The organism is Streptomyces sp. SP18BB07, assembly GCF_036322545.1.
GTDB classification, from domain to species: Bacteria; Actinomycetota; Actinomycetes; order Streptomycetales; family Streptomycetaceae; genus Streptomyces; species Streptomyces deccanensis.
On the sequence record NZ_JAQYWT010000212.1, the window covers coordinates 1 to 57671 of the forward strand.

45 protein-coding genes and 1 pseudogene (1 of these 46 running past the window's edge) are annotated in these 57671 nt (G+C 71.8%); 20 read left to right on the top strand and 26 right to left on the bottom strand.

The window, feature by feature from the left end; translation table 11 throughout:
• Window positions 1-180: 180 nt before the first annotated feature.
• The 9 genes and pseudogenes from PUR53_RS02955 to PUR53_RS02995 form a co-directional block, all read right to left on the bottom strand.
• A pseudogene (locus PUR53_RS02955) lies at window positions 181-723 on the bottom strand (AAA family ATPase); the annotation flags it as partial.
• Between the two features lie 150 nt (window positions 724-873).
• Window positions 874-2184, bottom strand: a complete 1311-nt coding sequence (locus PUR53_RS02960; RefSeq protein ID WP_329907264.1) for a glycosyltransferase — start codon at window positions 2182-2184, stop codon at window positions 874-876.
• 224 nt (window positions 2185-2408) lie between these two features.
• Window positions 2409-3704, bottom strand: coding sequence for a helix-turn-helix domain-containing protein (locus PUR53_RS02965; RefSeq protein WP_329897091.1), 1296 nt, complete (start codon window positions 3702-3704; stop codon window positions 2409-2411).
• Window positions 3705-3850: 146 nt separating this feature from the next.
• Complete coding sequence (locus PUR53_RS02970) at window positions 3851-4417, bottom strand: hypothetical protein (protein ID WP_329897092.1); 567 nt, start codon at window positions 4415-4417, stop codon at window positions 3851-3853.
• A gap of 269 nt (window positions 4418-4686) precedes the next feature.
• Entirely contained in the window at window positions 4687-5427 is a 741-nt protein-coding gene (locus PUR53_RS02975; RefSeq protein ID WP_329897093.1) for a class I SAM-dependent methyltransferase, read from the bottom strand.
• A gap of 134 nt (window positions 5428-5561) precedes the next feature.
• On the bottom strand, window positions 5562-6464 hold the full coding sequence (locus PUR53_RS02980; RefSeq protein ID WP_329907265.1) for a GNAT family N-acetyltransferase: 903 nt from the start codon (window positions 6462-6464) through the stop codon (window positions 5562-5564).
• Window positions 6465-6766: 302 nt separating this feature from the next.
• Window positions 6767-7645 carry a bile acid:sodium symporter family protein gene (locus tag PUR53_RS02985; protein WP_329897099.1) on the bottom strand — a complete coding sequence of 293 codons (879 nt, stop codon included), beginning with the start codon at window positions 7643-7645 and terminating at the stop codon, window positions 6767-6769.
• A 118-nt stretch (window positions 7646-7763) separates the two neighbouring features.
• Complete coding sequence (locus PUR53_RS02990) at window positions 7764-8306, bottom strand: GNAT family N-acetyltransferase (RefSeq protein ID WP_329907266.1); 543 nt, start codon at window positions 8304-8306, stop codon at window positions 7764-7766.
• Window positions 8307-8318: 12 nt separating this feature from the next.
• Window positions 8319-9092 (bottom strand): GntR family transcriptional regulator, encoded by a 774-nt coding sequence (locus tag PUR53_RS02995; RefSeq protein ID WP_329897101.1) that lies wholly within the window; start codon window positions 9090-9092, stop codon window positions 8319-8321.
• A gap of 10 nt (window positions 9093-9102) precedes the next feature.
• Between PUR53_RS02995 and PUR53_RS03000 the strand changes: the two genes are divergently transcribed.
• The 3 genes from PUR53_RS03000 to PUR53_RS03010 all read left to right on the top strand — a co-directional run bounded on the left by PUR53_RS03000 (window position 9103) and on the right by PUR53_RS03010 (window position 10301).
• Window positions 9103-9477: a hypothetical protein gene (locus tag PUR53_RS03000; protein ID WP_329907267.1), complete on the top strand. Its 375-nt coding sequence runs from the start codon at window positions 9103-9105 to the stop codon at window positions 9475-9477.
• 366 nt (window positions 9478-9843) lie between these two features.
• Window positions 9844-10044: a hypothetical protein gene (locus tag PUR53_RS03005; RefSeq protein ID WP_329907269.1), complete on the top strand. Its 201-nt coding sequence runs from the start codon at window positions 9844-9846 to the stop codon at window positions 10042-10044.
• A complete protein-coding gene (locus tag PUR53_RS03010; protein ID WP_329907271.1) occupies window positions 10041-10301 on the top strand; it encodes a hypothetical protein in 261 nt (86 codons plus the stop codon). The genes PUR53_RS03005 and PUR53_RS03010 overlap by 4 nt, the downstream gene beginning before the upstream one ends.
• A 93-nt stretch (window positions 10302-10394) precedes the next feature.
• On the opposite strand, the gene PUR53_RS03015 is transcribed toward PUR53_RS03010, so the two are convergent.
• Together PUR53_RS03015 and PUR53_RS03020 are read right to left on the bottom strand one after the other, a co-directional pair.
• The gene (locus PUR53_RS03015; protein ID WP_329897108.1) at window positions 10395-10616 is read right to left on the bottom strand and encodes a helix-turn-helix domain-containing protein; all 222 of its coding nucleotides are present in this window, start codon (window positions 10614-10616) and stop codon (window positions 10395-10397) included.
• Window positions 10616-11107: a DUF2975 domain-containing protein gene (locus PUR53_RS03020; protein WP_329907273.1), complete on the bottom strand. Its 492-nt coding sequence runs from the start codon at window positions 11105-11107 to the stop codon at window positions 10616-10618. The genes PUR53_RS03015 and PUR53_RS03020 overlap by 1 nt, the downstream gene beginning before the upstream one ends.
• 24 nt (window positions 11108-11131) lie before the next feature.
• On the opposite strand from PUR53_RS03020, the gene PUR53_RS03025 reads away from it, so the two are divergent.
• On the top strand, window positions 11132-11770 hold the full coding sequence (locus PUR53_RS03025) for a hypothetical protein (protein ID WP_329897110.1): 639 nt from the start codon (window positions 11132-11134) through the stop codon (window positions 11768-11770).
• Between the two features lie 69 nt (window positions 11771-11839).
• On the opposite strand, the gene PUR53_RS03030 is transcribed toward PUR53_RS03025, so the two are convergent.
• Complete coding sequence (locus PUR53_RS03030) at window positions 11840-12742, bottom strand: SDR family oxidoreductase (RefSeq protein ID WP_329907275.1); 903 nt, start codon at window positions 12740-12742, stop codon at window positions 11840-11842.
• Window positions 12743-12771: 29 nt separating this feature from the next.
• Entirely contained in the window at window positions 12772-13176 is a 405-nt protein-coding gene (locus PUR53_RS03035; RefSeq protein WP_109001494.1) for a Dabb family protein, read from the bottom strand.
• Window positions 13177-13298: 122 nt separating this feature from the next.
• Between PUR53_RS03035 and PUR53_RS03040 the strand changes: the two genes are divergently transcribed.
• A complete protein-coding gene (locus tag PUR53_RS03040) occupies window positions 13299-13925 on the top strand; it encodes a TetR/AcrR family transcriptional regulator (RefSeq protein ID WP_329907276.1) in 627 nt (208 codons plus the stop codon).
• A 182-nt stretch (window positions 13926-14107) separates the two neighbouring features.
• The gene (locus PUR53_RS03045) at window positions 14108-14431 is read left to right on the top strand and encodes a DUF6221 family protein (RefSeq protein WP_329897114.1); all 324 of its coding nucleotides are present in this window, start codon (window positions 14108-14110) and stop codon (window positions 14429-14431) included.
• A gap of 47 nt (window positions 14432-14478) precedes the next feature.
• Here the strand turns inward: PUR53_RS03045 and PUR53_RS03050 are convergent, their stop codons facing one another.
• The 3 genes from PUR53_RS03050 to PUR53_RS03060 form a co-directional block, all read right to left on the bottom strand.
• Window positions 14479-14817: an inner-membrane translocator gene (locus PUR53_RS03050; protein WP_329907277.1), complete on the bottom strand. Its 339-nt coding sequence runs from the start codon at window positions 14815-14817 to the stop codon at window positions 14479-14481.
• A 252-nt stretch (window positions 14818-15069) separates the two neighbouring features.
• Window positions 15070-15522 (bottom strand): hypothetical protein, encoded by a 453-nt coding sequence (locus PUR53_RS03055; protein ID WP_329907278.1) that lies wholly within the window; start codon window positions 15520-15522, stop codon window positions 15070-15072.
• Window positions 15523-15651: 129 nt separating this feature from the next.
• Window positions 15652-17736 carry an RICIN domain-containing protein gene (locus PUR53_RS03060; protein ID WP_329907279.1) on the bottom strand — a complete coding sequence of 695 codons (2085 nt, stop codon included), beginning with the start codon at window positions 17734-17736 and terminating at the stop codon, window positions 15652-15654.
• 348 nt (window positions 17737-18084) lie between these two features.
• On the opposite strand from PUR53_RS03060, the gene PUR53_RS03065 reads away from it, so the two are divergent.
• Entirely contained in the window at window positions 18085-19101 is a 1017-nt protein-coding gene (locus PUR53_RS03065; RefSeq protein ID WP_329907338.1) for a LacI family DNA-binding transcriptional regulator, read from the top strand.
• Window positions 19102-19145: 44 nt separating this feature from the next.
• Here the strand turns inward: PUR53_RS03065 and PUR53_RS03070 are convergent, their stop codons facing one another.
• From PUR53_RS03070 to PUR53_RS03080, 3 genes are all read right to left on the bottom strand, one after another.
• The gene (locus PUR53_RS03070; RefSeq protein WP_329907280.1) at window positions 19146-19385 is read right to left on the bottom strand and encodes a hypothetical protein; all 240 of its coding nucleotides are present in this window, start codon (window positions 19383-19385) and stop codon (window positions 19146-19148) included.
• Window positions 19386-19525: 140 nt separating this feature from the next.
• Window positions 19526-21979 carry a caspase, EACC1-associated type gene (locus tag PUR53_RS03075; protein ID WP_329907281.1) on the bottom strand — a complete coding sequence of 818 codons (2454 nt, stop codon included), beginning with the start codon at window positions 21977-21979 and terminating at the stop codon, window positions 19526-19528.
• A complete protein-coding gene (locus tag PUR53_RS03080) occupies window positions 21976-22344 on the bottom strand; it encodes an effector-associated constant component EACC1 (protein ID WP_329907282.1) in 369 nt (122 codons plus the stop codon). Before PUR53_RS03080 ends, PUR53_RS03075 begins: the two co-directional genes overlap by 4 nt.
• A gap of 154 nt (window positions 22345-22498) precedes the next feature.
• On the opposite strand from PUR53_RS03080, the gene PUR53_RS03085 reads away from it, so the two are divergent.
• The 5 genes from PUR53_RS03085 to PUR53_RS03105 all read left to right on the top strand — a co-directional run bounded on the left by PUR53_RS03085 (window position 22499) and on the right by PUR53_RS03105 (window position 29150).
• Window positions 22499-23725 (top strand): sensor histidine kinase, encoded by a 1227-nt coding sequence (locus PUR53_RS03085; protein ID WP_329897121.1) that lies wholly within the window; start codon window positions 22499-22501, stop codon window positions 23723-23725.
• Window positions 23722-24525 carry a response regulator transcription factor gene (locus PUR53_RS03090; RefSeq protein WP_329897122.1) on the top strand — a complete coding sequence of 268 codons (804 nt, stop codon included), beginning with the start codon at window positions 23722-23724 and terminating at the stop codon, window positions 24523-24525. The genes PUR53_RS03085 and PUR53_RS03090 overlap by 4 nt, the downstream gene beginning before the upstream one ends.
• Window positions 24526-24618: 93 nt before the next feature.
• Window positions 24619-25884: a serine hydrolase domain-containing protein gene (locus PUR53_RS03095; protein WP_329907283.1), complete on the top strand. Its 1266-nt coding sequence runs from the start codon at window positions 24619-24621 to the stop codon at window positions 25882-25884.
• A 269-nt stretch (window positions 25885-26153) separates the two neighbouring features.
• Window positions 26154-26504 carry a hypothetical protein gene (locus tag PUR53_RS03100; RefSeq protein ID WP_329897124.1) on the top strand — a complete coding sequence of 117 codons (351 nt, stop codon included), beginning with the start codon at window positions 26154-26156 and terminating at the stop codon, window positions 26502-26504.
• A 183-nt stretch (window positions 26505-26687) separates the two neighbouring features.
• On the top strand, window positions 26688-29150 hold the full coding sequence (locus PUR53_RS03105) for an endonuclease/exonuclease/phosphatase family protein (protein WP_329907339.1): 2463 nt from the start codon (window positions 26688-26690) through the stop codon (window positions 29148-29150).
• A 71-nt stretch (window positions 29151-29221) separates the two neighbouring features.
• Here the strand turns inward: PUR53_RS03105 and PUR53_RS03110 are convergent, their stop codons facing one another.
• The 4 genes from PUR53_RS03110 to PUR53_RS03125 form a co-directional block, all read right to left on the bottom strand.
• Window positions 29222-29695 (bottom strand): carboxymuconolactone decarboxylase family protein, encoded by a 474-nt coding sequence (locus PUR53_RS03110; protein WP_329897126.1) that lies wholly within the window; start codon window positions 29693-29695, stop codon window positions 29222-29224.
• A gap of 113 nt (window positions 29696-29808) precedes the next feature.
• Window positions 29809-30630 (bottom strand): hypothetical protein, encoded by an 822-nt coding sequence (locus tag PUR53_RS03115; RefSeq protein WP_329897127.1) that lies wholly within the window; start codon window positions 30628-30630, stop codon window positions 29809-29811.
• A 24-nt stretch (window positions 30631-30654) separates the two neighbouring features.
• Window positions 30655-31188, bottom strand: coding sequence for an RNA polymerase sigma factor (locus PUR53_RS03120; protein ID WP_329897128.1), 534 nt, complete (start codon window positions 31186-31188; stop codon window positions 30655-30657).
• A 167-nt stretch (window positions 31189-31355) separates the two neighbouring features.
• The gene (locus PUR53_RS03125) at window positions 31356-31874 is read right to left on the bottom strand and encodes a signal peptide protein (RefSeq protein ID WP_329907284.1); all 519 of its coding nucleotides are present in this window, start codon (window positions 31872-31874) and stop codon (window positions 31356-31358) included.
• A gap of 250 nt (window positions 31875-32124) precedes the next feature.
• On the opposite strand from PUR53_RS03125, the gene PUR53_RS03130 reads away from it, so the two are divergent.
• Both PUR53_RS03130 and PUR53_RS03135 read left to right on the top strand, forming a co-directional pair.
• The gene (locus tag PUR53_RS03130; protein ID WP_329907286.1) at window positions 32125-33783 is read left to right on the top strand and encodes an alpha/beta hydrolase; all 1659 of its coding nucleotides are present in this window, start codon (window positions 32125-32127) and stop codon (window positions 33781-33783) included.
• 206 nt (window positions 33784-33989) lie between these two features.
• Complete coding sequence (locus PUR53_RS03135) at window positions 33990-35018, top strand: ArsR/SmtB family transcription factor (protein ID WP_329907287.1); 1029 nt, start codon at window positions 33990-33992, stop codon at window positions 35016-35018.
• A 19-nt stretch (window positions 35019-35037) separates the two neighbouring features.
• Here the strand turns inward: PUR53_RS03135 and PUR53_RS03140 are convergent, their stop codons facing one another.
• Window positions 35038-37986, bottom strand: a complete 2949-nt coding sequence (locus tag PUR53_RS03140) for a SpoIIE family protein phosphatase (RefSeq protein WP_329907289.1) — start codon at window positions 37984-37986, stop codon at window positions 35038-35040.
• Window positions 37987-38290: 304 nt separating this feature from the next.
• On the opposite strand from PUR53_RS03140, the gene PUR53_RS03145 reads away from it, so the two are divergent.
• Together PUR53_RS03145 and PUR53_RS03150 are read left to right on the top strand one after the other, a co-directional pair.
• Window positions 38291-39025, top strand: a complete 735-nt coding sequence (locus PUR53_RS03145) for a hypothetical protein (protein WP_329907290.1) — start codon at window positions 38291-38293, stop codon at window positions 39023-39025.
• Between the two features lie 183 nt (window positions 39026-39208).
• On the top strand, window positions 39209-39781 hold the full coding sequence (locus PUR53_RS03150) for an AMIN-like domain-containing (lipo)protein (RefSeq protein ID WP_329907291.1): 573 nt from the start codon (window positions 39209-39211) through the stop codon (window positions 39779-39781).
• A 27-nt stretch (window positions 39782-39808) separates the two neighbouring features.
• Here the strand turns inward: PUR53_RS03150 and PUR53_RS03155 are convergent, their stop codons facing one another.
• The gene (locus PUR53_RS03155) at window positions 39809-40609 is read right to left on the bottom strand and encodes a HEAT repeat domain-containing protein (RefSeq protein WP_329897135.1); all 801 of its coding nucleotides are present in this window, start codon (window positions 40607-40609) and stop codon (window positions 39809-39811) included.
• Window positions 40610-40663: 54 nt separating this feature from the next.
• Here PUR53_RS03155 and PUR53_RS03160 point away from each other — a divergent pair, with 54 nt between their 5' ends.
• Complete coding sequence (locus tag PUR53_RS03160; RefSeq protein ID WP_329907293.1) at window positions 40664-53419, top strand: non-ribosomal peptide synthetase/type I polyketide synthase; 12756 nt, start codon at window positions 40664-40666, stop codon at window positions 53417-53419.
• On the opposite strand, the gene PUR53_RS03165 is transcribed toward PUR53_RS03160, so the two are convergent.
• Window positions 53357-54112, bottom strand: coding sequence for a YqjF family protein (locus PUR53_RS03165; RefSeq protein ID WP_329907294.1), 756 nt, complete (start codon window positions 54110-54112; stop codon window positions 53357-53359). The genes PUR53_RS03160 and PUR53_RS03165 overlap by 63 nt on opposite strands.
• Window positions 54113-54307: 195 nt before the next feature.
• Here PUR53_RS03165 and PUR53_RS03170 point away from each other — a divergent pair, with 195 nt between their 5' ends.
• The 3 genes from PUR53_RS03170 to PUR53_RS03180 form a co-directional block, all read left to right on the top strand.
• Window positions 54308-54799: a GtrA family protein gene (locus tag PUR53_RS03170; RefSeq protein ID WP_329907295.1), complete on the top strand. Its 492-nt coding sequence runs from the start codon at window positions 54308-54310 to the stop codon at window positions 54797-54799.
• A gap of 207 nt (window positions 54800-55006) precedes the next feature.
• Window positions 55007-56266, top strand: coding sequence for a sensor histidine kinase (locus PUR53_RS03175; protein ID WP_329907296.1), 1260 nt, complete (start codon window positions 55007-55009; stop codon window positions 56264-56266).
• A gap of 65 nt (window positions 56267-56331) precedes the next feature.
• Window positions 56332-57671 carry the 5' portion of an MFS transporter gene (locus PUR53_RS03180; RefSeq protein ID WP_329897140.1) on the top strand. The gene runs 154 nt beyond the window's last position, so only the first 1340 of its 1494 coding nucleotides appear in the window; it begins with the start codon at window positions 56332-56334; the stop codon falls past the right edge of the window.

Sequence of the window (57671 nt, forward strand, 5' to 3'; positions counted from 1 at the left end):
AGGCTCTGGAAGCTGACATCCGGACCTGGGTCAAGCACTGGAACGAAGACCCCAAGCCGTTCATCTGGACCAAGACCGCCGAAGAAATCCTCGACTCCCTCGCCCGCCTCTGCCGACGGATCTCCGGCGCAGGACACTAGTGCTGCTGTGGTTGTCAGTGAGGCTGTCGAGTTCGGACCAGGAGAAGATCTCGTCCCAGTAGTCGGTGATACGGCCGTCGGTCCAGCGGTAGCGGCGGCGGCTGGTGAGGCCCATCGGGTTGGCGTGGGTCGCGCCGAAGAAGGGTTCGGCGGCGGGGGAACGCCAGTCGACCAGCAGCCGACGGCCCGTGGTGCTGTCGGTGAGCCCCAGGCGGCCGATGTAGACGGGGGTCTCCGGGTCGTCCTCCGTCACCATGCGGCCGAGGCACAGGTCCAGACCGAAGCGGCGCAGGGTGCGCAGACGGGCTGTCAGGCGGTGGATCTCCGTGTCACGGTCCATGGCGTGCCGGCCGAGGCCGCCGGGGGCCCGCCGCTCGGCGTCGAGCTGGGCGGAGACCTCGGCGATCGACTGGGCGAGGCAGGTGGAGAGGGCGGCGAAGTGCCGCTCGTCGGTGGAGAGGAGGGCGGGGTCGGCTTTCGCGGCGAGTCGCTCGGGGAGGCGGAATGCACTGGGGTGAGGGTTGGGGTGCGGGTGGGGGTTGGGGTGCGGGTGGGGGCGACCGTGGGTGGTCGGGGGGTTCATCTGATGGGCTCCGAACGTCATGTGTCCGCGTGCTCCAAGTGTGGGGGCATCGCTTCGGGGGTGCGTCGTGGTCTGAGGGCCGTACGGGTTCTGGTCGGCGTGCGCTGAGCTGGGCCCGGGCTCGGTGCAGGCCCGGGCTCGCGAGCCGGCTCAGGCCCGCACCGGGGGCCGCTCCCCGCCGTACGTGTCGAGCAGCAGCCTCGCCGCCCGCGTCGCCCCGTCCGGCTGGACCATCCCGGCCACCTCGGCCGCCCGCGCCGCCGTCTCCGGCGCCAGGGCCACCTTCAGCGCCGCGGACAGGGACTCGTACGTCGGGGTCGGGCCGTCGTGGGCCACACCGATGCCCAGGTCGGCCACCCGGCCCGCGAAGTACGGCTGGTCCGCGCCCTGGGGCACCACCACCTGGGGCGCGCCCGCCCAGGTCGCCGTCGTCGTCGTACCCGCGCCGCCGTGGTGGACGACGGCGGCGACACGGCGGAACAGCGGGTGATGGTTGGCCTCGCCGACGACGAAGCAGTCGTCCCGGTCGTCTGGGTCTCCCTGGTCGTCCCGGTCGTCCAGGACGGCCAGTTCGGCCCAGCCACGGGAGAGGATCACGCGACGGCCGTGGGCGCGGATCGCCTCGACGCAGGCTCGGGCGACGTCTTCGGAGCCGCCGATGGCGATGCTGCCGAAGCCGACGTAGACCGGCGGCGCGCCCGCGTCCAGGAAGGCCGTCAGCTCGGCCGCGAGCGGTCGCTCGTCCGGCACGATCCAGGTACCGGTCTGCACGACGCCGGGGCCGGGGGGTGAGGGTTCCTGCCAGGTGCCCTGCGCAGTGGTCTCCGGCTGCGAGGACCTCCACGGATCCAGCACCGGATCCGTCGCCAGCCATGGCCGGTCGGTGAAGACGTGGTCGCGGACGCGGGCCACCGGTGGCAGGCCGACCGACGCCCGGTGGGTGTTGATCACCTCGCCGAACAGGTCGTCCGCGCTCCGGGCGTCGAACTCCCACAGGGCGCGGTTGTCGGTCGTGTCCGTCGGCAGCGGCCGCCCCGGCCGAGCCATCGGCGGATGGTGGGGCGACGGCAGGGAGACGGACTGGAAGCTCGCGTACACATACGGGATGCCCAGCTTGTCGGCCACCGACCGCACACAGGCCGCGGCGGGGAGCAGCCCGGTCGCCACCAGTACGTCGCAGCCCTCGGCCGCCTCGGCGACCGTGTCGAACTCCGCGAGCAACTCGGCCGCACGCCGGGGCACGCCGCCCGCCGTCGGCGGCGCGGGCGCGGTCATCAGCGCGCGTACGGGGCGGCCGAACGGCACCAGCGGTACGCCGACCCCGGCCAGCCGCCGCGCGAACTCCTCGTCCGGCGGCGCGCACACCCGCACCTCCGCGCCGAGCTCGCGCAGCCGGACCGCGAGTCCCACCAGCGGCTCGACGCCCCCGCGCGAGTCGTAGTTCGCCAACAGCACACGCATCGAAGCGCCCCCGGTTTTCGTCGATTCAGGCTCAGGCCGGAGATTCTGCGGCACCACGGGGGCCTTGCCGCAAGCCCCCCGGTGCGCTATACGTTGAGAGTGGCAAGGAGAGCGTGACCTCCTTGCCTTTGTCGTGTCCAGCCTCTCCTGCGCGGTTCCGCCCTCTCCTGCGGGGTCGGGGGCCCGGTCGCCGGTCGCCGCGGTGGCCGTCTGTTGACGTCTCCCTAGTAGCTGTCGAGGGGGACCCAGGCCCGCCTTCCCGCGTCGTCCGTGCCGTACCAGTAGTGCGGCATTCCCTTGATGCCGGTGGTGCGGAACGGGCTGCCGTGGTCGTCGACGCGGATCGTGCCGGTGCGGCCCTGGGACGACCAGTCGAGTTCGAGGTACCAGCGGGCGTCGTGGATCTGTGTCGTCGCGTCGACCTCCAGCACCTCGGGGTCCTCGGCGGAGACACGGTACGGGAAGCGCACGGCCGGGATGACGCGACCGCCGTCGGCAGCGTCCTCGCCGTCCTGTGGCCGGGCGACGGGGCGGTCCGCATCGAGGTTCACGGCGAAGCGGCGGGGCGTGAGCTCGCTGCCGCAGCCCTGGCCCATGGCGTACGCGGTCCCGCCGCCGCCCGGGGTGCCTCGGCTGACGACACGGACGTGGAGCGCGTCCAGGACCACCGCCGTGGACGACCGCCCCTGCACCGAGATCCGCACCTTCGTGTGCCGCCCGTGCACCGCGCTCTGCGCCGCCACCCACACCTCGGCGTCCTGTTCGAACGGCGGCGGGGGTACTTCGGCGGGCGGCTTGTCGATGACGTAGTCGTGATCGCAGCCCTTGTCCCAGGCCAGGGAGTCGACGGTCCAGGTGAGGGGGCTGTCGGCGGGCGTTGTCTCCGACGGCTGGGTGGCCGACGGTGCCACTGAGCCGCCAGGTGCGCCGGCGGCGGTCGTACGGGGGCTCGCGGAGCGGGATGGATCCGCCTCGGCGGACCGGTCGTCCGAGAGGGCGGACAGACTCGCGACGGTGATGACGAGCAGGGCGCAGACGCAGGCGGCGACGGTGGACGCCGGTGTCCGTCGACGGCGTTTCGCGGGCCCTGTCCCGTCAACGTCGCCATCGCCATCGCCATCGCGGTCGCCATCGCGGTCGCTGTTGCCGCCGACATCGCCGACGCCTTCTCGGTGGCTGCCCCCGCCCGCGCCCGCACCCGCGCCCGCGTCCATGTGGGGTGCGGGTGCCGGAATCGCGGCCTCCGGGGAGTCGGCCGTACGCACCCGCTGGCGGGCCGCGACCGCCGACAGCCACAGCCGGTGCAGTTCGAGCCGCTCCTGCGGTGTCGCCCCGCAGAAGGTCGCGAGCCGCTCGACGGGCGAGAAGTCCTGCGGCACGCCCTCGCCCGCGCAGTACCGGTGCAGCGTGGAGACGTTCATGTCGAGCTCGCGGGCGAGGGCGCCGTAACTCAGGTCGGTGCTGTCCTTGAGCTGACGCAGCTTCGCCGCGAACTCCCCCGCGTCGTCCCGAACCGGCATCGCTCTCCTGTCGTCCGCCCGCGATTCCCCATCCCAGGCCCCTGCTGACACTGCACTGCACGTCAGGTGAGCGGGGTTGGTTCCGCCATGGCCGGAAGGACGGCAGGGGAACGGGCGGGCGAGGCGGCTCCGACGTCAGTGGGCGCTCAATGCGCGCTCCTGGTCGCGATGTCGGCGATGCGGTTGTACCGCTCCACCAGGACGAAGAGCTTGATCTTCTGCGTCGTCTTCCCACTGCCGTAGGTCAGGGTGACCGCGATCTCGTGGCTGTGCCCCATGCTGCCGTTATCGGTCACCGTCCACCGCGCCGGGACGTTCTGGGCGCGCAGGACGCCGTCCACCCCGTTCTTCTTCTCCCAGGTCGCCAGTCGCTTGGCGAAGTCGGGCGTCAGGTAGTGCTTGCGGAGCGCCTTGGCCAGTGCGGCGTCCGGGTCGGCGTAGTCGCCCTTCGCGTCGATGTACGCGCCGTAGAAGTCGGCGACGCGGGTCACCACGTTGCCGGGCGTTCCGGTGACCGACTTCGGCGCGGCGGCAGTCGGCTTCGACGCGGCGGCGGTGATCGGCTTCGACGCGGTGGTGGGCGCCTTCGCCGAGGTGTGGGCGGACGCCTGCGCCGGCAGCTGTGCCGACGCGCCGAGTGCGACAGCCAGGACGAGGCCGGTGGCGGCCGCGCGGAGTCCCGAACCACGGCGTGCGGAGAACTTCCTGTTCATGTGGGTGTCTTCCTTCTCTGGTCGGTAAGAGGTCGCTCGCGCTGCCGGGGCCGTCATCGCGTCCCGGCCGGGGCGGCACCCAGAGCTTGGACGACGCCGGGAACCGCCACAACAGCCGCCGCCCCATCCCCGGCGCCAGAACGGTCCCACCCCTGCTGACCTGCGGAAAACGGGGCCCTGGGAATGCCCTGGGATGCCCATGGGACCCCTTGGGACCTTGGAACCCCTTGGAAGCCCTTGGATGCCCTCACGTTTCGGCGCGGCGGAACCTACGGTTTGTGGGTCACCCAGAGCAGTTCCGCCGGCCAGCGGTGTGCCCAGTCGGGTGGGTCGGTTTCGTTGTAGCCGTTGGGTGTTCCGCGTTCGGGCCGCGGCTCGATGAGGTCGTCGATGACGAGGCCCGCGCCGCGCAAAACCTTGACCCAGTCGCCGTAGGTGAGTTGATAGCTGGTCGCGCCGTCGGTTTCGGCGATGGTGTTCAGTCCGAAGTAGTCCTGCTGCAGTGTCGTGGTCACGCGGCCGGCGGCCTCGTCGTAGCAGGCTTCGAACCATGGGCTGGCGACGTTGAACACCAGGCGCCCACCTCGGCGCAGGACGCGTGCGGCCTGCGGGACGGCCAGGTGCGGGGGCGCCCAGCTGAGCCCACCGAAGTCGCAGAACACGAGGTCGAAGCTGTCGTCGGCGAAGGGGAGTTGTTCGGCGGCGCCTTGCACCAGCGGGTAGCGGGCCGCTCCCATCGCACGTGCTGCTGCGGCGAGTTGGGCTTCGGACAGGTCGAGCCCGACCACGGTGGCGCCCTCGGCGGCGAGCGCCCTCGACCACTGGCCGGCGCCGCAGCCGAGTTCGAGGACCCGCTTGTCGGTGACGTCGCCCAGGGCGTTCAGGTGCGCGTCGGGGATGGAGTACATGCCCCACAGCCGGGGTGCGGAGCCGATCTGCGGGTCGTGCTCGTGCTGGTAGGCGCTGCTGATCCGGTTCCAGAGCCGCCGGTTGGCGGGGATGCTGTCCACGTGCCGACTCCAGCACTGCCTGTCGGGGCGGTCAACACGATTAGTCAGTACTCCAGTGCGGTGCACGCCGTCGGGCACTGACGAGCGGTCCGGACCTGTCCTTGGCCGGACCGCTCACCGCGTGCTACTTCTCGCTAGGCCGTTCGGCCGCCCGCCGGGTGGAAGTTGATGCGTTCACTGACGACGGGGAAGCCGGCCTTGGCGAAGTTCGCGGCCATGGGGAAGTTGCCCCGGTCCGTCGCTCCGCTGACGAACTCCGCGCCCTGTTCGACAAGGAAGTGGGTGCATTCCGCGAGGAGGTCGTAGGCGTAGCCGTGACCGCGCTGTTCCGGGACGACTCCGATGAAGCCGATGGTCGGTCCGGAGGGGTTGTGAGCCGGGATGTGGATGCCGGCCAGGTCGCCCTCCGGCGTGTGCGCGATCTGCCACCACTCCCGTGGGGAGGGGCACCAGTGGAAGAAGTCGAGTTCCTCCTGGGCGGCCTGATCGAGGCCGCCCTCCTCGATGGCCTTGAGCGCGTGGGCGTCCAGGGTGACGGAGTGGATGCGACGCAACGCGTCGAAGAACACGGTGTCGTCGGGTTCGGCCCTGAAGCGCAGGCGTCCGGGCCGCTCGGGCAGACCTCGCTCCGGGGTCCAGCGGTACAGGAAGCGTTCCACCAGGGGTTCGTACCCGGCGGCTCGTGCGGCGGCGAAGCGGGCCTCGGCGGCGGGGCGCAGGTCGGGCTCGTCCCGCCAGCCGCCAGGCAGGTTGATCTCGAGTTCGACCTGCCAGGGAGCGGAGCGCAGGAGTTCGGCCCCCGCCTCCTCCTCGCCCTCGGCCACGTCGAACCAGTTGATGTTGACGGGCTCCGGGTCGTCGGGGCCGCCCCACCACGCGCCGCGTGCGACGACCTCGCCGTCGCGCAGGGCGACGCGCTTCCAGTCGGGGCGGAACCGGGTACGGCGATGGCCCTCACGGGCGCCCAGTGGGTCGGGAAGAGCGTCGAAGAGATGGGCGTCGCTCGCGGAGAGCGCGTGGATGACCGGATCGGTCATGGATTCCTCCGGGATACAGGCTGCTTGGAGCGCTCCCGGTCAGGACTCTCGAGCCACGCCGGGACAGCGGAAAAGGGAGCGCTGGAAAGGTGTGAACCGCACGGCACTCGCCTCCTTCCGTCCATCTCAGGGCGTGAAGCCACACGGTACGTGAACTTCCGCTGGTCCGCCCACGGTTTCGCGATCGACCAGCGGGTTCGTCGTCGGTAATGGCTGCGTCGGGCCGTTGTCTGGTGACGCCCGTGATCCGCTGCACCGAACGAGCCCTGGCGGCGCGTGGCCTTCCCCGACGCCCCGTCAGCTCAACCCACCGTCGAGGGCTTTCCTGCACGCCGCCCCCGGGTGATGGCGTAGCCGAAAGCCGTGGCCAGGATGTACATGAGCACCGAGTAGACGGCGCTGGGGATCGCCACCTCGGTGCTGTCGAGGATGCTCAAGGCGATGGTGAGGGCCACCGTGGTGTTGTGGATCCCCACCTCCATGGCGCTGGCGACGGCCTGCGGCTCGTTGAGGCGAAGCGCTCTGGCACCGCCGTAGCCGATGCAGAGGCTCGCGAGACAGAAGATGCCGGTGACCAGGCCGACCTGGCGAAGGTAGTCCGCGAGGTTCTCCCGCTCGCCCAACAGCGCCGCCAGGGACACCGCGACCAGGACGGCGATGGAGAACACACGGACCGGACGGTCCGCGCGGACGGCGAACTCCAGGGAGCGCTTCCTGATGAGCATGCCGAGCCCGACCGGGATGAGCACGATGGCGATGACCTGCAGCACTTTCCCGAACTGCAGTCCCAGATCGCCCTCGGCATCGAAGTGACTGATGGCCAGGTTGGTGATGAGCGGGATGGTGACGGCCGCCAGCACGGAATTGATGGCGGTGAGGGTGATGTTGAACGCCACGTCCCCACGGAACAGGTGACTGAAGAGATTGGCGGTCGTACCGCCCGGGGACGCGGCCAGCAGCATCACGCCCACGGCGAGCAGCGGGTCCACGTCGAAGATCTCCACCAGCCCGAAGGCGAGCAGCGGCAGCACCACGATCTGCACGGTCAGCGCGAAGACGACCGCCTTCGGGGAACGGGCCACACGCCTGAAGTCATCCGTGGTGAGCGAGAGCCCGAGACCGAACATGATGATGGCGAGCGCGACGGGCAAGCCGGCCGTGATCAGCGCTGAATCCTTCATGCCTCACGCTTCCTGGATGACGGCATGACGGCAGCGGAGACTCCGAGACCTGCCGCACGGCCCGTAGGTCGCCACAGTGAAGCAGTACGGAGCCGCTGTTACAAGGTGTTTGAGCTGGTCAGCGTGATCGCAGGGCGAGGACCATGACGTCGTACAACGGGGCGTCGGGGAACGGCTGTTGCTCGCCCATCTGCTCGTACCCCCAGGTCTCGTACATGGCCCGCAGCCTCGGCCGCTCCCGCCGCACCAGCAGCTCGGCACGCACCTCCCGCCGCTGCCCGATCAACTCGTCGTGCATGACCCGCGAAATCCCCCGCTTACGCCACTTCTCGCGAAGCATGTTCTCGCACAACTTGAACGTCGCGGCGTCGCCCCGTGCCGTGAACCCGTAGGTGAACCCGACGACTTCACCACCGCCACCACCACTCACCTCGCCACCGGCTTCACCGCCCACTTCACCACCGACTTCAGCGACGACACACCCCCACCCACCGGCCCCGACATGAGCCTCCAACCGCTCCTCGAACCGCTCCATGGAGAAGAAGGGATTCGTGGCGATGTCCTCCGCGTACACGTCGGCGTACACGTCCAACAGGGTCCCGCGAATCTCTGCCAACCGTTCGCCGGTGCAGTAGCTGGTTGTCACCGGATACACGGTCATGTGACCCCACCCTCACTCAACTTCATCGCGCGGCTGCTCGACCGAAATCTCGTAGGCGATCTCCCACCGCACGTCCGGCACGGTGATGTCCGCCGTCTCGACGGGCCGTCCGTCACGGTCGTAGTAGGTGCGCTCGATACGGGTCAACAGCTCACCGACACTGACACCGAGCAGATTGGCCTCTTCCTGAGTGGCCCGACCGGGACGCGGAACCTCGACCGCGGTCTCGATGACGACCCCGATGGAACGCATCCGCTCGACGACACCCATGCCGGCGAGCGGCCCCATCTCGGGGAGGACGACCGGTGTGCCGTCGGTGATCGCCATCGGCTCCCACGACTCCGACAACTGAACCGACTGTCCGTCAGCGAGGAACTCGTACCGGGTGACGACGCAGGGGTCACCCGGATCGACGGCCAGCCGCTCGGCGATGTGCTCCGGCGCGGGAACGCGCGCCTGACTGTGCGACTCCCAAGTCCCGCGCCGCCCTTGCTCCTTCATGTCGGCGCGGAACGGCGAGCCGCCCCGATGCTCACGATGCCGGGACCGGATCATCCGCAACCGCTCACGCGGTGCGCGGACATACGTTCCTGAACCGGCCCGCCCCTCCAACACACCCTCGATGATCAGGCGCTCCATCGCACGTTGCGTGACATTGCGCCCCACCCCGTACTCCTCGGCGAGCTGCGCTCGCGACGGCAGACGCTCACCGACGGCCCACTCACCCGCCCTCACCCGGCGGCGCAGGTCGTCCGCGACATCGAGATACGGGGCCTCTCGCGGCATACGGCTCTCCGTGCTGCCCCGAACGCGCAGGGCTGGTGGTGCGGTTGACGACGACATTGACAAGCTACTGCATCAGGTGGAAGCTACTGAAGTAGAAGCACGCTACGTGATCGAACGCTTACCGGGGAGACCTGTGCGCCCGAAGGCCGAAAGCATTGCCGCACGACTGGCCGTGGCCACGGGGGCCGAGGTGCGCCGCAAGGAGACTGCCGTCGATGTCCGACTGGAAGTAGACCTGCCGCGCGAGCTGAGTGACGTCGCACGCAGAGCTGTCTTGGCTGCCATCGCAGACGCCGACGCGTATGGGCATCGACGCACTGGTGAAAGTGACTACCTCTGGGCGCTCGTCATCCACAGGGCCGAACAAAGCCTCGGCGACCGCTGACACGGCCCCGGGGCATGGCCGATCCAACCAGGAGATCGACAATGAACCTTGCATCACGGGCATTTACCTGGATCAGAGCAGTACTCATCGGGCCGCCAGAACGGGAAGACCCTCTGCTACCCCCGCGCTCATGCTCGGACTCGCATCCCGATCGGAGCCTGTCGCCGCACTGCCCCCTTCGCCAGAGATGTGGGCCAACTTCCTCGCAAGCGCCACTCCACACAGAAGCTCGCATCCACGACCTCACGCAGAACTGCCACCCATCACCGCAGACGACATCAACAGCTCTCTCGTCGGTGCCTACCTCCTGACCCCGGAGGTACGCCAGTACAGGCGCAATGCGTACCAGCTGACGGGGGCGCGCTGATGCCCAGCCGACAGAACACAGCCGCCACACCCCGCCCCGAACTCCCCATGCTCCGCGCCTACCGTCTCTGGTTCGAGCACACGCGCATGTGCGCCGCCGGCTGCAAGGGCACCCCCAAGGCCCAGGACGGCTGCGAGGACGGACGGCAACTGTGGGGCGTGTACCGCCTCACGCGTATCGGAAAGGCGACGACGTCATGAGCTGGACCATCGAACGCCCGCCCGGCCGCCCCGTGCGCCGCACCGACGACAACCGCCTGGCCGTACCCCTCCGTCTCTCCGTGGCCGACGGACACGCCACCGACACCGAACTGACCCTCACCCTCGCCGAGGCCGAACACCTGCACGCCGCACTGTGCCGCGCCCTCGACGGCGAACCGGCACCGCCGACGGCCCCAGAGTGCCGCCAGCCGGTGCAGGCCTCGCCCGGGGTGGCGCAGATCATCGGGCGGGCGTAGGCAGCATCTGCTCGGCGAGGCGAAAGGCGCCGAGGCCGAGGTGGCGCCAAGTCGCCGTGATGAGGGCCCGGGGGGCGGCGTGCGGAGGGCGCGTCATTCGTCTGTGGTGTCCTCGGACTCCCAGCGCAGCAGGTCGCCCGGCTGGCACTGGAGCACCTCGCAGAGCGCGGCGAGTGTCGCGAAGCGCACCGCCTTGGCGCGTCCGTTCTTGAGTACCGCGAGGTTGGCGGGGGTGATGCCGACGCGGTCCGCGAGTTCACCCACGGACATCTTCCGCCTGGCCAGCATCACGTCGATGTCGACGGTGATCGGCATCAGATCACCTCGTTCAACTCAGCCTGCATCCGCGACGCCTCGACGTCGCGCGCGACGGCCTGGGCGAGCAGCATCCGCAGCACGAGGACGATGAGCGCGACCCCCAGGATGGCCACGCCGACCCCGCCCATGATGACGGTGACGCCCGGGTCGTCCCGCTGGCCCGGCGCGTTGATGGCCGTGACCACGAACCACAGGAGGGCGGCCCCGACGATCGCGCCGATCACGCCGTCCACGTACCGGAAGGCGGCGTGGGAGAACACGGTTCCGCGTCGCACCATCGTCACCAGCCGCCATACGCAGATCAGGGCGACCTGGGCCGACACCATGCCAAGGATCGTGATCACCCGTAGCGCGGTCAGCGGGAGCGAGCCGTCCTCCGGGTCGTTCCCGCTGACCAATGTCCACACCATCAATGCCTGCACGAACACGGTGCCGACGAGCACCGCCCCGAGCACGGCGCGCAGCGCACGCACGGTCAGCTTTCCCATGACCCACCCTTCCATCGAAGCGCGATGGAAATCTATCGAGATTCGATAGATGAAGCAAGGGCTGGCGATGTCGCCCAGGTGGTGAATGCTGTGGAGTGGTCTCTTCACGCGCCGTACGACGAGGACTTCCACCTGAAGCCCGGAGAGGTCTTCACGGTCGCGCCCGCGTGGTCGCGCCCGCGTGGTCGCGCCGACGACCAGGACGCGGGCTCAGCCGCGCGGCCGTGGAGGGATTGGACCTGCCAAGTACCGTGGTGGCCGCTTGAACCGATGTATCGAGAGGTCGACGCCATGCCCACCGCGAGGTTCTTCTTCGACGCAGGATCAGGCGTAGTCCTTTGGGCAGCCACACCCGAGGACAAGGAGGCGTGGGGGTACGCGATCGAGTTGGACCGACTACCGATCAGCCGCGACCTCCGCGACAGCCTGCGGGGGCTGATAGAACGCTTCGATACGTCGTTGAACTGGGACTACCCCCCGCACCCGGGACCGTGGCGTGAAGCGGAGTGCCACGACTTCAACGACGCGGTACGCCAAGCGCTCGGCCGACTTCGCGCCGAACTCGGCCCGGCCTGGCAGGTTTACGACGAGTTCCACGCACTCCACGAAGACCCGGACCTCGACCGCTACCTGGCTGACCCGGCCGGGTTCGCTCGCCTCTAGGGGGTGTTTCCACGAACGTTCACGGTGTCGGCGGCCATGCCGTCGGCCTGCCGGTGTGGCGGTGGGAGTTCAGCTGACCTCGTTGCGGACGGCGGTGTCGAGGTCGGTGGCGGTCAGGCCGAAGGTGTCGGCGGTCTCCGTCGCGTCCATGTGGAACGGCGCGTACCACTGGTAGTCCATCTCGGCCATCTCGCGGGCGATCGGCACGATCAGCCCGGCCGTACGCGTCACGGAGCGCGGTATCTGGATCAGTTTGACCGGTGGCCGGCCCGCCGCGACGGCGTAGCGCCGCGCCAGCTCGCGAATGGTGACGGCGGGCGCGGACGGCACGTGCCAGGGTCGGCCCCACGCGCGTTCTTCCGAGGCCAGCGTGATGAGGGCCTGTGCCATGTCACCGTTGAAGGTGAAGGTGTGCGGCATGTCGAGGTGGCCGGTGATCCAGGCCGCTTTCCCCTTCTGCAGGGCCGACTTGATGAGCAGGGAGTAGATGCCGTTGGCGTCCTTGCCGATGTAGTCGGAGCCGCGGACCTCGACGGTGCGGATCCCCCCGGCGAGGGCCTGTTCCCACATGCGTCTGCGCAGGCGGCCCTTGTGCCCGGTGGCGGCCATGGGGGTGTGTTCGTTCATCCGGCCACCGGGCTGCGGACCGTAGGCGTAAAGGCTGCCGGTCAGCGCGAGGACGGCGTCGTTCGCCTTGGCGGCGGTGATGGCCGCCGTCTGCAGGGGCGGCAACAGGCGCTCCCACACCGTGTATGAGGGTGGATTGGCGCAGTGGTAGATCACTTCCGCGCCGCGGGACAGCTCGGTCAGGCGGGACGGGTCGGACGCGTCCGCGGCGACCCGGTCGACCAGCGGGTGCTCGGGGCCGGAGCCGCTGCGGGTGACGATCCGGACGCTCTCGCCGCGCTCGGCGAGCAGACGAGCGACGTTGGTACCGATGGAACCGGCACCGATGATGATGTGCTTGGCCATGACGCTTTTCTCCTTCTCCGGGGTATCGGTCAGTCGTCCACGCCGGAGCCGGTATAGGTGGGCACGTCGGCGAGCATGCCGGCGATCTGCGGGTTGAGCTCGTTGCGGCGCCGGTGCAGTTCCTGGATCTTGGCGTTCAGGTCGGGGTCGTCGTCGTCACTGACGTCGAAGATCTCCAGCCGTTCGACCAGGTGCAGCCCGAGGTGGTCGGTCTGGTAGGTGGTCGGGTGTGTCAGGTAGGCGAAGAGCCCGTCGAGATGTTCGACGACGAACACCGCGCCGTACGTGTAGTCGCCGCCGTGGTCGCGGCCGACGACGAAGGACTTGATGGCGGGGTTCGACCGGCCCTGATTGCGCCAGCTCTCCAGCACCCCTTCGATCTGCTCAGGCGTCGCAGTGGCCTTCATCGTGACTCTGTTGATGTGGTAAATCATGACTTAATACCCGTTTCTAACGCTGTTAGGTTTCCTAACGGCGTTAACTATGGCGCGCACCGCCGACGCGGTCAAGGCGGTGACTAGGGTTCGAGGACACCATCGAAGCGAAGTGACGGACCATGTCGACCAGCACGAGACGGGCCCGCGAACGGGCGAACACCCGGGAGCGGATCATCGAGGCCGCGCTGCACGTCCTCGAGACCGAGGGCGTCGCGGCCCTGACGATCCGGCGCATCGCCACCGACGTCGAATACTCCGCGCCCGTCGTCTACCAGCACTTCGCCAACAAGGACGCGCTCGTACTGGAGCTGGTCGCGCACGGTCACCACCTGATGCTGAGCGAGTTCCACCGAGCCGCGCAGGAGCCCGATACGGACCGGCGCATGACGCGCATCGCGTCGCAGTACGTCCGGTTCGCCGGCGAGCACCCCCACCTCTTCCAGGTCATGAACGACCCGATGGTCGACGCGGACGAACGCCGACGCGTCGCGGAACCGGTCATCGACGTCCTCAAGGAGCTGCTCACCTCCTGGTCGGCTGCACACGACGTGGTCCTGGCCGATTTCGACCAGGCCTGCGAGATCCTCTGGGGCACGCTGTACGGCATCGCGTCGCTCAGTCACCTCGGCAACGTAGGCAGCGATCGCGCCCGCCGCCTCGCCGAACAGGCGCTCCGCGCGATCCTTCTCGGCTGGCAGACCGAGGCGCCGGCGAACGGTCGACCGGCGAGCAGCCAGGTGCTCTGACCGCTGTTCGCCGGGTTCAGAGGGAGGACCGGAGTGTTCGTCGAGATCGTCTTCGTGGGGCTGCCGATCGATCGTGGCTCCGGGCGGTGCTGTCCGAACTGGGAGTCGCGGACTGCGCGTCACCACGGACGGCGGTGAGCGGCAGCCGGGCATGGCGACAGTTCCTCCGCCAGGATGTCGTCATGGTCGATGAGCTCGTGGCGTTCCTGAACGCACGTCTTGACGAGGAAGCCGAACTGGCCCGGCGTTGCGGTCAGGTCGGGGGTGGGGCCGAGGTGCGGGGCATGCGGGAGGTCGAGGCCAAGCGGCGGGTGTTGGGGCGGCATGTGCTCAGTCGGGCCGAGGGGGACCCCGAGCGGCCCTGGGACGACCGCGACGACTGCCAGTACGACGGGGAGCTCTGGCCGTGCGACGACCTGCTCGATCTCGCGGGTGTCTACCTGGACCACCCCGACTTTCCCGAGCAGTACAGGCCGCGAGCGGACGCGGTGGACGGTGAGGCGTGAAGAAGGGTGAGGGGTGAGAGTGAGCAAGTCGTCTTGGGAGTAGCTCGTCAGGGCCAGGACCCCAGTGTGTAGGCCGCCAGGAGGACGCAGGCTGTCAGCTGCACCGTTCCGATGACTTGGTGACCGATCCTCAACAGCAGCACGGCCGTTACGGCGACCACCAGGGTCAGGGCGCCGAAGCCCAGCACCGGCGCCCAGTCCACGGGCGGCGCGCTGGTCGCTGACTGTCCTGAGCCGGTGCCCCTCCGGCTCCATCCCCGGGCGACCAGCACGATGGCGACCACCAGCGCGGCCGCCGCGTCCGCCAGCAGTACGAGCAGCAGGAGACAACCGGAAGTGAAAAGATCCTGTCCCTCGGCGGGAGGCTTCTCGGTGAGTTCGGGCATGGGTCGACGATCGCGCGGAACGCACACGTCCACACGGCCCGTCACCGACTCGCAATCGGTGTGTTCTCCGCTCTTCATGTGCCCATCCGGTTCCCGGGGCACATATCCGGGGTCACGCAATCCTGGGTCACGCATTCGGGTCACGCATTCGGGTCACGCATTGCAAGCAACCGTCCGCGACGGGCCCTTGACCCCACGTGCCGACAAGGGGCCCGTCGCGGACGAACCCCACGACCGCTACTGACGGTTCAATCAGCCGTCGTTGCCCTGCAGCACCTCATCGACGGCCCGGGCCACCTGCCTGGGGAGATCGGCGCGGACTTTGGCCCGTTCTTCCTGACGGCCTTCTTCGCGGATCTCCTCCTCGATCTCCGGAGAAATCTTTCCGCGAGATTTCGCTCGCTCCTCCTCGGCGGACTCACGCACCAGCTTCCTGCCCGCCCAGGGGACGACGAAGCAAAGCAGTACCAGGACGAGGAGCGCACCCTGTGTGAGCCAGAAGCAACCCGCTTCCACGATCTCGTCCTCCATACGGGCGAGCAGGAGAATCGCCGCGATACCGATCACGGGTCCCCTGCTTTTGCGCATGACCCGTGACGTTGCGCGAACGCCGTCAAATATCTGCACGAAGACACCACCTCCCGAAAGAGCCGATTTGCCGATTTCCTCCCGTACGACGGCAATGGCGCAATTCGGGTTGCGCAATCTTTGCGATGTACGCCCTTCGTGTGGCGCGAGTTCGCCGGTTGACGGTGTGAATGCCAAAAGGCTCGCTTAGGCATGAGAAAGCCCCAGGTCGATATGGCGACCTGGGGCTTTCTCAGCGGTGCGGGACTACGACGCCGGGGACGCTGTCACGTCCGTCAGCTTCCAGCGCTGGTTCAGGCCCGAGTTCGGGGTCCAGAGTCCGACTCCCGCGCCGTCCGTCGTCGACTGGCCGTAGACGTCGGGGAGTTGGCCGGTGGCCACGTTCACCAGGGTCCACGTGCTGTCGCCCGTCGAGGACAGGATCCACTGGGCGGCCTCGTCGCGGGTGGCCGTGTCCTGCTCCACCACCAGGGAGCCGAAGCGGACGGCCAGGCGCTTGTGCGAGGTCTTCTCCGTCAGGGCGTAGCGCGTGCGGTTGTCCGTCGCGCCCTTGCCGATGCGGTCCAGCGTCCACTGCTGGGTGTTGCCGGCCGTGGTGCTCGGGGTCTTGATGACCAGGCTCTTGCCGTCGGGGCCGACCGCGAGGTTCTTGCTGCTCTGGACGCCCGTGAGGGTGTACGTGTGGTTGTCCTGGAGTTCGGCCTTCGACGCCGCGACCCCCGAGACGCCGTTCACCAGGAACGACGTCACCGACTGGGCCGGGACCGTGATCGTCGCCTGCTTGCCGGTGACCTTGACGGCCTTCTTGCGGAGCAGCTTGCCGGCCGCGTCCGTGACCACCGGGGTGATCGTCGCCTTCTTGGAGACCTTGCCGAACTTCGACAGGTCGACCGTCACCGCCCGGGACTCGGTGGTGCTGTTGACGTGGACGACCGTCGCCTTGTCGCCCTTCTTCGCCACCGCGGCCGTGCTCGACTCGTCGTTGGTCTTGATCAGACGGTCGCCCGGCTTGATGAAGTGCGTGAAGTTGCGGGCCGTGTCGAACTTGGTGTTCGTGTAGATCGGGCAGGTCTTGAGGGTGTCCGACTTCTTGCAGGCGAAGGAGAGCTGGATCGAGCCCCAGTTGCCGCCCTTGGCGGACTCGCCGCCCGGCTTCATGTTGTCGTAGTCCTCGACCGGCTGCCAGAAGACCCAGGCCTGGGGCTCCAGTTCGCGCAGGTCGTCGACGATGCGCTGGGCCAGGCCCAGACCGGGGCGCATGTCGGTGAAGCTCTGGCCGTCGCCCCAGTCGCCCTCGACCTCGCTCATCCACAGCGGCTTGTCGGCGGCCTTGGCGAGGTCGCGGACCGTGGTGCGCTGGCTGGTGCCGTAGGTGTGGACGTTCATCTGGTCGACCAGGTCACGGACCTCCTGGGGGTAGGAGTTCCAGTTCGTGGCGAACGTGCCGGGGTTCGTCTCGTCCATCGCGGAGATCTTCGCGTGGGTGCGGGAGTCGTCCAGGACCGGGCCGAGCGCCCGCAGCACCTTCTGCTGGAGCTCCGGACCTATGTGGGCGCCCTCCTGGCGGCCGCCGGTGGGCTGGCCGTCGGCGCCGAGCTTGGTGCCCCAGTAGTTGGTGTTGGGCTCGTTGAACGGGTCGAGGGTGTCGACCTTGATGCCGTGCGCCTTCTCCAGGCGCTCGGTGGCGCCGACCAGGTACTTGGCGAAGTCCTCGACCGACTCCTCCTTCAGCTGGTCCTTCGAGGCGTCGAAGCCGCCGGAGACGTAGCCGCTCTCCGTCATGAACCACGGCGGGGAGTTGCTGAAGGTCTCCCAGTGCGTGATGTCCTTCTTGATGCGGTCGATCCACCAGCGCTGGGTGGCGTCGGCGTTCTTGTTCCAGTCCTTCTTGTCGTCGGCGCTCCACCAGTCGACGTCCTCGCGGGTGGTGCCCGCCGGGGCCTTCCACCAGCCCTCGACCGCGCCGCCGGCCCGCAGGTAGTCCTTGACGTCGGGGGCGTTGCCGCCGCCGATGTTGTAGCGGGCGATGTTGAGGTTGAGGCCGTTCTCGCCGAAGAGGAGCTTGGCAAGCTTCTCGCGGATCGCGGGCGGGTAGTCGCCGGTCGCGTTGGCGAACCAGACGAGGCTGGTGCCCCAACCCTCGAAGCTCTGGCCCTTGTAGGAGGGGTCGGGGCTGACCGTCACGGACGCGGCGGCTGCGGCCGACGTGTCGGCGTGCGCCATCGGCAGGGAGGTCGTGGCCATGGCGGTGCCGGTGGCCAGGGCCGTGATGCCGATGGCCCCGAGGAGCCGTCTCGTACGAGGGCGGTTCGTACGGGTGCGGTGTGCCATTCGAGTACTCCAACTCTTCCGTGTGCCGCGTCCCGGCGGACGTACACGGAGATCGGGGCCGAGCGGGGCCGACGTTCAGCGCGGTGCGGTGCGGTCAGTGCGGTGCGGTCCGGTTCAGCTGCGTGCGGTGCGTGCGGTGCAGTTCAGCGCGGTGGAGCGACTGTTTACTATGGTTCGAGGTGCTCTCGTATGGTTTGGCTCGGTCGATGTTTACGTAAACATCCACTGGGCGGATGTCTACACTGTCCGAATCTCGGGGGTCAAGGAGTCGTCAAGGTGGACACGATCGACGGTGGTACCAAGCGCGGTACGAAGCGACGCGCCGCGCGGCCCCGGCAAGGGCCCTCCATGGGCGATGTCGCCCGGCTCGCCGGGGTCTCCGCCCAGACCGTCTCCCGGGTCTCCAACGGGTTCGCCGGCGTCAACGAGGACACCCGGCGCCAGGTCCTCGACGCCATGCGGGAGCTGGGCTACCGGCCCAACAGCGCGGCGCGCGCGCTGCGGCGCGGGGAGTTTCGCACGCTCGGCGTGATCACCTTCTCCCTCTCCACCCTCGGCAACATCCGCACGCTCGACGCCATCGCCACGTCCGCCGCGCGCGAGGGGTACGCCGTCACGCTGCTGCCCGTCGCCGTGCCGACGCAGGACGAGGTGAACGGGGCGTTCTCCCGGCTCGGGGAGCTGGCCGTGGACGCGGTGATCGTGATCATGGAGGTGCATCTGCTGGACGCGGCGACCGTGTCGGTGCCGCCCGGGGTGCAGGTCGTGGTCGCCGACTCCGACGCCGGGGACCGGTACACCGTCGTCGACACCGACCAGGCGGGGGGCGCGCGGGAGGCCGTACGGCATCTGCTGGAGCTGGGGCACGGGACCGTGTGGCACCTGGCCGGCCCCGAGGACTCCTTCGCGGCGCAGCGGCGGGCGAACGCGTGGCGGGCCACGCTCGCGGAGGCCGGAGTGCCGGACGCGCCGCCTCTCGTGCGGGGCGACTGGTCGGCCGAGTCCGGGTACCGGGCGGGGCTGCGGATCGCCGAGGAGGCGGACTGTACGGCCGTGTTCGTCGCGAACGATCAGATGGCGCTGGGGTTGTTGCGGGCGCTGAACGAGCGTGGGCGGCGGGTTCCCGAGGACGTGAGCGTCGTCGGGTTCGACGACATTCCCGAGGCCGCGTCCTTCCTGCCGCCCCTCACCACCGTCCACCAGGACTTCGCGGAGGTGGGGCGACTGTGCGTGGAGGGGGTGCTCCACAAGATGCGGGAGGGTGGGCAGGAGGACGAGGAGAGCCGAGAGCACGGGACGACGCTCGTGCCCACGCGGCTCGTACGGCGACGGAGTACGGCACCGCCGCCGACGCGTGGCCGCTGAGCGCTCGGCGGACGCTCAGCTCCCACCTGCCGCCCAACCGCCGCTCAGTGTCCGCCCGTTGTCGATGCCGGGCGCCGCTGTTCGGTCCCGGGGCCCGTGAGCTCGCCGTATGCCCTGTGCAGGCGGCCCAGTTCCCAGAGCAGGTAGCCGCTGGCGCCGGCGAACGGGAACCAGGTGCCCAGGTGGAAGACGAGGACCGGCATGTACAACAGGCCGACCAGGACGACGAACTTGAACAGGATGGCTGTGTAGGGCTCGTTGTGCGGTTCGTTGTGTTCGGCCATGATGTGCCCTCCCCTGCCATGGACCGGCGGTCAACGCGATCTCATGTACGGCCCCCCTGGCCTCTGCCTCGCCATGATGCCTCCGGGATGACGGCTTCGCGAGGGTCGGCGAAGGCTGCGCCACGTATCTTCACATCCGCTCAGTTCTTCTTCCGGGCGGACTGGCGGAGTTGTGCCATGTGGGTGTGACGGCGGCCGGCGTAGCGGGCTATCGCTTGGTCGAGGGCTTCGGGGGAGATCTCGATGCGGTAGTCCTCCAGGGTCAGGAGGCGCAGGCCGCCGTGGGTCTTCTGGGTGGGCAGCCACAGCGCCCGGGGGATGGTGGCTCCGTGGCGTGGCCACAGAACGAGGGCGTATTGCTCGGGGTCGGCACGTACGACGATGCCGATGCGGTCCACGTCGCCCCAGGGGATGTGGAGCTGGTGGCTGCCGAAGGCCTTGAGGGTCAGCCCGGCGGGGCGGACATGAACGTGGACGTGGTGGCGGCCGGTGAGGAAGTACGCGCAGAAGCCGAAGACGAAGAGGAATGCCAGCAGGTCCCCCAGGACGGGAAGCCAGTCGGGAGCCCGGTCCAGATCGGCCACCTGCCCGGTGAGCGCGAAGGGTGCGAAGAGCGCGGCGCCCACGAGTGCGGAGACACCGGCCGGCTGACGGCCACGGAACGTGAGACCTGCCCTCGGGGGAGCCGAGCGTCCGGGCGGCACCCGCAGCCATGCCTCGCCGGGCAGAGCGAGTTGGCTCTCGTCCGCGAAGCGTGCGAGCGCGGCCTCCAGACGGCTGCGGTCATGCGTGATCTCCGGGAGCGCACACAGGGTCAGGGCTCCCGGCGCCAGCTTCGGCAGGAGCATGCTCGTGCGGTCGATCCGGCCCTCCGGGCTCCCGACGGGCCGGATCACCAGGAGCCCGAAGTAACGAGCTCCCCTGGGCCAGTTCACGATGCCGATGTGCTCGATCTCCGACCAGGCGTAGGCGATCTCCAGCTCCCCCCGGGTCAGGAGCAGCCCTGCGGCGCCGACCCTCAGCCGTACGGGCCGGACGGCACGGGACCCGGCGAACCAGGCCGTGCCGAAGCACAGGGCGCACGTGACCAGCGGCATGGGCGTGGAGAGGATCTCCGCGGGCCGGACGAGCACGTGGAGCGGCACGGCGTCCCAGCCCAGGACCGCGCCGGCCACCGCCACTACCGCCAGCAGGCGGCGGTCGGCGGTGAAGACCCGTTCCGCCTGAGGGGCCCGAGCCGGATCGGCGGCTAGGTCGGCGCTCGGGGTCCATGCCGCGCCGGCGTACACGGCGAGCGCCGCCTCGACGGCCTCCGGAGTCGTTCGGAGCCTGCGTAGGTCCGCGAAACGGAGGGTGCCCTCGGCGTCGTCCTGGTGGGGGCCCGGGGTACGACGGCTCGCTGTCTGCGCATAGACGCCGGGCATGGGGCGGACCATCAGGTCGTAGCGAGGACCACGCAATCGGCTCGGCGGTCGCTGCCGTATCCATGCCCTGCTGACCCGGTGCCAGGGGTAGGAGAAGTGCTCCGACTCCCCATACTGCACTTCGACCCCGTCGGCACTCAGGACCAGCGAATAGCCGCCTGGATTTCGCTTTCCGAGGGCCGCGAGCACCAGCACGATGCCCAGGAGCGCGAGCACCCCGGCCCAATGCCGCCAGTCGGTCAGGTCGATGTCCTTGCCCTTGGCCGGCAGCAGCGGGACGCCCACCAGCAACAGGCCGAGGGAGAACGGCAGGCCGATACCCCAGTTGCGGAGGCGGTGGAAGACGAGGCTCGGCGCGAATCGGATCTCGCCGCTCGGAGGACGGACGTCCGGTGTTCCCTCCTCCTCGGGCCCGGTGACGTCCTCGACCGGCGACCCCGCCCCCCGGTTCCGCACCAACCCCAGCCGCGCATGCCCGTCCGAGCTCTGTTGGCGGGGCTGTGGGTAGCCGCGGCGGGTCAGGGACTTGGTGAGGGGGTCGTAGAGAGCGCTGAGGGTGAGGAGGTCGGGGCCGCCGGGGAGGCCGTCGCGGAGGTGGCGGATGAACTCGCCGGTGAAGGCGGTGTAGCGCTCGCCGACGGGGGCGTAGGAGGGGGCGTTCGCGGAGGACGTGAGGATGTAGGTGCCGCGGATGGTGAGGGTGGCGGACGGCTCGGGGCCGTTGCCCATGAGCGTGTCCAGGACCCGGCCGCTGTTGCAGCAGTCGAGGATCAGGATCTTGTTGGGGCACGGCGACGCTTCGAGGATCTCCCGGATCGCCTCGAACGGGATGGACGTCCACCGCAGATCGCTCTCGTCCGTGCCGGTCAGCGCCAGGTGGAGGGTCAGGTCGTCGTTGAGGACGCCGTGGCCGGAGAAGTACACCAGCAGAGTGTCGGTGGCGGTCATGGCCGCTTCCCGGATCGTCGCACAGACCGCGCGCGGGTCCGGGGCGTCCTGGACCACCTCGCAGCGCTCGCGCGGAAACCCGCCGGAATCCGACGTCAGCAGTTCCTGGAGGACCTCCAGGTTGTTGCGTACGGCGAGCAGGTCCGGCAGGTCGCTGTCGTACCGGGAGGTGCCGATGAGGACCGCGCGGGAACCCCGGGGGTCCGGCAGTCGGGTGGTCACGGCCGGCGGTGGTCGCGCAGCGCCGCGTCGAGGAGGGTGTGGGCGTCGTCGGCGGAGTCGGCGGTGACCTTGACGCTGCGGCCGTCGGGGAGGGTCAGCTCGACCGTGGCCGCCGCCCGCCTGGCCTTGAGCAGCGCCGGGAGCGAGCGTACGAGGGCGGTCACGGCACCGCTGCTGCCGATGGCTATCGCCAGCAGCTCGACACCGGATCCCATCTCGCCCTCTTCCGGGGCCCTGCTCACCAGGGTGACCCGGCCGCGCAGTTCGGGTTCGGCGACGAGGCCCCGGCGGAGGAGGGCGAGGGAGTCCCCGTCGGTGGAGGGGGTTGTGTCGTCGGTGAGCAGTCTCAGCGTTACGTCCAGCATGTCGTCCCCCGACCTGATGTGCCGATCACGTGCAGGACAGTGTGCAGTACGGGGAGGGGCCCGGCCCAGACCTCTGCGAATGGTGAGACATAGTCAGGTCGCCTGCTCGACACGGGAGTTGGGTGCGGCCGTTACGGTGGGGACCGTGGACGTCATGGGGGACACGCGGGGTTGGTGGGCACGGGGGCGGATGCTCGCGGAGCGGTATCCGTGGGTGGTTGATGTCGGGGTCGCGCTGTTGGTGCAGGGGGCCATGACGATGCCGTTCGTGGTGCCTCGGGCGGCGGGGCTGGCGCCGGCCACGTGGGCGGCGTACGGGCTGACCACGCTCACCGTGGTACCGCTGGTGTGGCGGCGGCGGGCTCCGCTCGCCGTGCTGCTGGCGATTCTGCTGGCCAGCATGGTCTACAAGGTGGCACTCGACGGGCCCGGGCAGCCGCTGCCGTACAACGGGCTTGTGATCGTCTATACGATCGCCGTCCTGTCACCGCCGTGGAAGCGGCTGGTCTGCGGGGTGCTGATGCTGATCGCCGTGCCCGTGGGGGTGTGGCTCAACACCCGGTCGGCGCGTGAACTGACCTTCTCCGCCTTCGTGTTCGCGGCCGCCTACGTCTTCGGGCGGCTCACCGACGCCCGTCAGCGCGCCCACCGGGTCGAGGCCGAGCGGGCCGCCGCCCGTGAACGGGCCCGGATCGCACGGGAGATGCACGACATCCTCTCCCACGCCGTCAGCCTGATGATCGTGCAGGCCGAAGCCGGGCCCGTGGCGGTGCGTACGGCGCCGGAGCGGGCCGAGGCCGCCTTCGACGCGATCTCCGAGACCGGGCGCGACGCCATGGTCCAGCTGCGGCGGATGCTCGGCCTCCTGCGCGACAGTGAGGGAGGAGGCCGTGAGGACGACGGAGAAGTGCGTGCGGCGTACGCGTCCGGGCTCGCTCCCCGCGCGCCTCAGCCCGGGGTCGGGGAGCTGCCCGCGCTGTTCGAGCGGGTGCGGGGCAGTGGGCTCGAGGTCCGGTACGAGGTGGTGGGGGCGGAGCGGGGGCTGCCGGCGGATGTCGGCGCGACCGTGTTCCGGGTCGTCCAGGAGGCGCTGACGAACACAGTCAGGCATGCGCGGGCCCGGACAGTCGACGTTCAACTTGCCTACCGTGGCGGCTACTTGCTCATTCGGGTCTGCGATGACGGGGTCGGGCCCCGGGCGGGATTCGGTGGCGGTGGGCACGGACTCGTCGGGGTGCGGGAGCGGGCCGCCGCGCACGGCGGTACGGCTGAGGTCGGGGCCGGGCCCGGTGGGCGCGGGTTCGAGGTGCGGGTGCGGATACCCGTGGCGGCCGGGGTGCCGGACGCGGCGGCGACGGTGACGGCGGAGGTGGGGCGTTGACCGGTCAGGCGATCCGGGTGGTCGTGGCCGACGACCAGGAGTTGGTGCGGAGCGGGTTCGCGTTGATCCTCGACGTGCAGCCGGACATCGAGGTCGTCGCGGAGGTGGGCGACGGGGCGGAGGCCGTCGAGGCGGTCCGGCGGTACGGGGCCGATGTCGCCCTGCTCGACATCCGGATGCCACGGATGGACGGGATCGAGGCGTGTCGGGCGATCAGCGCGGACGGCCCGGCGGGACCGGGCGAGCGTGGCACGAACGGGGAGCGCGGCGGTTGCCGGGTGGTCATGCTGACGACCTTCGACTCCGACGAGTACGTGTACGAGGCGCTGCACGCCGGGGCGAGCGGGTTTCTGCTCAAGGACGTCCGGCGGGACGATCTCGTGCATGCCGTGCGGGTGGTGGCGCGGGGCGACTCGTTGCTCGCGCCGTCCGTGGCCCGGCGGCTGGTCGAGCAGTACACGCGGCCCGCCCCCTCCGTCCTGCGCGCCCGGCGGCCCGACCCCCGGCTCGACGTGCTGACGGGGAGGGAGCGCGAGACTCTGTTGCTGCTGGCGCGAGGGCTGTCGAACGCCGAGATCGCCGCCGAACTGGTCGTCAGCGATCACACGGTCAAGACCCACGTCGGCAACGTGCTCGCCAAGCTCGGCCTCCGCGACCGTATCCAGGCGGTGATCTGCGCCTACGAGACGGGGCTGATCGCGGCGGGCGACGCGTCGCTCCCGGAGGCCACCGGCACCCCGCACGGGGGAGCCGGCCGGGCCTGGTCCTCCCCCGTGTCGGCGAGGAAACGGCGCCGCTGAGACCGCTCGCTCGGGCGATCCGCGCGAAGCCGCCGGTCAGGAGGATGAGGGCCAGGACAGCAACAACACCGGCCCGCATCCGAGGAGTTGACCATGCCGAGCACAAAGGGCGCGAAGAACACGGGGGACACGGGGAACACGGGGCACGCGAAGACCAGGGAGGGCGCCACGCGCACGCTGATCGCCGCCGCGCTCCTGCTGGGCGTGGCCGCTGGGCCCGCGGTCCTGCCCGCCACCGCGGCGACCGCGGCCTCCCCCAACGCCCCCGCCGCCCCCACGCAGTCGGAGGCACGGACGGACCCCGACCTCGCCGCCGCCATGGAGGCCGCCATCGCCGGGCTGCCCTCCACCGACGCGACCGCCGCGCTCGTGCGGGTCGGCGGGAGCGCGGGGGTGTGGCGCGGCAGCTCGGGCGTGCATGACCTCACCACCGGCCGGGCGGCCGATCCGAAGGCCCGCTTCCGTGCCGGGTCCGTGACCAAGGTGTTCACGGCCGCCGTGGTGCTGCGGCTGGCCGCCGAGGGGAAGGTCGACCTCGACCGGAGCGCCCGCTCGTATCTGCCGGAGCTGGTTCCGGCGTCGTACGGCGGTGTCACCGTCCGGCAGTTGCTCAACCACACGCACGGCATCCCGGCGCCCGACTTCCCGTGGACAACCGTCGAGGGGGCGTACGCGAACCGTTTCCGGATCCACGACCCCGAGGAGATGGTGCGGTCGGCGACGGCGAAGAAGCCGGAGTTCGCGCCGGGGGACGCGCAGCACTACCTCAACATCGGGTACACGGTCGCCGGGCTGATCATCGAGCGGGTGACGGGGGACTCGTACGAGGACCAGGTCGCGCGGCATGTGCTGAGGCCGCTCGGGCTGCGGGACACGTACTTCCCGGGGACCGATCCGCGCATCGTCGGCCCGCACAACCACGGGTACCAGCGGATGACGCTCGACGACGGGACGACCGGGCTGCGGGACGTGACCGTGTGGGGTGTCACGGACGGGTGGGCCGCCGGGGACATCGTCTCGACCACGGCGGATCTGGAGCGGTTCACGAAGGCCCTGTTCCGGGGGCGGGTCGTGCCGCGCGGGCCGCTGCTGGAGGAGATGTTCACCGTGCCGAAGGTGGACGACTTCACGACCGGCAGGCCTGCCGACTATGCCGTCGGGCTCGCCCGGAAGGTGCTGGGCGGGCGTGAGGTGTGGGGGAAGACGGGCGGTCGCTGGGGCTACAACAGCGCCATCGCCTCCACCCGCGACGGCTCCCGCACCCTCGTCTACAGCGTCAACTCCACCGACGCCAAGGGCAGCACCATGAACAAGGTGGCCGTGAACGTGATGGTGGCGGCTTACGGGATGCCGTCGTAGTGAGCCGGGGCGTGGCGGGCGTGGCGGGCGTGGCGGGCGACCGGGCCTGGCCGGAGGCGTGGCGTGGACTGGTCGGGTGCGGGTGCGGGTGCGGGTGCGGGTGCGGGTGCGGGTGCGGGTGCGGGTGCGTGGGGCTTCTCGCGCAGTTCCCCGCGCCCCTAAAAGGTCAGGCCCTGCGGGCCTGACCGGAAGCGCCGACGTGGAGAAGCGCGCGGGCGAGGGGCTCGGGCGGAGGTTTAGGGGCACCCGCGGAGTCCTAAGCTCCCGGCATGGAGCGATCCGAGATCATGCAGCGAGTCGTCGGGATTCTCACCGAGGCGGTCGAGGTGCGGCGGCAGGCCCGCGAGAACCCCGGTGTCGAGGTGGCGTTGACGGGGGCGGTCTCCGCGCTGCTCGTGGAGACCCTGCCCAAGATCGAGCTGCCCGCCGACGCCTCCGCCCAGGAGGCCGCGCACATCGTCACGGAGGCCCTGGCGCCCGCGATCGTGACCCTGGCCCGCTGTTTCTCCTACGCCTTCGCCCATCTCGCCGAGGTGCACGACGAAGGGCGGACCGACACGACCACGGCCGACGTGCTGCGGGCGCTGTCCCTCCAGTTCGCCCAGCGCGACGGGGAGTAGGGCGTTCGTTCCCGGGATTTAACCCACGGCCTCTTGGCGACTCCCCCTCTACGCGCGTAACTTGAGCCGACTCCCCCCACACCATCGCTTCGGCGTAACCGATGTCCGAGCCCGATGTCCGAGCCCGACAACCGGTACCCGATGCCCGAAGCCCGATGTACGAGGAGACCCTCAGCCGTGCCCATGCCCGACAGACCCGCAGGAAGCGGCGCCCGTGCGCGCCGCGTCGCCCGACCGCTGATATCCGTGGGCGCGGCCGGCGCCCTCGCGTTCGGCGTGCTCCCCGCCGCGTTCGCCGCGCCCTCGGCGAGCGCGGTGATCGGGGAGGTGTACGGCGGCGGAGGGAACTCGGGGGCGACCCTGGTCCGGGACTTCGTCGAGCTGGGGAACGCCGGTTCGGCCACCTATGACCTGGCGGGCTACAGCGTGCAGTACCTGCCGGGGTCGCCGTCCGCGTCCTCGCAGTGGCAGGTGACCACGCTGAGCGGGTCGATCGCGCCGGGCGGCCGGTATCTGATAGCCGAGGCGGCGGGCACCGGCGGGACGACCGCCCTGCCCACCGCCGACGCCACCGGGTCGATCGCGATGAGCGCGACGAGCGGGACGATCGCCCTGGTCGCCGGGACCACCGCGCTGACCTGCAAGACCGCCGCCGACTGCGCGGCGGACGGACGCGTCGTCGACCTCGTCGGGTACGGCAGCGCCGTCGTCCGGGAGGGCTCCGGCCCGGCGGCCGGCGCCTCCAACACCTCCTCCGTGGCCCGTGCCGCCTCCCTCGCGGACACCGACGACAACGCGGCCGACCTCGCGTCCAGCGCCCCGTCCCCGGTCAACTCGGCGGGTCAGACGCCGGGTTCGGGCGACGGAGACGGAGACGGGGACGGGGGCGGCGGTGGGTCCACCGAGCCCGGGCCCGTCCGCGTGCACGACATCCAGGGCACCACCCGACTGTCGCCGCTCACCGGGCAGACGGTCACCCGCGTTCCCGGCCTCGTGACCGGCGTACGCAAGTCCGGCTCGAAGGGCTACTGGATCCAGGACCCGCAGGCCGACGGCGACCCCCGGACGAGCGAGGGTGTCTTCGTCTACACCGGGTCGGCGGACCCGGCCGTCGCGGTCGGGGACTCGGTCCTCGTCAGCGGCAAGGTCACCGAGTACTACCCGAGCACCACCAGCCAGTCCGTCACCGAGATCACCGGGCCCACCGCGACTGTCCTGTCCGGCGGCAACGCGCTGCCGGCGGCCGTGACGCTGGACGCGGCGAGCGTGCCGGACGCGTACGTGCCCACGGCCGACGGCGGCAGCATCGACGCGCTGCCGCTCGAACCGGCCGTCTACGCCCTCGACTTCTACGAGGCGCTGGAGGGCTCGCGCGTGCAGGCCTCCGACACCCGAGTGGTCGGCGCGACGACCGAGTACGACGAGGTGTGGGTGACGGTGAAGCCGGAGGAGAGCCCGACGCCGCGCGGCGGCACGCTCTACTCCGCCTACGACCAGCCGAACACCGGCCGGATGAAGGTGATGTCGCTCGACACCGCCACCGCGTTCCCCGAGGCGAACGTGGGTGACGAGCTGTCCGGCACCACCAGCGGGCCGCTGGACTACTCCTCCTTCGGCGGCTACAACCTCCAGGCCACCCAGCTCGGCACGCTCGTCGAGGGCGGGCTGAAGGCCGAGCGGACCCGGCGGCAGAAGGGCGACGAGCTGGCGGTCGCCACGTACAACGTGGAGAACCTGGACGCGCTCGACGGCCAGGAGAAGTTCGACCGGCTCGCCGAGGGCGTCGCGGTCGGCCTCGCCTCGCCCGACATCGTCGCGCTGGAGGAGATCCAGGACGACAACGGGGCGACGAACGACGGGACGGTGACCTCCGAGGCCACGCTGACCCGGTTCACCGACGCCATCCGCGCGGCCGGCGGCCCCCGCTACCAGTGGCGTTACGTCGCCCCCGAGAACAACAAGGACGGCGGCGAGCCCGGCGGCAACATCCGCCAGGTGTTCCTGTTCAACCCCAAGCGGGTCTCCTTCACCGACCGCACCGGCGCCGAGGCCGCCACGCCCACCACGGCCACGAGCGTGGTGAAGACCCGCAAGGGCGCCCGGCTCACCTACTCCCCCGGCCGGATCGCCCCCACCAGCGACGCCTGGGACAGCAGCCGCAAGCCGCTCGTCGGTGAGTTCGTCTTCCACGGCGAGCAGGTCTTCGTCATCGCCAACCACTTCGGCTCCAAGGGCGGCGACCAGCCCCTGCACGGCCGCTACCAGGAGCCGACGCGCTCCTCCGAGGCCAAGCGCCACCAGCAGGCCGCCGAGGTCAACACCTTCGTCAAGGACCTGCTCACGGCCGACCGCAACGCCAAGGCCGTCGTCCTCGGCGACCTCAACGACTTCGAGTTCTCGGAGACGATGACCGCGCTCACCGCCGGCAAGGTCCTCAACCCGCTGATCAAGACGCTCCCGGCCGCCGAGCGCTACACCTACGTCTACGAGGGCAACTCGCAGACCCTGGACCACATCCTGACCAGCCCGGCCGTCACGCACTTCGACTACGACGTGGTGCACATCAACGCCGAGTTCGCCGACCAGGCGAGCGACCACGACCCGCAGATCGTGCGGATCGACGTGGGCAGGTGCCGCCGGAACTGACCCCCGGCGCGCCGAACCCCCGGACCGTTTTCATGGAACGGCCCGGGGGTTCGCTCATGTGCGGGGAGGCGTCAGCCGAACATGCCCACCTGGTAGTCGCCCGCCGGCTGCTGCACCATCACGTTCAGCCGGTTGAAGGTGTTGATGAGGGCGATCAGCGCCACCAGGGCGAGGAGTTGGTCCTCGTCGTAGTGCTTGGCCGCGTTCTCCCAGACCTCGTCGGGGACGCCGCCGGCCGCGTCGGCGATCCGGGTGCCCTGCTCGGTCAGCTCCAGCGCGGCACGCTCGGCGTCGGTGAAGACCTTGGCCTCGCGCCAGCCGGCCACCATGTGCAGCCGCTGGGCGGTCTCCCCGGCGTGCGCGGCCTCCTTGGTGTGCATGTCGAGGCAGTAACCGCAGCCGTTGATCTGGCTGGCCCGGATCTTCACCAACTCCTGGAGGGAGCGGGGCAGTCCGGTCTCGACGATCACCTTGTCGGCCCCGACGAGGTGCTTGACGAGCTTGCCGGTGACGGGGTTGGCGAGCATGTTCAGACGCGCTTCCATGGCGGGCTCCTTGTGCCGTCGTATGCGGTGACAACACAAGGACGGACCGACCCCGGGTGGATGTGACACGGATGCGTGTGACGCCCGTCACGTACCCGTCCGTCGTGTCACGGCTACGGCAGGTCCGGGCTCTTGATCGTGCGGGTCGTGCCGTCGGTGAAGGTGAGGGTGGTCGTGCCGGTGATGAGGCCGTCGGGGTCGCCCTCGGGCCACCAGGCGGTCCAGCGGCCGCCCTGGAGGGTGGCCTGGACGGTGTGGCCCTGTTCCTGGAGGGTGACCTTCTCGACGTCCGAACCGACGGATCCCACGGCGTAGTTGACCTGGCCGGAGCCCTCGCCCCGAGCGCCGTAGGTGTCCAGTTCGATGGCGTCGGCGGGGAGGTCGAGTGCCGGGGAGACGGCCATCGTGATCCCGGCGCCGTCCGAGGAGGCCAGGCAGTACACCGCGTCGCCGCCCCGGCTGACCACCATCGAGGCCACGCTGCCCCGGATGTCCGCGTTGCTGACGTCGGCGGGACCGGGGCCGTAGTCCTTCGTCATGTCCAGGCAGACCTTCTCGGCGGCCGAACCCTCCTCACCCGCCGACTCCAGGCTGCTGGGCGTGCCGGTCCAGCTCGCCAACTCGGCGGAGGACAGCGGGCCTTGGGAGCCGAAGCCGGGCAGGCCGGACAGTCCGCCGGTGGCGGTCACCAGGGCGAGGCCCGCCGCGAGGGTGCCGGCCACGGTGAAGGAGACACTGCGGACCAGCGGTCGGCGGGAGCCGGGGCGCACCGAGCGGCCGGGCGGCTCGGTGTCGGCCAGGACGGTGCGCAGCAGGGTCTCCTCGCGGTCGATCTCGGCGGCGGTCGGCTCGGTGCGGGGCGCGGCGTCGAGAGGGCCGAGGCGGGCGAGCAGGGTGTCGTGCGTGGCCGGGGTGTCGTGCGTGTTCTTGTTCATGTCTCGGGGCTCCTGTTCGGAAGGTCAGAACGTCGTGGCGAGGGCGGGCGCGCCGACCGTGGCCGTGCCGAGGCGGGCGGCGAGGCGGCGCTTGGCCCGGGTCAGGCGCATGGCGTACGCGGCGCGGGTGCAGCCGAGGACCTTGGCGGCGTCCTTGGCGGACAACTGCTCCCACACCTGGAGGGCCAGGACCTCCTGGTCGGCCGGGGTGAGCGCCTGCCAGGCGGCGGCGAGGTCCATCCGGCCGTCCACCAGCGCGGCCGGGTCGGCGGCCCGGGTGTGACCGCCGGTCTCGGCGGCCTGCTGGACGCGGACGGCGAGCGCTGTGTGCCGGCGCATGCCCCGGCTGTCGTTGAGCATCACCTTGCGGGCGGTGCCGAACAGCCAGGGCCGGGGGTCGTCGGGGAGTTCACGGCGCCTGCGCCACGCCGCGAGGAAGGTCTCGCCCACGATGTCGTCGACGTTCATGGGATGGGCGCGACGGCGTACGAACCTCAGCACGTCCGCGTAGTGGGCCCGGTACACGTCCGTGAACTGGGCCTCGGTATCGATGGGCATGGCTTCCTTCCGTAGCTTCTGCCCCTACGTGTCCACGACGGCCACAGGTGCAACAGGAGAGTGTGGAACGGATGTTGACCGCCCGTACGGACCAGGACGCACGAAGGGCCGGGCCCCGCTGCGGAGAGCGGGGTCCGGCCCGGTCGTGGGCGGTGCGGAGGACGCGGTCAGTAGAGGGCGACCCTCGGGTGGACCGTGCCCAGGTCCGTGCCCTCGGCCGCCGGGTCGGTCACCGTGACGCGGTAGACCTCGGTGAGGGTGGCGCCCGCCGGCAGCGTGCGCCGGGCGGTGGTCAGGTCGGTGAAGAGGGTGCCGGTCTGGCTGCCGAGGTCGACGGCCTTCCAGCAGCCCCCTGCGGTACGGCGCTCGACCCGGACATCGGACGGGTCGAGGAACGGGCCGGCGTCCGGCGACTCCACGAGAAGCTGCGGGGCGACGGTCCGGTCGGCGCCGGAGTCGTTGCGGTAGGTGACGGTGACCTCGTGGCTCTCGCCGTCCGCCGTGAGCGGGCTGGTGGCGAGGTCGACGAAGTCGACGGGTATGGACGACGTCTGCCCGTCCGTGGACACGGTGGTGGTGGCGGGCTGCGGCGCGGCCGCTGCGGCGGGCCCCGCGAGGGCGAGACCGGCGGCGGCGACCGCCACGGCGAGGAGGGCGACCCTCAGACGGCTGTTCCTGGATGACACGTGCGCGGTTCCTTCGTGATCGTGGGGGGTCCGGCCGGGCCCATCACTGGATCACCGGCCAGGGACGCCACCAAGAGTACGAAGCGTTGATCGAAGACGGTAACTACCGCCGGGTAGTGGAGAGATTGGATGGAAACTCAGCCATGACGGCACCTCTCTGGCCTTTTTCCCCTCTCTTCAGTTAGACAGTCACCAACCCCACACCGACCAGTGGGGACTTGGGGATTCTGACCGCTCAGGGGGACACACCATGCCCACGCACCACCACACACCGAGACGTTCCTCGCGTCTCAGACTCGTCGGCGCCGCCGTGACCGCGCTCGTGCTCGCGGCGACGGGGACCGCGACCCAGGCGATGGCCGCGCAGAGCACGACGCAGAAGCCGATGTCGGCGAAGACCCCGCCGCCGCCCGTGCCCACGCTCGCCTGGACCGACTGCCAGGGCGGCTTCGAGTGCGCCAACGCGGACGTCCCGCTGGACTACCGGGAGCCGCAGGGCAAGAAGATCACGCTCGCGGTCGTCCGCAAGAAGGCCGCCGACCCGGCGAAGCGCAAGGGCACGCTCTTCATGCAGCCCGGCGGACCCGGCAACTCCGGCGTGGACTTCGTCCGCAACAACTACGCCGGCCTCCCGGCCGCCCTGCGCGAGTCCTTCGACGTCTTCGGCTACGACGTCCGTGGCGTCGGCCGCAGTTCGGCGCTCACCTGCTTCGACGACGCCCGCTACAGCAAGGCCGTCACCGACGCCAAGGGCGTCCCCGGGCCGGACGCCTTCGGCCCGGCGCTGCGTGAGGCCGCCGAGTTCAACCAGGCCTGCCTCGACAACTCGGGCGGCCTGCTGCCGTACGTCGGCACGGAGTACGTCGCCCGCGACATCGACCTGCTGCGCCAGGCTCTCGGCGAGGAGCAACTGACGTACTACGGCCGGTCGTTCGGCGCGTACATCGGCACCGTCTACGCGGCGATGTTCCCGAAGCGGGTGCGGGCGCTGACCCTCGACGGGGCCTACGACCCGTACAAGTACGCCTACCGCCCCTACGCGTACGACCGGGCCCAGTACCAGGCGCTGGACGGTTCGATGAGCCGCTTCCTCGACTGGTGTGCCTCCGACCCGGCGATCTGCGGCTTCGGCGACGGCGACCCGCGCGCGGCGTTCGAGCAGCTGAAGAAGGACCTCGACGCCAACCCCGTCACCACGGCGAGCGGCGGCAAGGCCAACGGCTACACCCTGGTCTACCGGCTGATGTTCAACATCAACGAGGGCAAGGTCATCTGGCCCTCCCTCGGCGCGGCGCTGAAGAAGGCGCAGCTGCGGGACAACACCTCGTTCCTGCTGCGGCCGCCGTCCCCGGCGAGCTTCGACTTCCTCGGCCCGAACGTGGTCGTGGAGTGCGTCGACAAGGAGTACCCGAAGAGCCTGCGCAAGCTGGAGCGGAACGTCACGGCCAACGCGAAGGACGCGCCGCTGCTGGGCCCGGCCATGGCGTTCGGTCCGCCGACCTACGACCACCAGCACGCCACCGCGTGCGTCCAGTGGCCCGCCGAGAAGGTCAGCCGCTACGAAGGCTCCTTCCGGGCCAAGGGCTCGGCCCCGATCCTGGTCCTCGGCACCACCGGTGACCCGGACACCCCGTACCAGGACGCGGTCGCGCTGTCCCGGCAGCTGGACAACGCCTCGCTGCTGACGTTCGACGCCGAGGGCCACACCGCGTTCGGCCGCAGCCGCTGCGCGACGGACGCCGTCGTCGGCTACCTGGTCGACCTGACGGTCCCGGCCTCGGGCACCACCTGCGCGGACGAGACCCAGCCGCCGTCCTCGACGCCGAAGACGGCGCCGCCCGGCACGACCCTGGGCGAACTGCGCAACGGCGTCAACGAGCGCGTCGAGCGCATGGACGCCGCGAGCTGACCGGATCGGTGACGGGCTCGGTGACCGACACGGTGACCGGATCGCCGACCTGCTCGACCCCATGGGCCCACGGCTCCATGGGCTGACCGACCGACACGAACCCCGGGGCGCCCGCCCCTCAACTCACGGCGAGCGCCCCGGGGTTCCGCATGTCTGCGACACGTCCGCGGCACGTCGCGCCGCACGGATCTGGGGGGAGCGGGCCGGTGGGGCTGCGGATCCACTTCACGTACGACGACCTGGCCAGGGTGGTCCTGGCCGAGGAACCCGACCCGCTGTGGGAGGGGCTGCTCAGCCTGCACCTGCTGCAGAACCGGGACGGCGCCCTCGTCTTCGGCCGCTGGCGCCGGGCGTCGCGCGGCCACTTCGACCCGGAGCTGCCGAGGCTGCGCCATCTCGCCCCGCCGCGCGGCTACTCGGCGGACTTCCTCACCCCGGCCGGGGCGGCCGGAGGCTTCGAGGCGGGCCTCGACGCGATGCTCGCCACCCCCCGCGCCCGGCTGCGGACCGACCTGACCGAGCTGTCCCTCGCCCGCCCGCTGCCGGGCTGGGCCGGACCGCTCGCCGACGGCGACACCCAGGCCCTGCGGGGGCTCGCCGGTCTGGTCCGCCGCCATCACGAGCGGTTCGTCGCCCCGTACTGGACCCATGTCCGGGCCCGCTTCGACGACGCCAGGTCCGTCGCGGCCAGGGCCCTGCTGCGGTCCGGCTTCTCCGGTCTCGCGGCGGGGCTGCACCCCAGTCTGCGCTGGTCGGCGCCGGTGCTGCACATCGCGGGCCCACACATCCAGGGCGACCTGCACCTCGACGGGCGCGGGCTGCGGATCATCCCCTCCTTCTTCTGCTGGCCCGGCCCGATCGTGCTGAAGGACGGCTCGCTGCCGCCGGTGCTCGTGCACCCGGTGACCCACGACCCGCGCTGGCTGGCACCGCCGCCCGACGCGCCCGGCACGCACCAGGCCCTTGCCGCGCTGCTCGGCCGGGCGCGGGCCGCCGTGCTGGAGGAGGTGGCCGACGGCCGCACCACGAGCGAGGTGGCGGCCCGGGTGGGGCTCAGCCCGGCGACCGTCAGCCACCATGTGGCCGTGCTCCGGGAGTCGGGGCTGCTGACCAGCCGGCGGATCGGCGGTGCCGTGCTGCACACCGTCACCGCCCTGGGTGTCGACCTCCTCGAAGGCGGCACGACCTGCGGCATCCGACCACGCGCGAGGACCCTGACACGGGCCGAACGGTGACGGTGGCCATGGAGCCCGTCTACTCCTTCCGCACCTGCTGATCGAGGGAACTGTCGCCGTCCAGGTCGTCGAAGGGCAGCGCGTCCAGGTCGCCGTCGAAGTCGGCGGGGACCAGGAGCGAGAGCTCCGGCGGCCCGGACGGCGGCGTGGGCCGGGGGTCGGGGCCGGTGAGGGACTGCTCGGTCCAGATGCACTTGCCGGTGGCCGTGTAGCGGGTGCCCCAGCGCTGGGAGAGCGCGGTGATCAGCTGCAGTCCCCGGCCGCCCTCGTCGGTGTCGCCGGCCCTGCGGATGCGGGGCATGGTGAGACTGCCGTCGAAGACCTCGCAGACCAGCGCGGAGCCGTGCAGGAGCCGCAGCCGGACGGGGCCCCTGGCGTGCCGTACGACGTTGCCGACGAGTTCGCTGGCGAGGAGTTCGGTGGTGGGCGCCAGCTCGTCCAGGCCCCAGGCGGCGAGCTGTTCGCGGACGTGGCGTCGGGCCTGCCCCGCGGCCCTCGGGTCGTCGAGGAGGGACCAGGAGGCCATCCGGTCGTCGGTGAGCGCGTGCAGCCGGGCGACGAGGAGGGCCGCGTCGTCGGCCGCCGCCTGCTCGGGCGGCAGCAGGCCGTGGGTGAGGGTGTCGCAGAGGCGCTCCAGATCGGCGGCGGTGCCGTCCTCGTGGGCGGTGCGCAGCAGGCGGGCCAGATCGGCCATGCCGTCGTCGATGCCGCGTTTCGCCGACTCCACCAGCCCGTCGGTGTAGAGCACCAGCAGACTGCCCTCGGGCACGCTCAACTCGACTGTCTCGAAGGGCGGTTCGGCCGCGCCGAGCGGCGGGTCGGCGGTCCACTGGGGAAAGCGCACGGTGCCGTCGGGGAGGACCACGGCCGGTGGCGGATGCCCGGCCCGGACGAGGGAGCAGACCTGGGTGGTGGAGTCGTAGAGGGCGTACAGGCAGGTGGCGTACGAGTCCTCGCCCATGGAGCCGACGATGTCGTTGAGGTGGCCCATGATCTCGTCGGGGGGCAGTTCGAGGTCGGCGAGGGTGTGCACGGCCGTGCGGAGGCGGCCCATGGTGGCGGCCTCGGACAGGCCGTGGCCCATGACGTCGCCGACGACGAGGGCGACCTGTCCGCTGGAGAGCGGGATGACGTCGTACCAGTCGCCCCCGACGTCCATGCCCTGCCCGGCCGGCAGATAGCGGGCGGCCGACGCGCAGGCGGCGAGAGTCGGCAAGTCCTGGGGGAGCAGCGCGCGCTGGAGTTCGCGGGACCGGGTGAGTTCGAGGTCGTAGAGGCGGGCGCGTTCCAGGGACTGCGCGAAGAGGGCGCTGATGGCGGTGAGGAGGGTGCGTTCCTCGTCGGTGAGGCGGCGCGGCCGGTCGAAGGAGACGACGCACACCCCGAAGGTGTGGTCGGACGCGGTCAACGGCAGGAACGCCCAGGCCTGTTTGCCCGCGCGGGCGGGCAGGTCGGCGTGCTGGGGCACGTAGGCGGCGTACTCCTGCGGTGAGGAGATGAAGATCGGGGTGCCGGTGTCGATGGCGTCCCAGGCCGGGCCGTACGGTCTCCTGGTGCGGTGGTCGACGAGGTCGATGAAGTCGGGCGCGTAGCCGACGGCGCCGACGGTGTGGAGCCGGCCGTTCTCCACGGCCTGGACGAGGAGGCCGCTGGCGGCGAACGGCGGCAGCACCCGCGAGGCGACCGCGTCGACGACGTCCTGCGAGGTGGTCGCCTTGGCGAGCGCGGCGGTCAACGCGGCGATGCGGTGGGCCCGTTCGGAGGCCGCGCGCTCCGCCTCGCGGCGCTCCTCCTCGTGCCGGCGTAGCTCGGTGACGTCGGTGAAGTAGATGGTGCGGCCGTCGGGTCCGGGGACCAGCCGCAGGTGGTAGACGCGGTCGCGGCCCGGCACATGGACGTCGAACCCGGCGGGCTTCTCCTCGGCCGCCGCCGCCCGGCAGCGGCTCTCCAGGCAGGGCGTCTCGCGCACGGACGGCAGGTCCCACAGGTGCCGTCCGCACAGCTCCTCCTCGGAGAGACCGAGGGTGCGTTCCGCCACCAGGTTGGCGAAGGTGATCCGCCAGTCGTCGTCGACGGCGAGGAAGCCGTCGCTCATGTGCCGCAGGGCCCGGCCGACCGCGTCCCGGGCGGAGCGCGCCTCGTCGCTCTCCCAGCCGACGCCGATGAACCGGTCGGGCGCGCCGTCCTCGTCGTAGGTGGCCCGGCCGCGGGCCCGGGTCCAGCCCCAGGTGCCGTCGAGGCGCCGTACGCGGTACTCCGCCTCGTACACGGTGTGGTCGCGGATCGCCCGCTCGGCGGCGGCCAGGGTGGGCGGGAGGTCGTCGGGGTGGACGATCCGCATCCAGTTCTCGATCTTGCCGGTGAACTCGGCCGGCCGAGTGCCGTAGAGGTGCAGGGCGGCCTCGTCCCAGATCAGGTCGCCGCTTCGGATGTCCCAGTCCCAGGAGCCGACGCTGACCTCCTTCAGCGCCTGCCGCAGCCGCTCGGCGTCCGGTTCGGCCCGCGCGGGGCCGGTCGGCGGGGACGCCTGGGCCATGCGGTCCTCGGTCCAGTCGACGACGGCCCGCAGGAAGTCCCATTGCAGGCCGGTGGGTTCGCCCCGGTCGCCGGTGAGGACGGTGAGCGCGCCGACCGTGCGCTCGCGGCCGGAGACGGGTAACGCGGCGAGCCCGGTACCGGGCCAGGCGAGGGCCATGGAGCCCAGCGGGGACCATGTCCCGCTGCCCTGGTGCAGGGCGCGGGCCGGGGGCAGCGGGCCCTCCTGGTCGATGATCTCCCAGGGGCGGGTCAGAGCGGGCGGGAGGCCGGTGACCGACACCAGACGCAGGGCCGACATGGGGCCCCTGAGGTGCATCATCGCCCCGAGCGCGCCGAGTTCGCCGACCGCGTGCTGGAGCGCCAGCCGGAAGATCTCGCTCTCCGCGACACCCGGATCCACCGTGCTGAGCAGGGCCAGCCGTGCGTTCATAGGGCAGACCCTAACGTTCTACTCACACGTAAGGCAGTCCGCCACAGGAATTCCACAGTGACTCCCCGATGCCGCGCCCGCGTTCCGGCTCGCTTCTCAACGTCACTACTCACAAGCAGAGTTGACGGTCACTCAGAAGCCGTGCCCGGGGCGGGCGTCGGCTGTTCCGTCCCCGGAGGGGCCACCCCGGCGTGAGCGCGCGAGACGCCGGTCGCCGGTCGCCGTGACCAAGATCTGATGAACGTCGTTGGGCCGCTGCAACCCCAGGATGTCCGGCCCGACCCCAGCAGGCGCCATGTTCGAGATGTTCCAGGCAGTCAAGACGTTGATCAAGACGTTCGTCGAGCAGTACGCGAGGAACCAGCAGCTCAAACGGGATCTGCTGGCTCAGCGTGGTGAGCAGGAGCGGCGCTGGCGGGAGGAGGACCGGGTGGTGCTGCGGGCCGCCCTCGCCGCGAACCGGGTGGCCCTCGACCAGCACAACGACACCCTCCGGCGGGCGGCCGGCGTCTCGTACCTCACCCTGCGCTGCCACGAGGACACGTGGACGTTCCTGGCCCGCACGGCGTTCGGTGTCTGGGAGCCGGCCTGGACCCAGAGCACCCGCGACCCGTACGACCGCGTCGGCCCGACCGCGACCAGGGCGGCCCACTTCACCGCGAACCCCAACCTGCCGCCGGGCCGCATCACCAAGGCGGACGGCGGCATGCAGGACGTCCAGCTCTCCGGGCACAACCTGGTCCACCTCCTCGACGCGCTCCACGAGGCGACCGGCTCGGAGCTGACCGCCACCGGGGCGCGCGCCCGGACCCTCTACGAGCGGCTGGCGTCCTTCACCGCGAAGCTCGACCCGGCGGCCCCGACGGGTCGCACCACGGGCATCCTCTGGCGGATCGACGACAGCCTCCACAGCCAGTACGTGAGCCGCCCCACCACCCCCACCCGCCCCGCCCCCCTCCTCCACAAGGTCCCGTCCCCACCCTCGACACCCCGCCGCCGCCACCCGGACCGCAACGGTTCGCCCGTGGCGCAGAAGTAACGGCGCCCGCCCGCAGCCCGCCGCTCCCGTGCCCCGCAGTCCCGTTAACCCGCTGTCCCGCCGTTCCCGCTGTTCCGAAACCGGGACACTTCCGGGGGGATCGGAGTACAACCTTCCGCCATAACCGGTCGTCTCATCTGATATCAGCGCTACCGAAGCGTTGTATGAACAAGGGGGGACGACATGCGACGAATCGGATCCTTGGTTCTGGCGCTCGCGCTCGCGGGGACCGCGATCGGGACGGCGGCGGTCACCGCGAGTGCCGCGCCCGGGGGTGCCGCGCGTGCCGCGGCGGCCTGCCCGACCGGCTGGGGCAGTGGCGTCAAGGGCAGCCCCGACAGCGGCGCCGTGCCGCTGTCGAACATCAGGACCGGCCGGCACGACTGCTTCGACCGCATCGTGTTCGACGTCCCCGACGGCGGCGACCACCTCGGCTACTGGGTCCAGTACGTCGACCGGCTCCACCAGGTCGGCTCCGGCGACCCCATCCCGGTGAAGGGCGGGGCCATCCTGGAGATCCGGGTCGCCGCGCCCAGCTACGACCCCGAGACGGGCGAGGTCGCCTACCCGGGCGACGTGGCCCGCCCCCTGCCCGGCGTGAACCTCACCGGCTACCGCACCTTCCGTGACACGCGCTTCGCCGGCAGCTTCGAGGGCGAGACCCAGATCGGCGTCGGCATCCGCGCCCGGCTGCCGTTCCGCGTGCTCCAGCTCCCCGACCGCCTCGTGGTGGACGTGGCCCACAGCTGGACGTGACGGTCGGCGGGGCAGGGCGTTCGCGAACTATCCCTCCCGTACGGCTTCCACGGCCTCCCGCACCTCCGGGTGCGGGTCGTCGGCGAGGCGGTCCAGCAGCGCGCCGACCCCGGGGGTGGACCAGTGGGCGACCGCCCACACCAGGTCCTCCCGCACACCGGGGTCGGGGTGCCCGGCAAGGTGCGCCAGCCGGTCCAACGGCCCCCGCCGACGCATCCCGAACCAGTGCAGGGTCTCCCGGAGCACGGCGGGGCCGGTGGCGGTGCTCGCCTCGGCGATCCGGGTGAGGAGGACCCGTACGGGCGGCGGTGGGCCGTCCAGGGGGTGGGGCAGGCGTTCGCGCAGGCGGCGGGAGCCGTAGCCGCCGCGCACCCGGCAGCCGAAGCAGGTGCAGGGCCGGGTGCCGTGGGCGTCGGGGAGATACCGCCACCCCACGACCTGCGGCGCCGACCGCACCCGGTGCACCTCGCGCGCCCGGATCGCCCGGGGCACGAAGACCTCCCATCCACGCGGGTCCGCGAGCGCGCCGATCCGCCGTACGGCCTCGGCCCCGGTGACGGTGACCTGCCGGCCTCGCGCGCGGTCCGAGTACCGCCCGACGAGCACCTCCTCGGCGTCGTCCAGCCGCACATGGACAGCCACCAGCCCGCCCCTGCTGCCGAACCGGCCCAGCTCGCGCAGCCATTGGTGGGTGAGGGTGTACGAGGGCAGCACGGGGAAGCAGTACACCCCGCGCGCCCCGCCCTGCCCGTGGGACGCGGCGCGGACACCGGCCCGCCGGATGCGCGGCGCGTTCGCCGCCGAGGTCAGATGCACCAACATCACCATGCCGCAGCATGCTAGGCCGCGGCCCCGGCTGAAACGGCTTGTAGGGTCCGCACGGTGGAGAGATCGTATGAAGGTGTGAACGGCGGGGCGGACTCGACGCTGCTGGACGTGTTGCTCGGGGCGGCTCGGGAGACCCCCGGCCAGACCGTCGTGCACGTCCGGGGAGACGGCGGCGAGCACACCGTCACCTTCGCCGAACTCCGCGACGACGCACTGCGCGTGGCCGGCGGCCTGCTCGCGGCGGGCGTGACGCCCGGCACCCCGCTGCCCCTGGTCGCCGACCGGGGCGACACCTTCCAGCCCCTGTTCTGGGGCGCGCTCGCGGCGGGCGCCGTCCCCGTCCCCCTCGCCCCGGAACCCCGCCGGATCGGCCCGGTCTGGGAACTCCTCGGCAGACCGCCGGTGCTGACGGACACCGAGTCGACGGCCACGGTTCTGACCGCGCTGACCCCCCTGACCGATGAGGCCGAGGGGACTGACGGGAACGGCGGGGACGGCGGGGGCGGGGAGGGCGCCGGGGAGGCGGTCGCGTACGAGCGGGCGGCGGGGCAACCGGCCACGTCTCTACGCGTGTTGCGGCTGAACGACCTGCGGCAGGGCCGTCCGCCCCAGCGCCTCCACCGCCCCGCCCCCCACGACGTCGCCTTCCTCCAGTTCTCCTCCGGCAGCACGGGCGCCCCCAAGGGCGTGGAGCTGACCCACGCCGGGGTCCTCGCCAACCTCCGCCAGATCCGCACCGCGATGGCGATCACCCCGGACGACGTCCTCGCCACCTGGATGCCGTACTTCCACGACATGGGCCTCATCGGCACGCATCTGGTCCCCATGGCCGCGCGGGTGAAGCAGATACGGATCGAGCCGCTGTCCTTCGCGAAGCGGCCCGCCCTGTGGTTCGAGGCCGTGGACCGCCACCGCGCGACCCTCCTCTCCGCCGCGAACTTCGCCCTCGCCCTCGCCGTACGCCGCGTCCCGGCCGCCGTGCTCGCCGGACTCGACCTCGGCTGCGTACGCCTGCTGCTCGTCGGCGCCGAACCCATCGCGCCGCGTGTCTGGCGGGAGTTCACCGCGCTCACGGTCCCCGCGGGGCTCGACCCGCGCGCCCCGCTGCCGGTGTACGGCCTGGCCGAGGCGACCCTCGCGGTGACCGTACCGCCGCTGGGCGAGACCGCGACCCCGCTGGTGCTGGACCGGGCCGCGCTCGCCGCAGGGCGGGTGGTGGACACGCGACCCGGGCCGCACGCCGTGGAGTTGATGGACCTCGGGCGACCGGTGGCGGGGTGCGAGATCCGTATCACCGACGACACCGGGGCCCCGGCGGGCGAGTCGCGGGTCGGGCATGTGGAGGTGCGGGGGCCGCAGCTGGGGCGCGGGTACCACCGGGCGCCCGAGGCGAGCGCGGCGGCGTTCGGGGACGACGGCTGGCTGCGCACGGGCGACCTGGGGTTCCTGCGGGGCGGACGGTTGTGCGTCACCGGGCGCCACAAGGACGTCGTGTTCGTCAACGGCCGTACGTTCCACGCGTCCGACCTGGAGGAGACGGTCGCCGCGACGCCGGGGCTGCCGCCGGGTGCCGTGGCCGTCGTGGGGTCCACCGATCCGGACGGCGGGGGCGAGCGGGTCGTCGCGTTCGTGCCGTGGGCCCGGCCCGAGCGGGCGACCGCGGCGCCGGTGCTCCGCGCCGCCACCGGCCGGCTGCGGGAGGTCCTCGGGCACGACGACGTACGGGTGCTGCCGTTGCCGCCGGGGGCGATCGCGCGGACGACCAGCGGGAAGCTGCGGCGGGGGGTGCTGCGGGAGCGGTTCGAGGCCGGGGAGTACGCGGCGGTCGAGGAGCGGTGGGGCAGCGTGGCGCCGGGGGGTGCGGTGGGTGCGGCGGCTCTGGTGGTGGGCGAGGGGCCGAAGGAGGTTCCTCGTTCGCTGCGGGAGGTGCGGGAGGCCGTACGGGAGGTGTGGGCGCGGGTGTTGGAGGTGCCCGTGTCCGAGGTGGGGCCGCGGGAGCGGTTCTACGACCTCGGGGGTTCCTCGCTCAAGGCGATGGCTGTGCTGGGCGGGTTGGAGGACGTGTTCGGGGTGACGGTGGAGCCGGGTGCTCTGCGGGACCACGACACAGTGGCGGGACTGGCCGGGTATGTGGTGGAGCGCCTCGCCGCCCGGGGAGAGCCTCTCGCCGGCGACCCCGGACCCGTCGCGGCTGATCGCGCCCACGCGGCGGAGCCGCACAAGTCAGGACCCCGCGCCCCCGGAGAGCCCGAAGCCCGTCCGGGCGGCGCGGGTAGCGACAGCGGTCCCGTCGGGGCCCTCGCTGTTCTCTCCGTCGCCTGCCGGTTTCCCGGAGTCGATACGCCCGAGGACTTCTGGGAGTTGCTCACGACCGGTGGGGACACTGTCGGCGGGGACGCGGCCGGCCGGCTGCCCGACCCCGGGGCCTTCGACGCCCGTTTCTTCGGGATGGACGACGCGGAGGCGCGGGCGACCGATCCCCAGGCGCGGATCTTTCTGGAGCTGGCGCACGAGGCGTTGGAACGTGCCGGGTACGCGGGGCCCCGGCGGGTCGGCCGCAGGGTCGGGGTCTTCGCGGCGACCGGCGACAGCGGCTACCGCGAGGTCCTCGCCGAGGCCGCCGACGGGGACCTCGCCCGCCACCCGGGCGCCCTCACCGGCAACCTGCCCAACCTGATCCCCGCCCGTGTCTCCCAGATGCTGGACCTCGACGGTCCCGCCCTGGCCGTCGACACGGCCTGCTCCTCCGCCCTCGTCGCCCTGCACCTGGCCCGGCGCAGCCTGCTGAACGGCGAGTGCGACCTCGCCGTGGTCGGCGGCGTCAATCTGGGCCTGACGCCGACCGGCCGGCGTCTCCTCGCGGCGACGGGCGCGTTGTCGCCGACGGGCCGGTGCCGTGCGTTCGGCACCGACGCGGACGGATTCGTGCCGGGGGAGGGCGGCGCGGCGCTGGTCCTCGCCCGCCTCGACGACGCCCGCACCGCCGACGACCCGGTCCTCGCGCTCGTACGCGGCACGGCCGTGAACAACGACGGCCGCTCGCTCGGCCTCCTCGCGCCGACGCCGCGCGGGCAGCGCGAGGTGATCGGCCGGGCGTACGAGGAGTGCGGTGTCGATCCGGCCAACGTGACGTATGTGGAGGCGCACGGGACGGGGACGCCGATCGGTGACCCGGTCGAGGCGCGGTCGCTCGGGCAGGCGTTCCCGTCCCGTGCCGACGGGGTCACGCGGCGGCTCGGCTCGGTGAAGACGAACGTCGGGCACCTGCTCAACGCGGCCGGGATGCCCGCGCTGGTCAAGGTCGCCCTCGCCCTCACGCACCGCCGGCTCCCGCCGTCGCCCCACGCCACCCCGCCCGCGCCCTTCCTCGCCGACACGGCGCCCGGCTTCCGCCTCGTCACCGAACAGGAGGAGTGGACCAGCCCGGACGGCCTCCCCCTGACCGCCGGGATCAACAGCTTCGGCTTCGGCGGCACCAACGCCCACGCGATCCTGGAGGAGGCGCCGGGGGACGGGGGCCGGCCGGGCGGGGCGGCCCCGGTCGCCGACGGCCCGCACCTGCTGACCCTGTCCGCCCGGAGCGAGGGTGCCCTGCGCGCCGCCGCCGCCGAACTGGCCGCGCATCTGCGGGCCCACCCCGAACTGGACGAGGGCGACGTGTGCGCCACCGTCAACACCGCCCGCGACGAGGGGCCGCACCGACTGGCCGTGGTGACGGAGGGAGACCTCGCGGACCGGCTCGAAGCGGTCCAGACGGCAGCAACCCCGAGCACAGCCACCACCACCAGCACGGCGGCTACCAGCAGGTCGGCGGCCTTCAGTGGCGGTGCCGGTGTGGCCGGGTCGCTGCGTAGCGAAGCCCTCGCCCGGTCGGGGCGGGTTGCGACGGGGCGGGCCCGGGGGCGGGCCCAGGTTGTCTTCGTCATGCCTGGGCAGGGGGCCCAACAGAGCGTTGCCGCAAGGGAGTTGTGGCGCTCGGCGGACGTGTTCCGGGACCTTCTGGAGGAGGCCTCCTCCCTCACGGGGCCGGTGCTGGGGCGGAGCCTGGCAGCCTGGTGTCTGGACGACGCCGCCGAGCCCGAGGCTCTGGCCCGGACGGAGGTGGCACAGCCCCTGCTCGTCGCATTCGGCGTGGCGCTGGCCGGGCAGTTGGCCGCATGGGGTGTGGCACCGGACGCGGTCGTGGGGCACAGCGTCGGCGAGATCACCGCCGCCTGCGTCGCCGGCGCCCTGCCCCTGGCCGAGGCGGTCGGCTTCGCCGCCGAACGCGGCCGCCTGATGGGCGGGCTCACCACACCGGGCGCGATGGCGGCCGTACGGGGAGACGAGGCAACCGTCGCCACCCTGGTCGCCGACTCCGACGGCACGCTCACCGTGGCCGCCGTCAACTCACCCACCCAGGTCGTGCTGTCGGGCGAGGCCGAGGCCGTCGAGCGAGCGGTCGCGGCGCTCACCGCCCGTGGCGTGGCCGCCCGACGCCTCCCCGTCTCCCACGCCTTCCACTCCCCTTTGCTGAACCCCGTACTCGACCCCCTCCACAACGCGGCGAAGGCCCTGACCGTGCACCCGGCCACCGTTCCGATGCTGAGCACGGTCACCGGTGACTGGGCCCCCGACCTGAACCCCGGCTCCGGCTACTGGCGCGACCACGCGATCCGCCCCGTCCGCTTCGGCCCCGCCATCGCCCGGCTCCTCGACGAGGGCTACGACACCTTCGTCGAACTCGGCCCCGGCACCTCCCTCGCCGCCCCGATCCACACGGTCACCGCCGCCCACCCCGCCGTCGCACCCACCGAGGTGACGGTCCTGCCCGCGCCGACACCCGGCGAAGGGCCGACGCGGGGAGCGGGCGCCCTGCTCGAAACCGTCGGTCGGCTCTGGGCCCGTGGAACCCCGCTGTCCCCGACGTCTCCGGCCAGGAACACGACACGGCGACGGGTCCCCGTCCCCACGTACCCCTTCCAGCGCGAACACCACTGGCCACGACGCCTCGACACCGCACCCGAGCCCGAGCCCGCACCCGCACCCGAGCCCCAGCCCCAGCCCGCTGAGGCGCCCACTCCCGGCGCCCTTCCCCTCGGCCTGCCGACCCCCCAACCCCTCCTCTGGCGCGACGCCCCGCTGACCGCCGCCCCCGCCCCCCGCGCCGTACGCCTCACCGGCGCCGATACCCCCCTGCGCCGTTCCCTCACCGACCGGCTCACCGGTCGCGGCGTGACGGTGCTGAACTCGACGCCCACGCAAGGCCCGTACGACGCCGGGGCGGAAGTAGCCCCAGCCCTGGGGGCCACCCCGGAGGCCGTGCTGTGGTTCGCCGGAGGCGCCACGGGCCCGGAGTCGGAGGCCGGCACGGCCGTCTCCGCCCTGCGCGAGGTGCTGGCGGCGCTCGGCACGCCCCTCCCCCGGCCCACCCGTCTCCTGCTCGTCACCGAGAACGCGTACAGCCTTGAGCCCGGCACCGACACCGACACCGACACCGACACCGACGACGCTTCCGCCCACCCCCACCCCGAACAAGCCCTCTTGCACGGCTTCGCCCTGGCCCTCGCCGAGGAACAGCCCAGCCTCACCTCGCTGAGCATCGACCTGTCCGCCCAGGACCCACTGGACGACCAACTCACCTCACTGGCACGTGAGTTGAGCGCGGACGCAACCACAGCCGGCACCGTCGCCTGGCGAACGGGCCGCCGCCTCACCCGCGTCGCCGCCGCGCCCCCGACCCCCACCCCGTCGCCGCCCACCCCCCTCCCCCCGAACGGCACCTACCTGATCACCGGAGGCGCGGGCGGTCTCGGCTCCGCGCTCGCCCGTGACCTCGCGGAACGCGGCACGCCCACGCTCGTCCTCACCGGCCGCACCCCCACCCCGCCCCGCACCCTGCTCAACGAACTCCGCGCGCTGGGCGCCCTCGCCCGCTACCAGGCGGCCGACATCACCGACGCGGACGCCGTCGACGAACTCGTGGCCGGCCTGCCACCCCTGGACGCCGTGTTCCACGCGGCGGGTACGGCTCGCCCCGGCAGCCTGCGGGGCAAGCCGGACGACGAGATCGAGGCCGTGCTCGCCGCGAAGGTGCGCGGTACGAGGCTGCTCGCCGAGGCGCTGCGGCGGCACGGCCAGGAGGGCGCCGTATGCGTCGCCTTCTCGTCCGTCTCCGCCGTACTGCCCGGCCTGGCCGGCGCCCTCGGCGACTACGCCGCCGCCAACGCCTTCCTCGACGCCTTCGCCACCGCCGAACGCGCCGCCGGCCGCCCCTGGCAGAGCATCGCCTTCGGCCCCGTCAGCGACACGGGCCTGGCCGGCGGAACCCACTCACCCACGCACAGCCTCACCCCCATGACCGCCGGGGAAGCCCTGGCAGCCCTCCACACGGCACTCACCCTGAACACGCCCCACGTCCTGATAACAGCCACGCCCAACACACCCTCGACGGCCCCTATGGAGGCCGCAGGCCCCATGGAGGCCGCAGGCCCCATAGGGGCGCGGGGCCCTGACATGTGCGGCTCCGCCGCGTGGGCGCGATCAGCCACGACACACCCGCAGCCGCCGACGCACAACACCCCCCGAGCTATCAGGCGCCACCCCACCTCTACCGACGTAGCCACCGTCATCCGCCACCTCCTGGCGGACGCCCTGCACCGCCCCCCACAGGACATCGGCGACGACGAACCCTTCCTCACCCTCGGTTTGGACTCCCTCAGCGCCGTCGACCTCGCCCGCCGCCTGGAACGCGAACTCGGCCACCCCCTCCCGGCCACCCTCCTCTTCGAACACCGCACGATCACCGAACTGGCCACCCACCTGGCCACCACCCCACCCACCCCGACCCCCCAGCCAGAGCCGGCATCCCGGCCCACACCACCCCCAACAGACACCCCCCTCACCCCCCTCACCCCCCACCCCCTCACCCCCCTCCAACTCGCCTTCCACACCACCGAAACCCTCCACGAGGGCCTCACCGCCTACGGCTACGTACGGCAGAGCATCAGCGGCCCCCTCGACACCACCGTCCTCGGCCAGGCACTCGCCCACCTCTCCGCCCGCCACCCCATGCTGCGCATGCGGATCACGGACGACGGAACCGCCCGCCCGAGCCAGTACGCCGCCCCGGCAGGCCCCCTCGACACGGCTCCGCGCTGGTACGAGATCCAGGACCACCTCCACCCCCACGACCTGCACCAGCTCGAACACGACCTCTGCAACCGCCCGTTCGACCTCAGGACGGAGGACCCGGTACGAGCCGTTGTCGTCCCCGAGGACACCCACCTCGCCCACCTGCTCCTCGTCGTCCACCACGCCGCAGCCGACGGCTTCAGCCTCAAGCTCATGGCCGAGGAACTCTGGTCGCTCTACACGGCGTTGACCCGCGCCGGGGACCCCGCCCAACTACCTACCCCACCAGCCCAGTTCACGGACTACGCCGCCACCCTCACCACCGAACGCCAGTCCCCGGCGTACGCGCGGGACCTCGACCACTGGCGCACCCACCTGGCCGCACACGCACCGTCCCTCCCCTCCCTCCCCTACGACGGCGACCCCGAGGCACCCCCCACCCCACCCCTCACCCACCACCGCACCGACCTCGACGAGGAACTGACCGCCGCGCTCCGTGAGACGGCCGCGCGACACGAGGTCTCGTTGTTCCACCTGCTGCTGGCGGTGTACGGCCGCTGTCTGGCGCGGTGGAGCGGACGGCGAGCCGTCGCGGTCAATGTGGCCCGGGCGCGGCGGGAGTCTCCGATCGCCGGCATCGACCGTCTGGTGGGACCGTTGGCCGACACCCTGCCGGTGTTCGTGGACATCGACCCGGCCGAACCGGTCGCCGCACTCGCCGACCGGCTGCGTGGGATCTGGCGGGAGGCCGAGGCCCACGCGACCCTGAGCAGCGTGGACTTCGCCCGACTGCTGTCCGAGGTGCGCCCCGCCACAGGCCCCGCACCGCGCACGGTGGCCGAGGCCGGCTTCAGCTTCGCCCGCTTCCCGGTGGTCCACGGCCCCGACTGGCCCGTCACCGTCACCCCGACGGCCGCGGCCACGGCCTCCGCCGCCACCCGCCTCGGCCTCCTCTGCTGGGAGGCCGACGCCGCCCTGCGCCTGTCGTGGAACCACCCGGCCCACCTGTTCCGCCCCGAGACCGTCCACCGCCTCGCCGACGAGTACGTCACGGAACTGCGGGCCGCCGCCACGGCGACGACCCCCGCCGCCCCGGCCCCCATCACGGCCGACACAGGCCGCGGCGGAATCGTGGACCGTCTCGGCGCCCAGTTCCGCGCCACCCCCCGGTCCCTCGCCGTCGCCGCCGACGACGGGACCACACTCACCTACGCCGACCTCGACGCCGCCTCCGCCGACCTCGCCACCCGGCTGCGCGCACACGGCGTACGCCCCGGCGACCTGGTCGGGCTCCTCACGGAACCGGGCGGCACGGCCACGGTCACCGGAGTCGTCGGCATCCTGCGGGCGGGCGCCGGCTGGGTACCGCTGGACGCCACCCACCCCACCGCCCGGCACCGGGATCAGCTGTCCCGTACGGGAGTTCGCGTCCTGGTCTGCGCCCCGGCGACCCACGACACGGCCACTGCCCTGGACGACATCACCGTCGTCCCGGTCCCCGATCCCGACACCCCTCGGGCCCCCGAACCCGCCACAGCTGCCGAACTGGCCCCCTCGCCCGATCCCGACGCCATCGCGTACGTCATCTTCACCTCCGGCTCGACGGGCCACCCCAAGGCCGTCCCCATCACCCACCGGTCGATGACGAACTACCTCGACTGGTCGCTGGCCACCTTCGGCTACGGCCCCGGCGACCGGCTCGCACAGACCGCGTCGGCCTGTTTCGACGCCTCCGTACGGCAGTTGCTGGCACCCCTGCTGGTCGGCGCCACCGTGCACACCCTCTCGCGCGACCTGCTGCGCGACCCTGAGGCCCTGCTCGACCATGTCGTGGCGGACCGGATCACGGTCTGGAGCTCCGTCCCCACCCTGTGGGAACGCCTGCTCACGGCCGCCGAGGAACACGCCCGCCGCAACGGCGGCACCGCCCTCGACCTCTCCGCCCTGCGCTGGGTCCACGTGGGCGGCGAGGCCCTGCCCGCCGCCCACGTACGCCGCTGGTTCGACCTCACGGGTACCGGCGGACGGAACGGCGGACGGATAGCCAACCTCTACGGCCCCACCGAGACCACCATCAACGCCACCTGCCACATCATCGACACCCGCCCGGCGGACGACGTCCGCCACCTCCCCATCGGCCGCCCGATCACCGGTACGGAACTGACCGTCGTCGGCGAGGACGGCCACGAGTGCGCCACCGGCGAACCCGGCGAGCTCCTGATCGCCGGGACCGGCCTCACCCCCGGCTACCTGGGCGACCCCCACCTCACCGCCGCCGCCTTCGCCGAACGGGACGGCCGCCGCTGGTACCGCAGCGGCGACCGCGTCCGCCGTACGGCCGACGGGGTACTGGAGTTCCTGGGCCGGCTCGACGACCAGGTCAAGGTCCGCGGCCACCGCGTCGAACTCGGCGAGATCGAGGCCGCCCTGCTCACCCACCCGGGAGTCTCCCGCGCGGCGGTCCTGCTGCGCGACGGGCGCCTGGAGGCGTACGTGGAGCCCAGGACCGGCACCCCCCACGCCCCCCACACTCCCCACTCCGCCGAGGCCCTCGACCCCAGAGAGGTGCGCGGTTTCCTCTCCCGAACCCTCCCCCCGTACATGCTCCCCGCGCGCGTCCACTCCCTCCCGGCCCTCCCCCTCACCGGCACGGGCAAGATCGACCGCAACCGCCTCGCTCCCCGTGGCGAAACCACGCTCCCGGCCCCTCGGCGCACACCACCCACCACCCCCACCGAGCAGTTGTTGGCGCGCACCTGGTCCGCACTGCTGGACCTGCCGACGTCCGAGATCAGCCGCGAGGACGACTTCTTCAGCCTCGGCGGCGACTCCATGACCGTGCTGGAACTGTTCGCGCGGCTACGCCACGAGCGCCCCGCGCTGCCCCGCCCGACCGCCCTCTACACCCACCGCACCCTGACGGCCCTGGCCACAGCCATCGACACCACCACGACCAAAGCCGTCACGCCGACCGAAGAGCACCAAACCGATCACCACCCCGCACCCTCCACCCCCTACCCCCTCACCCCCTCCCAGCAGGGCTTCCTGCTCGCCGACGCCCTCGCGTCCGGCGTCGGCCCCAACCCCGCCTGGCTGGCACGCTTCCGTATCGACGGCGCCCTGGACCCCGACCTGTTCCAACGGGCCGTGGACGTCCTCATGGCCCGGCACCCCATGCTCCGCACGGTCTTCCCGGCCGGCGCGCGCCCACCCGTGCAGCAGGAACTCCCCGCCTCGCTCCGGCTTCCCGTCGAGACGGAGACCCTGGCCCACCCCGGTCTGCTGGAGGAACGGACGGCCGAGGAGGCGAGCCGCCGCTTCGAACCCTGGGCCTGGCCCCTGTTCCGCCTGCGCCTGTTCACGCTCGCCCCGGACGAACACGTCCTCCTCGTCCACGCCCACCACCTCATCGGCGACGGCTACAGCGCGGCCCTCCTCACCCGCGAACTCCTCACCGTGTACGGCCGCTTCGAACGCGGCCTCCCCCACGGCCTGGACCCCCTGACCTCCACCTTCCGCGACCACGTCCTCCGCCGAACCACACCCGCCCGGACACCGGCACCAGCACCAGCACCGGCCCCACAGACAGACGACGACTACCGCGCCCGCCACCACACCCCGTACACCCCGCCCGTCCTCCACGCCCACTCCGTCGGGAACACCCCCGCCTTCCACACCACCACCCTCACCCTGGATGCCGACCGCACCCGGGCCCTGCGCAGCCTCGCCCGGACGGCGGGCACCACGCTCCACGCCCCCGTCCTCACCGCGTACTACCGCGCCCTCGCCGCCCTCGCCGGCCGCCGCGACCTGGTCCTCGGTCTGGCCGTGACCGGCAGGGACGAGACGGTCGACGACGCCCACCGCGTCTTCGGCCCGTTCGCCGAGGCGGTGGCGCTGCGCCCGGTGTCACCGTCCGACAGTGCCGAGCCCGCCCCGGGCTTCGCCGAGGACCTCCGCCGTATCGCCGCCGAGACGCTCGCGGCCCGCGCCACCGGCCCCCTGGACCTCCGTACGGCCCAAGGGCTGCCCCGTACCGCCCAGTTCTTCTTCACGTTCCTCGACTTCGGCTCGCTCGACGCGCCGCCCGACACCACGCTGTCCCTCCGGGCCGACGACGGCGACACCGAACTCGCCCCGCCGCCGGTGGGCACCGACGTCTTCCTGGCCGTACGCCCCTCCCCGGACGGCGAAGGACTGAGCATCACGGCGCGCGCGTCGTCGAAGGCCATGTCGGCGGACCAACTCACCGACTTCGCAGAGGAGTTGAGGGGAGAGCTGGAGGAATCTCCGGGCCGTGACCACGCCCTCGACGCGGCCCTCATCGGCTACCTCCCGGCCCCTCACCACCTGGCCGCCTTCGCCGGGCTCCGCGCACACGCGGTCCCGAGCCGCGCGCAACTCCGCGCCCTCCTCTTCCCGGACGGCCGCCCCCGAGTCCTGGAGACCGTCACCACCCCCCTGGGCAGATCCGGGTTCGTCTCCCTCCCCCTGTTCGAGGACGAACTCACCGGCCCGCTCCCCACCGACCTGAACCCGGACCCGACCGACCCAACCCCGGCCTCCCCGACCACCCCGTCCGCCCCGAGCACCCTGGCCGCCCTGACCGCCCGCGCCGTGGACCACGCCGCGTCCCTCGGTGCCCGCTGCGTCTCCCTGGCGGGCATGATCCCGTCCCTCACCGGCTACGGCTACGACGTCCTCCGGGAACTCCCGGCGACACCCCGTGCCTTGACCACCTCAACCGCTCCGACCACCCTCACCACCGGCCACGCGGCCACCACCGTCGCCGTCGTGAAAACCGTGCGCGCCGCGCTCCGGGCGACCGACCGAGAACTGGCCGGGCTGACCCTCGCCGTCGTCGGCCTCGGTTCCATCGGCACGTCGTCCCTGCGTCTGCTGCTCGCCCTCAGCCCCGCCCCGCCGACCCGCCTCCTGCTCTGCGACGTCCCCGGCAGCGCCCCCCGCCTCCACCATCTGGCGGCGGAACTGTCGACCGCCCACCCCACGACGGCCGTACGGGTCGTCGAGTCCACCGACCCCCGCACCCTCCCCACCGAGGTCTACGAGTCGTCCGACCTCATCGTCACGGCGGTCAGCGGCGGCCCCACGGCCCTGCTGGACGTGGACCGGCTGCGCCCCGGCACGATCGTCGTGGACGACTCCTTCCCGCACTGTTTCGACACCGCGCGGGCCCTGGAGCGGATGAGACGCGAGCGGGACGTACTGATCGTGGGGGGCGGCCTGTTGGCCCTCGACTCCACCGAGACCCACCTGTCACCGGATCTCCCGGCCGCCGCCCTCACCGGCCACGCCACCGCCCGCACCCAGCACCACCTCACGCTCCACCTCCCCGACACCCTCGCCTCCTGCCGCCTTGAGTCCCTCCTCCACGCCCACCTCACCCACGCCGCCCCCGACGCGAACCCCACCACGACCCGTACCGCGACCCGCGATTCCGGCGACGCCACAGGCCCCCGTACGGAACTCCCCCTGATCCACGGCCTCGTCGACCTCCCCCGCGCCCTCGCCCACTGGCACGCCGCCGAGGCAGCCGGAGTCCGTGCGGCGCCCCTCCACCTCCTCGACCACACCGTCTCGCCGGAGGCCCTGGTCGCTCTTCCGCCGCCACCGTCAGGGGGTGGGGATGCCCGCCGGTCGGGCGGGGCGGCCGAAGCGGGCCGGGACACCGGGTGAGTACAGGACACTGACCGGTGGCCCGGCCGGCGCCGACAGCCCGGCCGCGGCCACCAGGTCCTCCTCGCACGTCATCAGCTCGGCCCGGTGCAGCGGCCAGCGCGGGTGGGCGTTGGGCAGGAACACCGACCGGCCGAAGAACGCCCCGTGCATCCCCCAGCGGGCGGTGAGGAAATGCTCCAGGCCGGTCGGCTCGTCGATCCGTTCCCCCACCCGCACGACGATCCGGCTCCGCGCCCCGCGCGGACCGGGCCAGCGTCGGGAGCTGGTGTAGGTGACCAGGTCACCGACGTGGCCGCCCCGGGACGCGATGTCCATCCGCGCCCACACGTAGGGCATCCGGAAACCGAGCCGTCCCACCACCACGGGCAACAGCCTCGACGCGTCGAGCGAGCGGAAGACGACCCCGCGCCGCCCGTCCCGGTCGACGGAGTACAGCCGCACATTGGTCTCGGGAAAACTGCCCAGGTAGGGCACGCCGGGCAACCTCAGCCACCCGACCTTGTGCATCCGGAACGCGACGAGCCCGACGTACGTGACCCCGTCCAGCGTGTCGGGCACCGTCCCCGGCGGCAGCAGTCCGGCGACGGCCTGCGGCTCGACGGCCCAGTGCAGAAAGGTCAGGTCGAGCCAGGACTGGGTGAGCAGGGGGCGCGCGATCACGTCGGGCGCGTCGGCGGTTATCGGCGTCATGGGCACGCGGTCTCCGGGCGCGGGAGGCCGTTCAGGCAGCTGCTGCGACATCGGATCAGTACTACTACGGGCGTACTCCGAGCGCAGTACTTGCCTAAGTCAAGCAATCTGCATATGCTTGAGTAAGTCAAGTAATCCGGCACTCGCTCGGGCCACCCCGCCGAGTCGCCGCACGCACCCCGGACGGAGCCCGCCATGAACCCCGCCCCCCACGCCGCCCAGGCGGGCTCCACCCCCGACCCCCTCTCATCCTTCGCGCGCTTCGTCCTCTTCGGTGGCGGCGTCGGCCTCCTCTCCAGCGGAGCGGTGGCCCTCCTCGCCGGGGCGATGCCCTGGGCTCTGGCCAACGCGGTCATCACCATCGCCTCCACCCTGCTCTGCACCGAGCTGCACGCCCGCTTCACCTTCGCGACCCCCCACCGCCCCGGCTGGCGCGAGCACTGGCAGTCCGCCGGTTCGGCCGCCGCCGCGTACGCCGCGACCACCGCCGCGATGACCGCCCTCCACCTACTCCAGCCCTCCCCCGGCGCCCTGACGGAGCAACTCGTCTACCTCTCGGCCTCCGCCCTCGCCGGCATCGGCCGCTTCCTGGTACTGCGCCTGGTCGTCTTCGCCGGTGGAACCGGCCGGACCTCGGCATCCACGACATGGACCGCCACCCTGGATGCGCGCGTAAAGATTGCTTGACTTAAGTAAGTCTCTATGATTGCCTAAGTCAAGCAATGGAGATGAACCCCCAGACCGGGGTCGCCCGAAGCGGAGAGCGACCCCAGCGCGCCGGACCCGTGGGGACGGGGCACGGCGCGATCGGCGGCCCGGCGGCCGGAACACTCCCCCCGTTCCGCCGCCGGGCCCGCCGGTAGGCCACCGCCCACACCGGCAGGGACCCCGACCATGACGACCGCGCCCCCGAATCCACCCCCGTCGACGACTCCCCTCGGCTCCGCCCCCGGCCCCGGCCCCCACACCGTCCGCCGTGCCGCCGACGCGGCCCTCGTGCCGGCGCTCTTCGCCTGCTCCTTCCCCGGCAGCCTGCTCACGTTGCCCGGACAGGGACCGGGGGCGCCGTGGTGGCCGGGGATGCTGCTGGCGGCGGCGTCCTGCCTGGCCCTGCTCGGGCGGCACACTCGTCCGCGTACGACGGTGGCGGTGACGCTGGTGTGTGCCATCGCCGCGTGCGCGCTCGGCTATCTGCTCACCGCCCTCCTGCTGGCGCCGACGATGGTCGCGCTGTACTCGCTGGCGATGCGGACGAACCGGGGCACGGCCAACTCCTTCACGCTCTCCGGTGTCGTGGCCCTGGTGGTCACAGGTCTGGTCTCCGGGCCGGACGGGGAGCCCCTGGTGCTGAAGCTGCTCGGACCCACGGCCTGGCTGCTGCTGCCGACCTCGCTGGGCACGGTGACGCGGTTGCGGGGCGCGTATCTGGAGGCCGTACGGGCGCGGGCCGAGCACGCCGAGCGGACCCGGGACGAGGAGGCCAGGCGGCGGGTCACCGAGGAGCGGATGCGCATCGCACGGGATCTGCACGACGTGGTCGCCCATCACCTCGTACTGGCCAACCTCCAGGCCACGGCGGTGGGCCGCTTCGTACGGACCCGGCCCGACGAGGCCGAGCGGCTCCTCGCCGAGCTCTCCGGCACCACCACCTCGGCCGTACGCGAACTCAAGGCCACCGTCGGGCTGTTGCGCGCGGAGGGCGAGGAGGACAAGGTCCCCGACCCGACCCCCGGTCTCGCCCGACTTCCCGAACTGGCCGCCTCGTTCGCGCACGCCGGTCTCAAGGTGACCGTCACCGGGGAGGGCGAGCCGCGGCCGCTGCCCGCCGGGGCGGATCTCACCGCGTACCGCATCGTCCAGGAGGCCCTCACCAACGTCACCAAACACGCCCCCACCCGCACCGCCGACGTCCACCTCGCCTACACCTCGAAGCGACTCCGCCTCACCATCTCCAACGACAGCGACAGCTCCGGCTCCGACTCCAGTTCCGGCTCCGGCTCCGGCTCCGGCGACACCCCCCGCGGCGGGTACGGGCTCCTCGGTATGCGGGAGCGTGCCCACTCCGTCGGCGGGCGCCTCAGCGTCGGACCACGCCCCGACGGCGGCTTCGAGGTGGTCGCCGACCTGCCCCTCCCCGACCCCCACAAGATTTAACTTGCGTAAGTCAAGCAATAGACTTATGGTTGAGTAAGTCAAGCAAAGCAAACGGAGGCCATGCCATGTCCCACGCCCTTGCCCGACCCGCCGACGCGGGGGCCGGTACCCCGTCGCGGCCGAACGCCGTGGTGGCGGTGCTGGCGCTGGCCGGGATCGTCGTCGCGCTGATGCAGACACTGGTCATCCCGATCGTGCCGGAGCTGCCGAGACTGCTGGACGCGCCGGCGTCCGACACCGCCTGGGCGGTGACCGCGACCCTGCTCGCCGCGGCCGTGGCCACCCCGGTCGTGGGGCGCCTCGGTGACATGTTCGGCAAGCGACGGATGCTGCTGCTGAGCATCGTGCTGCTGGTGTCCGGCTCGGTGGTCTGCGCGCTGGCCGACTCGCTCGTACCGATGATCATCGGCCGGGGTCTGCAAGGACTCGCGGCCGCCGTCATCCCCCTCGGCATCAGCATCATGCGGGACGTGCTGCCCGCCGAGCGGCTCGCCGGGTCGACCGCGCTGATGAGCGCCTCGCTGGGTGTCGGTGGCGCGCTCGGACTGCCCGCCGCCGCGTTCATCGCGGACAACTGGAACTGGCACCTGCTGTTCTGGACCTCCGCCGCCCTGGGCGCCCTGTCGTTCCTGCTGGTCCTGACCGTCGTACCGGAGTCGAAGGTGCGCACCGGCGGCCGTTTCGACCTGGTCGGGTCGCTCGGGCTGTCCGCCGGTCTGGTCTCCCTGCTGCTGGCCGTGTCCAAGGGCGCCGACTGGGGCTGGACGAGCGGGACGACGCTGGGCCTGTTCGCGGCCGCCGTCGTGATCCTCGCGTCGTGGGGCTTCTACGAGCTGCGGGCGAAGCAGCCGCTGGTCGATCTGCGGACCACGGCCCGCCCCCAGGTGCTGTTCACCAACCTGGCCTCGGTGGCGCTCGGGTTCTCGATGTTCGCGATGTCGCTGGTCCTGCCGCAGCTGCTCCAGCTGCCTGAGCAGACCGGCTACGGCCTCGGCAAGTCCATGATGACCGTCGGTCTGGTGCTGGCCCCGCAGGGTCTGGTCATGATGGTGATGTCCGCGGTGTCCGCGGGGCTCACCAAGGCCAAGGGCCCGAAGGTGACGCTGATGGTCGGCGCGCTGATCGTCGCCGCCGGCTACGGCCTCAACATCGTCCTGATGAGCGAGGTCTGGCACCTCGTGCTGGTCTCCTGCGTCATCGGCGGCGGTGTCGGCTTCACCTACGGCGCGATGCCCGCGCTGATCATGGGTGCCGTGCCGGAGTCCGAGACGGCCGCCGCCAACAGCCTGAACACGCTGATGCGTTCGCTCGGCACGTCGTTCGCCAGCGCCCTCGCCGGCGTCATCCTCGCCCAGATGACCACCGACTTCGGCGGCTACGCGCTGCCCTCCGAGAACGGCTTCAA

Bases quoted from the DNA above. Each gene is read 5' to 3' on its own strand.
- PUR53_RS02960 (WP_329907264.1), bottom strand. From the start codon at position 2,184: ATGCGTGTGCTGTTGGCGAACTACGACTCGCGCGGGGGCGTCGAGCCG.
- PUR53_RS02965 (WP_329897091.1), bottom strand. From the start codon at position 3,704: ATGCCGGTTCGGGACGACGCGGGGGAGTTCGCGGCGAAGCTGCGTCAG.
- PUR53_RS02970 (WP_329897092.1), bottom strand. From the start codon at position 4,417: ATGAACAGGAAGTTCTCCGCACGCCGTGGTTCGGGACTCCGCGCGGCC.
- PUR53_RS02980 (WP_329907265.1), bottom strand. From the start codon at position 6,464: ATGACCGATCCGGTCATCCACGCGCTCTCCGCGAGCGACGCCCATCTC.
- PUR53_RS02985 (WP_329897099.1), bottom strand. From the start codon at position 7,645: ATGAAGGATTCAGCGCTGATCACGGCCGGCTTGCCCGTCGCGCTCGCC.
- PUR53_RS02990 (WP_329907266.1), bottom strand. From the start codon at position 8,306: ATGACCGTGTATCCGGTGACAACCAGCTACTGCACCGGCGAACGGTTG.
- PUR53_RS02995 (WP_329897101.1), bottom strand. From the start codon at position 9,092: ATGCCGCGAGAGGCCCCGTATCTCGATGTCGCGGACGACCTGCGCCGC.
- PUR53_RS03005 (WP_329907269.1), top strand. From the start codon at position 9,844: ATGCCCAGCCGACAGAACACAGCCGCCACACCCCGCCCCGAACTCCCC.
- PUR53_RS03010 (WP_329907271.1), top strand. From the start codon at position 10,041: ATGAGCTGGACCATCGAACGCCCGCCCGGCCGCCCCGTGCGCCGCACC.
- PUR53_RS03015 (WP_329897108.1), bottom strand. From the start codon at position 10,616: ATGCCGATCACCGTCGACATCGACGTGATGCTGGCCAGGCGGAAGATG.
- PUR53_RS03020 (WP_329907273.1), bottom strand. From the start codon at position 11,107: ATGGGAAAGCTGACCGTGCGTGCGCTGCGCGCCGTGCTCGGGGCGGTG.
- PUR53_RS03025 (WP_329897110.1), top strand. From the start codon at position 11,132: ATGGAAATCTATCGAGATTCGATAGATGAAGCAAGGGCTGGCGATGTC.
- PUR53_RS03030 (WP_329907275.1), bottom strand. From the start codon at position 12,742: ATGGCCAAGCACATCATCATCGGTGCCGGTTCCATCGGTACCAACGTC.
- PUR53_RS03035 (WP_109001494.1), bottom strand. From the start codon at position 13,176: ATGATTTACCACATCAACAGAGTCACGATGAAGGCCACTGCGACGCCT.
- PUR53_RS03040 (WP_329907276.1), top strand. From the start codon at position 13,299: ATGTCGACCAGCACGAGACGGGCCCGCGAACGGGCGAACACCCGGGAG.
- PUR53_RS03045 (WP_329897114.1), top strand. From the start codon at position 14,108: ATGGTCGATGAGCTCGTGGCGTTCCTGAACGCACGTCTTGACGAGGAA.
- PUR53_RS03050 (WP_329907277.1), bottom strand. From the start codon at position 14,817: ATGCCCGAACTCACCGAGAAGCCTCCCGCCGAGGGACAGGATCTTTTC.
- PUR53_RS03060 (WP_329907279.1), bottom strand. From the start codon at position 17,736: ATGGCACACCGCACCCGTACGAACCGCCCTCGTACGAGACGGCTCCTC.
- PUR53_RS03065 (WP_329907338.1), top strand. From the start codon at position 18,085: ATGGGCGATGTCGCCCGGCTCGCCGGGGTCTCCGCCCAGACCGTCTCC.
- PUR53_RS03070 (WP_329907280.1), bottom strand. From the start codon at position 19,385: ATGGCCGAACACAACGAACCGCACAACGAGCCCTACACAGCCATCCTG.
- PUR53_RS03080 (WP_329907282.1), bottom strand. From the start codon at position 22,344: ATGCTGGACGTAACGCTGAGACTGCTCACCGACGACACAACCCCCTCC.
- PUR53_RS03085 (WP_329897121.1), top strand. From the start codon at position 22,499: ATGGGGGACACGCGGGGTTGGTGGGCACGGGGGCGGATGCTCGCGGAG.
- PUR53_RS03095 (WP_329907283.1), top strand. From the start codon at position 24,619: ATGCCGAGCACAAAGGGCGCGAAGAACACGGGGGACACGGGGAACACG.
- PUR53_RS03100 (WP_329897124.1), top strand. From the start codon at position 26,154: ATGGAGCGATCCGAGATCATGCAGCGAGTCGTCGGGATTCTCACCGAG.
- PUR53_RS03105 (WP_329907339.1), top strand. From the start codon at position 26,688: ATGCCCGACAGACCCGCAGGAAGCGGCGCCCGTGCGCGCCGCGTCGCC.
- PUR53_RS03110 (WP_329897126.1), bottom strand. From the start codon at position 29,695: ATGGAAGCGCGTCTGAACATGCTCGCCAACCCCGTCACCGGCAAGCTC.
- PUR53_RS03115 (WP_329897127.1), bottom strand. From the start codon at position 30,630: ATGAACAAGAACACGCACGACACCCCGGCCACGCACGACACCCTGCTC.
- PUR53_RS03120 (WP_329897128.1), bottom strand. From the start codon at position 31,188: ATGCCCATCGATACCGAGGCCCAGTTCACGGACGTGTACCGGGCCCAC.
- PUR53_RS03130 (WP_329907286.1), top strand. From the start codon at position 32,125: ATGCCCACGCACCACCACACACCGAGACGTTCCTCGCGTCTCAGACTC.
- PUR53_RS03140 (WP_329907289.1), bottom strand. From the start codon at position 37,986: ATGAACGCACGGCTGGCCCTGCTCAGCACGGTGGATCCGGGTGTCGCG.
- PUR53_RS03145 (WP_329907290.1), top strand. From the start codon at position 38,291: ATGTTCCAGGCAGTCAAGACGTTGATCAAGACGTTCGTCGAGCAGTAC.
- PUR53_RS03150 (WP_329907291.1), top strand. From the start codon at position 39,209: ATGCGACGAATCGGATCCTTGGTTCTGGCGCTCGCGCTCGCGGGGACC.
- PUR53_RS03155 (WP_329897135.1), bottom strand. From the start codon at position 40,609: ATGGTGATGTTGGTGCATCTGACCTCGGCGGCGAACGCGCCGCGCATC.
- PUR53_RS03165 (WP_329907294.1), bottom strand. From the start codon at position 54,112: ATGACGCCGATAACCGCCGACGCGCCCGACGTGATCGCGCGCCCCCTG.
- PUR53_RS03170 (WP_329907295.1), top strand. From the start codon at position 54,308: ATGAACCCCGCCCCCCACGCCGCCCAGGCGGGCTCCACCCCCGACCCC.
- PUR53_RS03175 (WP_329907296.1), top strand. From the start codon at position 55,007: ATGACGACCGCGCCCCCGAATCCACCCCCGTCGACGACTCCCCTCGGC.